The following is a 57,671-nucleotide window of genomic DNA, read 5'->3' on the forward strand; positions in this document are numbered from 1 at the left end:
ACCCGGGCATGATGACGCTGGACGGTACGAACACTTGGATTCTGCATGCTCCGGGCAGCGTCGAGTGTGTTGTCGTCGATCCAGGCGACAACGACGAGGAACACCTGCAACGTGTCGCTGGTATCGGTCCGGTAGCGCTGACCTTGATCACGCACCGGCACTACGACCACACCGGCGGGGTGGACCGTTTCCACGAATTGACTTCGGCTCCAGTGCGTTCCGTCGACCCTACTTTTCTTCGCGGGGGCGCTTCGGCGCTTGTCGACGGTGAAGTGATCGAGGTAGCGGGCCTGAAGTTGCGGATCCTCGCGACGCCGGGCCATACCGCGGATTCGGTATCGATAGTCATCGAGAACGATGCGAGCGTGCTGACGGGCGACACCATTCTCGGCCGCGGCACGGCAGTTCTCGACGACTCCGACGGCGATCTGGGGGACTACCTCACCTCGCTGCGATCGCTGGCCGCACTCGGCGAAGGACTGACGGTTCTTCCCGGGCACGGTCCGGACCTGCCCGATCTGCAGGCGATTTCGCAGCAGTACCTCGCCCACCGCGAGGAGCGTCTGGATCAGGTGCGGGCCGCTCTGTCGACGTTGGGGGAGTCGGCCTCGGTGCGCGACGTAGTCGAACACGTCTACTCAGACGTGGACCCGAAGTTGTGGCCGGTCGCGGAGAAATCCGTCAACGTGCAGTTGGCGTATCTGCGACGCTGAGGCGCTCGGCGCCGACATGAAGAGCTGAGTTGTGTAGCCGAACTGCCGCCATCTATGCCGATCGAGGTATAGCTGGCGGCAGTTTTTGCATTTGTTTGATATGGGTCACGGGCCAATAGTTAGTCCATGACCTCACAATGCGACGGATGGATCCGCAATTACGTGGATGGCTCCTATGTCGAACCCGACGAGTCGTCGAGCTTCGATCAGGTCGACCCAGCAACGGGCCGTGTTCTCGCCCGGGTCCACGAGGCCGACAAGGCCCTGGTCGATCGGGCCGTGACCTCTGCCAGACGTGCTCTGGACAACGGTTGGGCCGATACGCCGGTTCGAGAGCGGACGGCTCTGCTGCGACGCGCTGCCGACCGGATCGAGGAGCGATTCGAAGAGTTCGTCGCCGCAGAGATGGCCGACACCGGCAAGCCGATCACGCAGGCGCGCGAACTCGACGTCGCGCGCGCCCTGACGAACTTCCGCACCTTCGCCGACATCGTCGCCGCGGCGGGACAGGAATCGTTTGTCACGGACCTCGCGGGCGGCAAGCAGGCGCTGAACTACGCGATCCGCAAGCCGCTCGGCGTCGTCGCCGTGATCGTTCCGTGGAACCTGCCGCTGCTTCTCCTGACCTGGAAGGTTGCGCCCGCGCTCGCGTGCGGAAACTCCGTGGTGGTCAAGCCCTCCGAGGAAACCCCGGCGACTGCGTCGTTGCTGGCCGAGGTGCTCGAAGAGGTCGGCCTGCCTGCCGGCGTCTACAACGTCGTCCATGGATTCGGTGCGAACTCGGCCGGCGAGTTCCTCACCACGCACCCCGGTATCGACGGCGTCACCTTCACCGGATCTTCGGCAACGGGTTCGCATGTCATGAAAACCGTTGCCCCGCGGGTCCGTCCGGTCTCGTTCGAGCTCGGCGGCAAGAACGCCGCGATCGTGTTCGACGACGTCGACATCGACGAGGCTCTGACGGGTCTGACCAAGTCGGTGTTCACCAACACCGGCCAGGTCTGCCTGTGCACCGAGCGGGTGTACGTGCACCGCAGCATTTTCGACGACATCGCCGGTGGACTCGTCGAGCGGGCAGCAGGACTGCGTCTGGGCGACCCGACGCTCGATGCAACGACGACCGGACCGCTCATTTCGCAAGCACACCGGAAGAAGGTACTCGACTACTTCGAGATCGCCGAGCGGGAAGGCGCGAAAGTGCTGACCGGCGGCGGTATTCCGGACCTCGGACAGGAACTGTCGGGCGGATCCTGGATCGAACCCACCCTGTGGACAGGCTTGACCAACAAGGATCGCGCCGTGCGTGAGGAGATCTTCGGACCCGTCGCAGCACTCATTCCGTTCGAGACCGAAGCCGAAGCGATCGCCCTCGCAAACGACACCGAGTACGGCCTTGCTGCCTCCGTGTGGACCAACGACCTGCGCCGCGGACACCGCGTCGCGCAGAAGATGAACGTCGGAATCTCCTGGGTCAACACGTGGTTCACCCGCGAACTGCGATCTCCCTTCGGCGGCATGGGCCTGTCCGGCATCGGACGTGAGGGCGGCGAGTCCTCGCTGCACTTCTACACCGAACCGACGAATGTATGTGTGCAACTGTGAACATCGAAACCGCAAAAGTTTTCCAGAAATGAGCGAGGCGTGATGACAGCCCCCGAAGACACCGTATCCGCGCTCGCGCGTCGCCTCGACGACGCTGCGCAGACGCGCACCGACACCCCGAGCCTCGCCGACGAACACACCATCGACATCGACCAGGCCTACCGGATCCAGAACGAACTCCTCGAACGGCGCACCAGCCGTGGTGAATCGATTGTGGGCATCAAGCTCGGCTTCACGAGCAAAGCGAAGATGGCGCAGATGGGTGTCTCCGAAGTGATCGTCGGTCAGTTGACCGACGCGATGTGCGTGAGCAACGGCGGCGAAGTCGACCTGAGGACGTTCATTCATCCCAAGATCGAACCCGAAGTGGCATACCGCTTGTCGAAGGACGTCGATCTCGACGATCCGAACGTCGACATCGAAACCTGCGTCGACGCACTGGCTCCCGCAATGGAGATCATCGACTCGCGGTACCGCGACTTCCGCTTCACCTACACCGACGTCGTCGCTGACAACACCAGCGCTGCCGGGTACGTGATCGGGAGGTGGCTGCCGCTACAGAACGTCGAAGACCGTTCCGTACGTATGGAAGTCGGCGGCGAGACGGTAGTCGGTTCCACGTCGGCCATTCTCGGCGATCCGGTGCGAGCTCTGCACGCACTGCTCGATATCGCTCGTCGACGCCGAATTCCGTTGCGCGCCGGTCAGGTAATTCTGGCCGGTGCCGCCACAGCAGCTGTGCGACTCGACGAGGGCGTCGCACAGTGCACGATCGACGGACTCGGAACCGTCACGGTGAAAGGTGTGAAGCGATGAGTGGGGCGCAGGTCATCGAGAAGCTGGCGAAGCCGCGCGGAAAGTTCCCCCACGTCAAGGTGGTCGGCGATTTCGTCTATGTCTCCGGGACCAGTTCGCGTCGACCCGACAACACGTTTGTCGGCGTCGAGGTCGACGAGATGGGGACCACGGCGCTCGACATTCGGGCGCAGACGCGTGCCGTCATCGAGAACATCGCGGCGATTCTCGCCGAAGTGGGTGGAGAACTGAGTGATCTGGTTCAGGTCACCTCCTACCTGGTGTCGATGAACGACTTCGGCGGATACAACGAGGTGTACGCCGAACTGTTCGACGAAAACGGTCCGACGAGAACGACTGTGGCTGTTCACCAGCTGCCCCACCCTCACCTGCTCATCGAAATTTCCGGCGTGGCGTACGTGCCCGCCTCCCGACGCTCGGCGTCCGAAGATACGGAGAATGCATCATGACCACGATTCCTCCCGTCATCGACTTCAAGAAGTGGATCGACGACAACCGCCACCTCCTGCAGCCGCCCGTCAACAATCAGACGATGGCGCTCGGAGACGATTTCATCGTGCAGGTCGTCGGCGGCCCCAACCAGCGGACCGACTACCACCTCGATCCGTACGAGGAGTGGTTCTACCAGCTCGAAGGCGACATCCACGTCAATGTCATGACCGAAGACGGTCCTCAGCGCGTCGACATTCGCGAGGGTGAAACTTGGTTGCTGCCAGGAGACATTCCGCATTCGCCGCAGCGTCCCACCGCGGGCTCGATCGGCCTGGTCATCGAACGCGTCCGCAAGGAAGGCACGCTCGAGAAGTTCCAGTGGTACTGCCTCGAATGCGATCACAAGATTCACGAGGTCGAACTTCAGGTGCGCGACATCGTGGCCGACCTTCCGCCGGTGTTCGTCAAGTTCTACGAGAGCGAAGAAGCCCGCACGTGTGACAAGTGCGGCACGCTCCATCCCGGCAAGGGCTGAGTGATGAGCAACCTGATCGACATCCACACCCACTACGTGCCCAACGGGTGGCCGGATCTGACCGAAGACGCGGGGCCGCAAGCGCCGTGGCTGAAGGTCGAGTCGGAAACCGAAGCAATGATCATGATGGGCACCAAGGAGTTCCGTCGCATCCAGTCCGATGCCTGGGACGCCGAGGTGCGGCTTCGGGACATGGATGCCGACGGAGTGCAGACTCAGGTCGTCTCACCTACTCCGGCGTTCTTCAACTACGGCCGGAGCGGTGAGCAGGCAAGTCGCATTGCACGGATCTTCAACGACCTCGCACTCGAGATCGTGGAGCCGGCGAAGGATCGTTTGATTCCCTTCTGCCAGGTGCCTCTGCAAGACACCGACGCAGCGTGCCGTGAGTTGGAGCGGTGCATCGCGAACGGGCACCGCGGTGTCGAGATCGGCAATCATGTCGGCGATCTGGACCTCGACAGCGAGGGCGTGGTGACGTTCCTGCAGCACTGCGCGTCGCTGGACGTGCCGGTATTCGTGCACCCGTGGGACATGGCCAACTCTCCGCGCCTCGATCGCTGGATGGCGCAGTGGCTCACTGCGATGCCGGCCGAAACGCACCTGTCGATACTCGCACTGATTCTCGGTGGTGTGTTCGACAAGATCGACGATCGTCTCAAGATCGGATTTGCGCACGGTGGTGGATCTTTCGCGTTCTGGTTGGGCCGGATGGAAAACGCCTGGCACGGCCGCAACGACATCATCGGTACGTCGCAGTTCCCGCCTTCGCACTACCTGGGAAGGTTCTACGTGGATTCCGTCGTCTTCGACGAGCGTGCGCTGCGACTGTTGGTGGACACGGTGGGGGTGGACCGTGTGATGGTGGGTAGTGATTACCCGTACCCCTTGGGGGAGCGTCCGGTCGGTGAGGTGGTTCGCAAGAGTGAGTTCTTGGACGATACTGCGCGCCAACTGATTTCGCGGGGGAATGCCGAACGCTTCCTGGGTCTCGTCTGAGGCCCCGGCTATACCTTTTCCGGTATGGCGGACGGTGAATTCGGCATTTGTGAGTCATGTCTCGAGCGAGCACAATTCCACACACAACGATCGACGACGCTCGTGATACCGACAATCCCGAAGACGGGGTCGGTGACTACAGACTTCATCGTCCGCCTGCCCCATCCAATCGATAGGTTCCGCGATGTCAGACAAGATATCCAACAGCACTACGAGCGACGGAAAGCCGTTGCCGGAGAAAGCGGCCCGTAGCCGCGTTGCCATGGCAACCCTGGCCGGCACAACTCTCGAATGGTACGACTTCTTCCTCTACGGCACAGCTGCCGCGTTGATCTTCAACAAACAATTCTTCCCGAGCCTGAGCCCCACGGCCGGCACGCTGGCTGCCTTCAGCACCTTCGCCGTCGGGTTCATTGCACGGCCGGTGGGTGGACTCGTGTTCGGGCACTTCGGTGACCGGATCGGGCGCAAGGCCACGCTCGTGGTCTCATTGGTGATGATGGGCATCGGGTCCACACTCATCGGCCTCATCCCGAACTACGACTCCATCGGTTTCTGGGCGCCCGTCCTCCTGGTGGCAATGCGCGTCGTTCAGGGCATCGGTCTGGGCGGTGAAGGCGCCGGCGCGACACTCATGTCGATGGAGCACGCGCCGGCGGGGCAGAAGAATCTCTATGCAGGTTTCCCTCAGATGGGCACACCCGCCGGACTGGTTCTCGCCAACGGCATCTTCCTGACGACCAACGCCGTGATGTCGGACTCGGCATTCGCTTCGTGGGGTTGGCGAATCCCGTTCCTGCTCAGCTTCGTTCTGGTGGCGATCGGTCTGGTGATTCGCCTGCGCGTCACCGAGTCGCCGTCATTCGCCGGGATCATGGAGAAGGGCGAAATAGTCCGCTTCCCGCTGCGTGAGTCGCTCAAGGTCGGCTTCCCCCGTTTGTCTCTCACGCTTGCCGCGTGCTTGGCGAACTCCGCCGTGGCGTACGCCTTCATGGTGTTCACCCTGTCGTACGGAACTCAACATCTGGGCTACGACAAGCAATTCCTGGTGCTCAGCGTGACCGCGGCAGCAGTCCTGTGGTTCCTTTCCATCCCGTTCTGGACAAAGATCGCCGACAAGTACGGGCGTCGGCACATGTTCATCGGCGGATCTGCCGCAATCCTGTTGTGGTGCATCGTGTTCTTCCCGCTCCTCAACACCGAGAACAAAATGGTCGCCGTCATCGCGTTCCTGGGCATGGGCCTGATCGTTCCGGTCACACATTGTGTCCAGGGCAGCATCATCGCCGATACCTTCCCGGCCAAGGTCCGCTATTCCGGCTCGTCTCTGATCCTCCAGAGCGGCGCGATTCTCGGCGGTGGACTGGCACCGATGATCGCCACGGCTCTGCTCGACGCCACCGGATCTTCGGTCGGTGTGACCTGGTATCTCGCCGGGGTGTGCACGATCAGCCTGGTCGGTGCCATCGCACTGTTCAAGATTGTCCCCGATTCGTCGCGGGGCTTGGAGCACGAGGAGATTCGCGTCTCCGAAAACGCCTGAGTACTGGATTGATCCGACATCGGCCCGTTCCCTCTGGAGGGAACGGGCCGATCGGCGTTTCACGGTCGCATGAGCTCAGTTGCAAAGGACTCCAGCGTCGCGATCAGGGCCTGCGCGGACGGACTCGACGTGCGAGTCGCCGACGAGGTGATGCCGACGCTGTGCCCGATCGGATCGAGTGTGATGGACAGGGTGGTCAAGCGCGCGTCGTCGCGGGGGATGAGGCTCGGTAGTACCGCGATCATGTCGGTCTCGACCAGTAGCTGACGCACGGTGAGGAAAGAGGTTGCCTCGACCCGATTTTCGGGCAACGGCAAGCCGTTGCGGGCGAAGAACTCCTCGAGTTCGCGGCGGAGCACTGTCTCGACCCCGGGAAGGATCCAGGGGAAGCCGCGTAGTTCTTCGAGTTGGACGTCCTCGCGGTGAGCGAGCGGGTGATCTACGCGGGTGACGAGTTCGACGGATTCGGCGTAGAGGTTCCGTCTTGTCGCGGTGTCATCGGTAGGTGAGGTGAGCCGGCCGACGATCAGGTCGATTCGGCCCGCTTCCAGATCGGTGAGCAACTGCTCTGGCGTACCTTCGCGCACGACGACGGTGAGCAACGGGTGGTGAACCTTCAGGCGCGCGATAGCGCCGGGAAGCAGCACGTTGGATCCGGCGAGATGTGTTCCCACGATGACGGTTCCGCGATTGGCGTCGGCAAGTTCGACGACGTGTCGCCCGGCTTCGGTCAGCTGCGCGATCACGGCCCGTGCATGAGTTGTGAAGGCCTCGCCGAAAATGGTCGGGGTGATTCCGCGTGGCCCGCGGTCGAAGAGCGAGACGCCGAGAATGGACTCGATGTCGTGCAGACTGCGGGTCGCGACGGGTTGTGTGATGTGAAGTGCGGCAGCGGCGCCGACCACACTGCCCTGACGGCTCAATGCGTCGACGAGCAGGAGATGGCGGAGTTTGAGTCGCCCGTCGAGGAGCTTGGGCATGTCCATGGAGCAATCCTAGACGGGATTTCTCCGGGTGGGTAGGCGCCCGAAGTTGCTCAGGAGAAGGTGATTCCGATCGATTGGGACGAGGTGTACTTCTCCCAGGTTTCGCTGCTGTCCGGACTTCCCGTGTGCGCAAACGACGTCCAGTGCCGGCGTATCCGACGGCCCAGTGCGTCGATGCTCTGCCAGTCGCTGCTGCCCAGCATCGGTGAGCCCTGCCAGGACTGCTCGGTTCCCAACACGAAGGGTAGTTCGATGCAGTGAGTGGCCCCGAAGACGTCGTCCGTCGGTGCCCAGTCGAAGCGATACGTGTACACCGACGCGCCGGCCGCTGTGAAGGTCTCGGCCAGCTCCATTGCCGGTTCGGCAAACATGTTCTGTGTCAGTGCCTTTTCGGCGACGTGTTCGGGATCGGGTACTCCCGCTACGTCGCGCACGAAAGCAGATCCCTCGTCTCGGGTGTATCCCACGATGACGTCAAGCGCTGTATCGAAAGTTCGGATCACCGGTTCCAGTTCGGAGATCGGCGCGAAGGGCGGTTGCACGACATTGGGGGACCGCCGGCTGAACTCGACAGCCGTGCCGCGGAATGCGTCGAGAATGTGGGAGAGCGGCGCGGTCCGAGGATTTCCGTCGAGCAGTCGGGCAAACGTCTCCCCGTTCTCGATCGCGGCAGCCTGCGTGAAGTTGAGGTCCGGCCGTGGGGTGCTCTGCAGAATTGCTCGATGGAACAGGGTTCGAGAGTTGTTACTGCTCAACAGATTCACAATGGAATGAGCGCCGGCCGACTGCCCGAATACGGTGACCGAGTCTGGGTCGCCGCCGAATGCCTCGATGTTCTCGCGCACCCACTCGAGCGCCGCGATCTGATCGTGTACCCCGAGATTGCCTTCGCTGACGCCGTCGAGGAGGAGGTATCCGAGCACGCCGACGCGATAGTTGACCGACACCACGACGACGTCGCCCTCGGCTGACAAAGCGCCGCCGTCGTACCAGGGGAGTGAGCCGCCGCCACTGGAGTACCCGCCACCGTGAAGCCACACCATCACCGGGCGATGACCGGTCAGCGACGGGGTTGTGACGGTGACGGTGAAGCTGTCCTCGCTGTGCCCCGGTTCGGGGAGCGGTGGCCCCATGATGCGTTCGAGTCGTGAAGGTGGTTGGGGGAAGACCGTTCCAAGCGCTGTGGCGTCGAAGACGTCGGAGAACGGTTCCACCGGTCGCGGCTTCTCGAAGCGCGGTGCGTTGGCGTAGGGGATCGCACCGAAGTAGTAGGAACCGTCACGCTTTCGGCCGCGGACCTTCCCCGAAGGGGTGGATGCGATCACCGTCTCGAACGAGGGCATGGGTTCCTTTCTTCTTGTGCATGCTTTTTCGAGCATGCCAGGTGGATGCCGCGGCACAAATGCCTTTGTGGTCGTGCGGTATGCGTTACGGCGTGAGTGCCTGTACCAGTCGATCTTCGAGTCGCGTCGTCACTCGGCTGTATACGGAACCGTCGTCCAGTGCCCGGGACATCACGATCGCCCCTTGGATCCCGGCCACGGCTTCTTCGGCGAGTCCGATGGAATCTTCGGCACCGACGAGTGCCGCCTCGAGAGCCGCTGTCCATTCGTCGAAGTATGTTCGGACCCTGGCGCCGAAGCGGTTTCGCTCTTCACCGAGTGCAAATGCGCCGAACAGGCAAATGCGTTGCCCTGACCGAAAGTAGTCGCCCGCGGTAGCGAACATGCTCTGGATGCGCTGCCTCGGTGGAACCGATTCTGCTCGAAGAGGTTCGAAGACTTCGGCGCGAAACCATCTGTCGACCTCGTCGAGCACCGCCTCGGCCATCTCTTCCTTCCCGCGCGGAAAGAAGTTGTAGAGACTGCCTTTGCCCAAACCGGTGTGTTCGGTGATCACGGCCAGGCTTGCTCCGTCGAACCCGTAGGTTCGAAACACGTTCGCGAGAGCGGGAATCGTGTCCGAGCGTTCAGCTACCTGTCTGGCCATGGATTCATCCTTTCATCACAGACCCAACTCGCTCAGGCCCGGATGATCGTGCGGGCGTGGTCCGGTCGGATCCCAGAAGAACTTTCGCTCGGACTCCTCGATGGGAACGTCGTTGATGCTGGCATGACGGTGGTGCATGAGTCCGTCGGCGTCGAATTCCCAGTTCTCGTTGCCGTAGGAGCGGAACCACTGCCCGTCGTGATCGTGCCACTCGTACGCGAATCGCACTGCGATGCGGTCGTCGCTGTGTGCCCACAACTCTTTGATCAACCGGTAGTCCAGTTCGCGGGTCCACTTCTCGGTCAGAAGTTCGACGATCTCGGATCGGCCGGTGACGAACGTCGACCGATTACGCCACCAACTGTCCGGCGTGTAGGCCAGCGACACCTTGTGTGGATCGCGTGAGTTCCATCCGTCCTCGGCGAGGCGGACCTTCTGGACGGCAGCTTCGTGAGTGAAGGGCGGAATCGGTGCTCGGACGGTCATTGCGGGGCCTCTCGATCAGATGTGTACCTATCGGTACAGACTTACCGATAGGTACAACAAGAGTCCAGTGAACGACTTCGGCCGCCCCCACCGAAGCGGGAGCGGCCGAAAGAGTCGAACCGGAAGAAACTAGCGCGCGCGACGAGCGAGACGCTCGGAATCCGAGATCAGGACGCTCTTGCCTTCGAGGCGAAGCCATCCGCGGTGTGCGAAATCAGCGAGCGCCTTGTTGACGGTCTCGCGGGAAGCGCCGACGAGCTGGGCGATCTCTTCCTGCGTGAGGTCGTGAGTGACGCGCAGGGCGCCACCTTCCTGAGTGCCGAAGCGCTGCGCGAGCTGCAGGAGCGCCTTGGCGACACGGCCGGGAACGTCCGTGAAGATCAGGTCGGCCAGGGTGTTGTTGGTACGACGCAGACGGCGGGCGAGAACGCGCAGAAGCTGCTCGGCGATCTCGGGGCGCTGCTGGATCCATGCCTTGAGAGCGTCGCGGTCCATGCTCACGGCGCGAACCTCGGTGACGGTCGTAGCCGTCGAGGTGCGGGGGCCGGGGTCGAAGATGGACAGTTCGCCGAACATGTCGGACGGGCCCATGATCGTCAGCAGGTTCTCGCGACCGTCGGGTGAGCGTCGACCGATCTTCACCTTGCCGGACACGATGATGTACAGGCGGTCACCGGGTTCACCTTCGTTGAAGATGACATGTCCACGGGGGAAGTCGACGGGCTGCAGCTGCTTTGTCAGCGCCGCTACCGCTGAGGGCTCGACTCCTTGGAAGATGCCGGCTCTTGCCAGGACGTCGTCCACGTGCGCTCCTTGTTGGGATTTGTTCGTTTGTGGTGTCATTTTTGCGCTATCTATCTTTGTACCCGCGCTGCGCACAAACCGTCGTACACAGGCTCAGCCCTCATGAGTGAGACACTGTGTCCAATGCAATCTGTGTTCAATGCAACAGGTACGGCATCGAAGTCTACGTCCCGTTAGCTCGCGACGAGTGATTGATGCCACGTAAGAGCCGAAAATTCTTCCGGAATCCGCTGCGGTGACTACTTTGTATGGCCGTCAACTTGCCCGTTGTGTCCGGATTTCGCCCAGGCTGGCGCTCTCGGGAGCCTCCGACTGACGGCCCTTACGCTTCCGGTGGAAGCGGGCGAACGCATGGGGAAACCCATCGCTTGCCAGGCGTGCGACGTCGTCGTGACTTGCCTGGTCGAGGAAGTCTTCTACTTCATGCTCTTGGACCGAGAGCCGACGCAATCGCCCTTCGACTCGTTCCATCGCCAGGGCAAAGAGCATAAGCAGTAGCGGAAAGAGAATTACTGCGAGTCCTTGCATAGGGGGAAGTAAACACGTCGAAGGTCTCAGAATCGACACGACGGAGTCTCCACTCATGTCGTATCCGTACAGTTGTCTGAGTGCAGACCACCCCGACAGGCAGTTCAGAGCAGCGGAAGAAACCGCGTTCGGGGGGTGCGCGGAAGGAAGAATCACACCTCGGATTGGTACGCCGGGCGCGTCGGATGAATCGTGAGCTCGCTGTGGCTTTCCCACACGTGTACTGCGAACTCGACTTCACGACTCCGTTGGAACTGGCAGTGGCGACAATCCTGTCGGCGCAATGCACCGACGTCCGCGTCAACATGGTCACGCCGGCACTCTTCGCCCGTTATCCCGACGCAAAGGCATACGCGGAAGCCGATCGGACCGAACTCGAGGAGTACATCCGCTCCACCGGCTTCTACCGGAACAAGACGACGTCGCTGATCGGACTCGGTCAGGCGCTACTCGAACGCCACGACGGGCAGGTCCCGAACAAGCTCGAAGATCTGGTGAAACTCCCAGGCATCGGACGCAAGACCGCGAACGTCGTGCTGGGCAATGCCTTCGACATTCCGGGAATCACCGTCGACACCCACTTCGGTCGGCTCGTGCGTCGGTGGAAGTGGACCGAGGAAGAAGATGCCGTCAAGGTGGAACACGCCGTCGGGGCACTGATCGAACGTAAGGAATGGACTCTGCTCTCGCATCGCGTGATCTTTCACGGCCGACGGGTCTGCCACGCGCGCAAGCCCGCATGCGGTGTGTGTGTTCTGGCCAAGGACTGCCCGTCGTACGGGCTCGGCCCGACCGACAAAACCGAGGCCGCGGCCCTGGTGAAAGGCCCCGAGACCGATCATCTGCTCGCCCTGGCAGGGTTGTGATCGCCGATGACAAGTGCCGGAAGATGGTCTCTCGCTGCGCTCGTGGTCGTCGCGGCTCTCGTCGTGGCGATCTGGCCGCGCGGAGGAGACGACACGACGCCCACCTCGACGGGCCCGTCCTCGTCCGCGTATCAGCCGCCGACGTTCACTCCGTCGTCGGAATCGCTCGATCAACTCCGTAGCCAGGCGGCTCTGGCCTCCTGCCCGACTCCGACCGGCGAAGCGCCTGCCGGCTCGGCTCTCGCCGGAATCACCCTCGACTGCGTCTCCGACGGAGCGCCCGTCGACCTTGCCGCAGCGGTGAGCGGAAAGCCGACTCTGCTCAATCTGTGGGCGTACTGGTGCGCGCCATGCGCCGAAGAGCTTCCGTACCTTCAGGAATTCGCGGAGCGCGCCGACGGCAGCATCAACGTGCTGACCGTGCATTCGGATCCGAATCAGGAGAACGCTTTGACGCGACTCATCGACTACTCGGTGCGTTTGCCCGGCGTCCAGGACGGTGACGGCAAGGTACGGATCGCAGTGGGCGCACCGCCGGTGCTGCCGGTGTCGGTGCTCGTGCGCGCGGATGGAACAGTCGCCAAGGTCTTGCCCCAACCCTTCCGCAGTGCGGACGAGATCGCCGCCGCTGCGGCGCAATATCTGGGAGTCGTCGTATGAGTACACCGGTTCCCGAGTGGTTGCGCGCTGTCGCCAGCACCCAGCCCACCGATCCCCATCGGATCAACCCCGTCCTCGAGCGTCGCGCGCCGCGCGGCACCGTGACGCGTCCGGCCGCGGTGCTCGTGCTCTTCGGCGGACCGCGTGAGGCCGACCCTCTCGCCGTCGGCGGCTTGCCGGAGGGCGCAGACGTCCTGCTGACCCAACGGGCGTCGACGATGCGTCAGCACAGCGGACAGGTCGCATTCCCGGGCGGTGCCGCCGATCCGGGCGACGACGGCCCCGTCGGCACCGCGCTGCGTGAAGCTCAGGAAGAGACCGGGCTCGATCCGAGCGGAGTTCAGCCGCTCACCGTGCTGCCGGAGATCTTCATCCCGCCGTCGGGTTTCGACGTGACGCCGGTGCTCGGCTACTGGGAGCAGCCGACGACGGTGGGCATTCAGGACGAGGGCGAGGTCGGACGGGTGGCCCGGGTGCCGCTGCGCACGTTGCTCGACCCAGACAACCGGTTTCAGGTTCGACATCCCCTCGGGTACCAGGGCCCGGCGTTCCGCGCCGACGGCATGCTGGTCTGGGGGTTCACAGCAGGAATCCTCGCGGCGCTGTTCACGGTGTCGGGCTGGGAGATTCCGTGGAACTACGAGGACGTGAGAGACCTGGACACAGCGCTGTCCGAGTTCGGTGAAGGTGTCGAGGATTCGGCGGTGCCGCGATGACAGGTTCTCGTTGGGTGGACATCGCCATCGTTCTGGTCGCCCTCATCGCGGCCACGTCCGGATGGCGTCAGGGAGCGGTGGCGTCGGCGCTGGCGTTCGTCGGCGTGATCCTCGGTGCCGTCGCCGGGATTCTGTTGGCGCCGCACCTGCTCGTGCACGTCACCGAAGGCAAGCTGCGCATCCTCGCGGGCATCTCGCTGATCGTCGTGTTGGTCATCATCGGCGAGGTCGCCGGCATGGTGCTCGGACGCGCGGCGCGCAGCGGAATGCACAGTCCGACGGCGCGATCTGTCGACAGCGTCATCGGTGCGGGTCTACAGGCGGTGGCTGTCGTGGTCGCGGCGTGGTTGCTCGCGATTCCGCTCACTTCCTCGTCGCAGCCGAATATTGCCGCCGCTGTTCGTGGTTCGGACGTTCTCGCCAGCGTGGACGAAGTGGCGCCGCAGTGGCTGCGCCGCATCCCGACCGAGTTCTCGGCGCTGCTCGACACCTCCGGCCTGCCTGACGTCATCGGCCCGTTCGGGCGCACGCCCATCACCGAGGTCGAAGCACCCGACGCGAGCGTTCTCGCCAGTCCGTTGGCGGCGCAGTTGCGTCCGAGTGTTCTCCGCATCAACGGCGTCGCACCGAGTTGCCAGCGCGCGCTCGAGGGATCCGGATTCATCGTCGCCCCCGAACGCGTCATGACCAACGCCCACGTGGTTGCCGGAACCGAGAGCATCACCGTGGACACCATGGAGGGCGCACTGCCCGCGCAGGTGGTTCTCTTCGACTCCGCCGTGGACATCGCGATTCTGGCGGTTCCCGGATTGGACGCGCCGGTGCTGCCGTTCGCTCCGGAGCAGGCTCGGACCGGTGACAACGCGTTGGTGCTCGGCTACCCCGGCGGTGGTCCGTACACGGCCAGCGCAGCCCGCGTTCGTGAGGTCCTCAACCTGAACGGGCCGGACATCTACAAGGCCGGAACCACCCAGCGTGAGGTCTACACCGTCCGCGGATCCATCCGGCAGGGCAACTCGGGTGGACCGATGGTCGATGATCAGGGGCGGGTCCTCGGCGTCGTGTTCGGTGCTGCCGTCGACGACAGTGACACCGGATTCGTCCTCACCGCGCAGGAAGTCTCGCGCCAGTTGAACGCGGCTGCCTCGGCATCGACGCCCGTACCGACGGGCGCGTGCATCCTGTAGCGGTCACTTCTCCGTAAGGAGGAAGTCCCCGAGTTCGCGATTGACGCGCTCGGGGGCTTCCTGATGCGCGTAATGACCGACTCCGGCAATGGTGCGCAGTTTTTCGCCGGGAGCCCAGTGCTTGTCGCGACGCACGGTACGGGTGAGCACGTACGGGTCGAGTTCGCCGTGAATCTGGACGATCGGAATGCGAAGAACCTGATCCATCAAACGCATGAAACGTCGGCCCTCGGGGCGGAGCTGGCTGCGGAAGGCCCAACGCTGGTACTCCAACGTGGAATGCGCGACGCCCGGGATCCGGATCGCGGACCGCATCTTGCTCATGACGTCTGCGAATTCGGGTTGCTGCGGCCAGGTGGGGCCCGACCGCGAGCGAACCAGACGCTCCACTTCGGCGCCGTTGTCGGCCGTCAACCGACGTTCCGGGCGTAGCGGTACCTGATAGGCCAGGAACGAGGGCAAAAGCGCGCGGCGCTGATAGGGGTCGCGGACGACTGCTTTCTTGAGCGCCATCGGGTGTGGAGACGAGATCAGCGCGATCGACCGCACCAGGCGTGGATGCAGGAGCGCGGTCGCCCAGCACACCAACCCGCCGTCGGCATGACCGATCAGCGTGGCCTTGCCGTAACCCATCGCACGAATGAGGCCGGCTACGTCACCGGCGAGCGTCCAACCGTCGTAGCCGCGAGGGGGCTTGTCGGAATCGCCGTACCCACGAAGATCCATGGCGACGACGCGGAATCCCTGCTCCGACAGTGCCGTCAACTGATGGCGCCAGGACCACCAGAAATCGGCGAATCCGTGCAACAGGACCACCAACGGAGCATCCGGCTCCGCGTCGCCTACCTCGACGACGTGAAACCGGATGCCGTTGGCGTGAATGTCCCGGTGAATCCAGGGGCCGTCGAACCTGACGGTAGATGGATCTGGGGCTGCCACTTTCGATCAGACTCGCTACCGGCGCGCGTTGAAATCGACCGACGGCTTTGCGTCGTCATGGCTGCCGGGGATGACGTTCTTGGCCTGCTTGAGCGATTCGATCGTCTTCTCCGGAGCCCTCAGCTTGCGCACGCGCAGATAACCGAGCAGCGCCAGAATCGCGGTGGTCACCACCATGATCAGGAAGACGATGAGGAACGCCAGCCAGCGCGGCACCCAGGTGTCGAGCATCTCGGCCAGGAAGAAAAAGAAGAAGAACGAGCTGAACAGCAGAACCGTGAAGGCCAGGATGAAGAAGACGCTGCCCTGCAGACCCTTCTTGACCTCGCCCGTCACCTCGGCCTTGGCAAGTTCGACCTCGGCGCGCACGAGGGTGGAGACCTGTGCGGTCGCGTCCTTGACGAGGGCCCCGATGGTGGCCTCGCCCGGCGTGCGGGCGTCCACATCGGTGAGAGGGATGGAAGAGACCGTGTTCGGTACTCCATCTCCGGTGAAGCGCTGGCTCTCTCCGTTGGTCAAGCTCACTTGTCGACCTCTCCAGGTAGTTCTCTCGCGTCCGTGGCAATGGCGGAAGCGTCGTCTCGAGCCGCATGAACTCGTCCACGTCGCCACAGCAGCGCTGATCCGATCAGCGATGCCACCAACGATGTCACGAGAACTGCGGCCTTCGCTATCTCGGCCTCGCTGCCATCGCCGACCCCGTCCAATGCGAGGTCTGCTACAAGCAGGCTAACGGTGAACCCGATGCCACCGAGAACTGAGAGGGCAAACATGTCTCTCAATTCCAGTGTCTTGGGTTTGGTTGCTATCCCCAATTTGATCGCGAGCAGGGAAATTCCGAAGATTCCGACGGTTTTGCCGACCAGAAGGCCGACGACAACCGATTGCCCGACGGGGTCGGTGAAAATGTCGCCGAGCACCGCCGCGTTGATCGGAACACCGGAGGCGAACAGTGCGAAGACGGGGACACAGAAGCCTGCAGAGTAGGGCTGAATACGGTGCTCGAGACGGCTACCGGGCGCGTACTCCTCGTCCGGATCGCGCCTCACCCGGGTGAGTAAGCCGAGCGCGACGCCCGCGAGTGTGGCGTGTATCCCCGCTTCGTGCATCGCGTACCAGGTCAGTAGTGCCAGCGGGACGTAGAGGAACGGCGTCGTGATGCGTTTGTGTTGGGCGTAGGCGTAGGCAGCCAGGGCTGCGGCCGCGGTCAGCAGCCACAACATCGCGAGGGAACCGGTGAACAGTACGGCGATGAGGATGATCGCGAGCAGATCGTCGACGACGGCCAGGCTGAGCAGGAAAACTCGGGCGCTCGCCGGGATCTTCGAGCCGGTCAGCGCGAGCACGCCGAGGGCAAAAGCGATGTCCGTCGCGACGGGAATGGCCCAGCCCTTGTCCATGCCGGGCGTGCCGAAACCGATGGACGCCGCGATGATCGCGGGGACCAGGACGCCGCCGCACGCCGCGATGATCGGGAGCATCGCGGCTTTGCGGTCCGCGAGTTCGCCGACCACCAGTTCACGTTTGAGTTCGAGGCCGGCGACGAAGAAGAAGACGGCAAGCAGTCCGTCCTGCGCCCACGTGCCCAAGCTGAGGTCGAGATGGAGTGCGGACGGACCGATCTGGAAGTCACGTAATGCGATGTAGCTCTCACCGAAAGGAGAGTTCACCCAGATCAGAGCGAGGGCGGCAGCGATCAGGAGGATCGATCCGCCCACCGTTTCGGTGCGGAGGTAGCGGGACAGTTCGGAACGCAGGGTGGAGATCACGCGTGGGGACGACCTTTGTTCGTGCAACCGAATTCGGATGCAACAGACATGAACGTGATCGACGTTGTGACGCATCGAATGCACGTGCCGACCAGACTTCCCGGCTCACCTTTACGGAATTTTATCGCGGATTGCCCGCTGAGCCGAATTCGCGAACCGAATTTGCGTCGGAAAACCCCGCGGGTGTTCAATTCCTACTGATTGGGACACTATCCCACCAATTGGACATCTTTCGTATAACGGCGCAGGAGCATGTTTTGAGCACGTCAGTCAGTGAGAATCCACCCAAGCCGGAGGGCGGCGACGCAGATACCGTCGCCGGAGTGCCGCGCAGCCGAATCGTGGTTGCCAGCATGGTGGGTACGTCCATCGAGTTCTACGACTTCTACATCTATGCAACAGCGGCAGTATCGGTGTTCCCGCACCTGTTCTTCCCGAAGGGCAACGACACCACCGCGCTTCTCGCGTCGTTGGCGACGTTCGGACTCGCGTTCGTCGCCCGTCCCCTCGGTTCGATTCTCTTCGGGCACTTCGGTGACCGCGTCGGACGCAAGGCAACTCTGGTCGGCTCGCTACTGACGATGGGCATCGCGACCTTCCTCATCGGACTGCTGCCCACTTATCACCAGATCGGACTGCTGGCCCCGGCGCTGTTGGCGCTCATGCGTTTCTGCCAGGGCCTCGGACTCGGCGGCGAATGGTCGGGCGCGGCTCTGCTCGCGACCGAGACGGCCAAGGAAGGCAAGCGGGCCTGGGCGGCGATGTGGCCGCAACTCGGTGCGCCCATCGGCTTCTTCATGGCCAACGGACTGTTCCTGATCATCACGTTGTTCATGAACCACGACAATTCCAGCCCGGACCTCGAGGGTGCCTTCCTGAGTTGGGGATGGCGAATTCCGTTCCTGCTCAGCGCAATCATGGTGATGATCGGCCTGTACGTCCGGCTCAAGCTCGAGGAAACCCCGGTGTTCGCGCGCGCAGTCGAGCGCGGCGAGAAGGTCAAGACTCCGGTGGCCGAGGTATTCAAGACCAGTTGGCGTCAGCTGATCATCGGTACGTTCGTGATGCTCGCGACGTACACGCTGTTCTACATCATGACCACTTGGGTTCTCAGCCACGGAACCGGCAAGACGCCGGCCGACGGTGGAACCGGTGCGGGCTTCAAGTACACCGATTTCCTTGTCCTGCAGTTGATCGCAGTCGTGTTCTTCGCTGCCGCCGTGCCGGTCTCGGGTTGGCTCGCCGACCGTTACGGGCGTCGTATCACCTTGCTGATCATCACCGGTCTGATCATGGTGTTCGGCTTGACCTTCGGTGTCTTCCTCGAACCGGAAGGAATGAACGACGGTCGCATGTTGGCGTTCCTCATCGTGGGCATGCTGCTCATGGGCCTGACCTTCGGCCCGATGAGTGCCGTTCTCCCGGAACTCTTCCCGACCAACGTCCGCTACACGGGCTCGGGAATCGCGTACAACACGGCCAGTATTCTGGGCGCAGCGGTGGCGCCGTTCATCGCCGTCTACCTCGCGAAGAACTACGGCGTCGGTTGGGTCGGCATCTATCTTCTCGTAGCGGCGACGCTGACTTTCGTCGCGCTGCTGGTCATGCGTGAGACGAAGGGTGAGTCGCTCGACGATGTAGGGGCATAACCCTGCTGTGCGCCTTTATTAACCCCCGGCGGTTAATAAAGGCGCACAGCAGTTGTCAGGGAAGCTGAGCCGGCAGGACGTGCTCACCGGTCTTGTCGGTGCTCAAGGCCAGGGAGCTGATGTACTGCTTCTCGCCGTTCGGACCGGGAACGTTCGACGCGAGCATGTCGGGACGCTCGAATTCGATTCCGCTGACGCAGCACAGAAGCGTTTCACCGGAGGGGTTCCCGTACTCGTCGAACATCGGCAGGTCGATGCCGTCGTCGGTGCGCCGCAGGTAGTACTTGCCCTTGGTGGCGACGGCCAGGACCGGCGGCATCACCAGCGCGATGACGATTGCGACGATCGGGGAGAAGGGCTTGATCGCCGAACCGAAAGCACCGAAGAACACCAGGATCGAAATGCCCGCGGCCAGCAGCATCGACACGAAGCCGACGGGGTTGACGTCGTAGAGCATCCCGCGTCGGAACTCGGGGACTTTCGGGGAGAGCTTCAACCAGTACTTGTTGATCGCGATGTCCGAGGCGACGACCACGACCCAGGCGATACCGCAGTTGGCGTAGAAGCCCAGGATCGTGTTGAGGAAGTCGAACATGTTGGCTTCCATCAAGATCAGTGCGATCGCCAGGTTGACCAGAACGAAGACCATGCGTCCGGGGTAGGTCTTGGTGACGCGGGTGTACGAGTTGGTCCAGGCCAGTGAGCCGGAGTACGCGTTGGTGACGTTGATCTTGATCTGGCTGATGACCACGAGGATCACGGCCAGCGTCATGGCCAGCCAGTGAGGCATCATGTCCTGGTAGATCTCGAGGAACTGGTGCACGGGCTGGTTGGCGATCGAGGATCCGTCGACGACGTTCGCGATGATGTACACGGCGAGGAACAGTCCGACGATCTGCTTGAACGCGCCGAAGATCACCCAGCCGGGGCCGGCGAGAATTACTGCAGCCCACCAACGACGGGTGTTCTCCGGCGTCTTGGGCGGCATGAAGCGTAGGTAGTCGATCTGCTCGGCGATCTGTGCGATCAGCGACAAGCAGACACCCGCGGCCAGCATCACCGATCCGAAGTTGACGCCCTTGCCGTTTGCGCCGTCCTCACCGCCGAAGGCGAAGAACGCGCTCACCGAATCAGGGTGCTTGAACAGCAGATACAGGAACGGCAGCACCATCATGACGAGCCACAGAGGCGTCGTCCACACTTGGAGCTTTGCCAGAGCCTTCATTCCGTAGATGACCAGTGGAATGACCATCAGGGTCGAGACCGCGTAGCCGATCGAGAGTGGGATCCCGAGCCCCAGTTTCAAACCCTGGGCCATGATGGAACCTTCGAGCGCGAAGAAGATGAAGGTGAACGTCGCGAAGATGACGTTGGTGACCACCGAGCCGTAGTAGCCGAAACCGCTTCCGCGAGTGATCAAATCGAGGTCGATATTGTATCGCGCGGCATAGTAGGCGAGTGGGAAGCCGGTCGCCATGATGACGACGGCAAACACGGCGATGCCCAGCAATGCGTTACCGGTGCCGTACGAGATGCCGATGTTGGCGCCGATCGAGAAGTCTGCGAGATACGCGATTCCGCCGAGCGCGGAGGTCGCGACGACGCCGGTTCCCCATTTGCGGTAGCTGCGTGGCGCAAATCGGAGGGTGTAGTCCTCCAGAGTCTCCTTCAGTGCGGCGTTCTCACCGAGATCTGCCCTGTCCGGTGCGCCGGCGGACACCTGCTCGTTCACTGCTGTCATGACGTCACTTCCCCTGGGTGCCTGTGCATGTGCACTTTGTGGTGCAGGCACCCAACCTAGGGAGGTGGCGTTACGCGGACATGTTTGAAATGTGTCGCCCACGTTGCGGATTCGATCCGCAACGTGAGCGAGCACTCATGGGACTTTCTTTACCTGTATCTGATCACCAACTGCCCGCGCCTGCAAGGCGAGTGGTTGCGTCCCGACCGGCCGAAGGTCGAGAACGGCGGCGGCCACCGGGTCGGCCAAGACGTTCCGGATGGTCCGGCGCAGGCCACGTGCTCCGTACACCGGGTCGAACCCGCGCCGTTGCAACAGGGCGACGGCGCTGTCCTCCACCTCGACGTCGATGCCTCTCCTGGCCAACCGAGTCGTGATCAGTTCGATCTCGAGACGGGTCACTTGTTCCGCGGTCTGTTCGTCGAACTCGTCGAGGATCACGGTTTCGTCGATGCGGTTGAAGAATTCGGGGTCGAAGAACTTCTCCAACGCGCGTTGCACCAGATGATGACCATGGCGCGGTCGATCGATCCGGACGCGATCGGCGAGCTGCCGCAGGTGAGATCGCCGACGTTCTGCCACCGCAGCAGAGCCGAGATTCGAGGTCAGGAACACGTAGCTGTTGCGGAACGAGATCTTCTGCTGACCGTTCGCCAACCGGAGTTCGCCGTTGTCGAGGACCTGCAGGAGCGCACGCAGCACGGTGGGGTCGGCCTTCTCCACTTCGTCGAACAGGACGATTCCGGGGGTGTACGGATCGCCCTCGACGGTGTTCTTGTCGAACAGCGTGAAGGACTCCTTGCTACCGGCATATCCAGGTGGAGCCCCGGAGAATGACGCCGCATAATGCTCTTGCGCAAGAGCATTCATGTCGATGCGGCACAGATCATCGGGTCCTGACCGTAGTTCTGCGGCCACGCGCCGCACCAATTCCGTCTTGCCGACGCCGGTCGGGCCAACGAGAAGGATGTTTGCGAGCGGACGCGTCGGATCCGTGGCACCGACATGCGCGATCGAAATCGCACGAACCACTGCGTCGACGGCGGCCTGTTGTCCGACGATCTTGGAACTCAGGGCTTTCGAGAGCTTGCGAGCGTCGAAGGCCCCGACCGGTACGGGTTCGGTTCGTTCCTCGGCCGGTGGTGCTGCACTGTTCCGGTCATGGAGCATGTCGGTGATATAAGGCACAGTGAGATCCTTACGCTTCGATTGTCTTCTCGACCGGCAGGTTTCCGACGCGACAATCCGCTACACCCACTGTGTCTCGGGTGATGGCCTCGACGCGTTCCTGAGCCTTCTGGGCGTCGGTGACCCACAGCTTGTAGAACTCGAACGGGCAGTCCGCGACGCCCTTGTCTCCGTCACCTGCTGCGTGGACACCGGAATAGCCGCGATGGAGGAGTTTGAAGATGTGGTTCTGGGACTGATCGTTCTCGCGTGCGTCGCGAATGGCTGAGACGGAAAGCTGCGCGTACTGGATTCCGTATTCTTCTTCGCCGGTTTCACCCAGCGTCCGGCCGTCGAATCCGATGATCGCGGAGTGTCCGAAGTAGGAGTAGACGCCGTCGAATCCGGCCGCATTGGCAACTGCCACATAACAATTGTTGGCCCAGGCCATTGCCTTGGACATCATCACCTGCTGGTCCTTGGCGGGGTACATGTATCCCTGGCAACGGACGATCAGTTCTGCACCCTTCATCGCGCAGTCGCGCCAGATCTCCGGGTAGTTGCCGTCGTCGCAGATGATGAGCGAGATCTTCAGCCCCTTCGGGCCTTCGGTGACATACGTCGTGTCTCCCGGGTACCACCCTTCGATGGGGCACCAGGGCAGGATCTTTCGGTACCTCTGAACGATCTCGCCCTTGTTGTCGATGAGGATCAACGTGTTGTACGGGGGCTTGTTCGGGTGGTCTTCGTGCTGTTCGCCGGTGATGGAGAAGATTCCCCACGTGTCGGCTTCGCGGCACGCTGCGGAGAAGATCGCGGTCTCGTCGCCCGGGATGGTGGCTGCTGTCGCGTACATCTCCTCCTCGTTGTACATGATTCCCTGCGTGGAGTATTCGGGGAAGACCACCAGATCCATTCCGGGGAGGCCGGTCTTCATGCCGATCATCATGTCGGCGATCTTGCGCGCGTTCTCGAGGACGCCGGCGCGATCGTGCAGGCGGGGCATCTTGTAGTTGACCACTGCTACGCCGACCGTGTCGTTGCTCGAGGAGATGTCACCGTGTCGCATTGTCTTTCACTCCTTGGTTGTGTCGATCAGTTGAAGACTGGACGGGATTGGGGTACTGCGGTTTTGGGTGCAGCGAGGATCTTGGCCAGGCCCAGGAGAACCAGAAGCGCTCCGGCCCAACCGGCCGCGACGGCGGGTGTGGTGTGGAAGTTGTCGGTCAGGATCAGAAATGCGGGGACCGTGCACGTGGGCTGGCTCAGAAGGACCGCTGCCCAGCCGGTGAAGCGACTGAGATTCTCGCGGCCGAGCCCGAGTACCAGGAAGAACAGCGTCCACAGCGCTGCCCATGCGAGCCAGATGACCCCGAAGACGGGGTCGTTGCTCACTGTGAAAGAGAGGAAGGAGTACACGAGCGCGGCGCACGCGACGAACAGCGAGAACCACCCGATTCCTTCCGGCTCGAAGCCGGCGAGATTGCTGATGCCCACGTAGAGATAGGTGAATCCGAACAGGTAGAGCCCTGAGGCCGCCAGGACGGCACTCGAATCTCGCTGAGCCTGAATCAACATGACGGTGGGGACGACGCATTGAAGTGCGCCGACGAAGAGGTTGAGGACCGAGGCGGATCGAACGGGAACTGTGCCGAGCAGCATCAGTCCGTTGACGAAGAGGACGGCTCCCACGTAAAGCAAACCAACACTGCCCATCGGGCACCTCCGGTTACTTCGGGACGGTTACTTCGGGACGGGTTACTTTCAAATGAAATGATTCCAAATGAAACTAAGTGATGCGCGCCACAGAAGTCAAGAGGGAGATCTCAGGGAAAACCTCAGAGCGTTGCGATGATCGAGAAGTCGAGTCCGTCGGCGACGGCGAGCTGAATCTTCTGCCGTGCAACACGATCACGAAACTCGACGGTTCCGCGAGGCCCGTCGTACGCGGCACCCTCGACGACGGCGTCCAGGTCACGCGGATGTGTGCTGTCGGCGCGTCGAACCAGGGCCGAAAGGGTATGTATCCCTTCGTAACACGATTCGGCGGCATTGTTCAGCGCCGGAGCGTGCGCGCCGTGCAGTGCAACGTAGCGCCCGAGAAGATCCATGGAGTTGCCGTCGACCATCGAACGGAAGTACGCGGCGGAGGCAAACAGGTTGCGGGTTGCCCTCGGCCCGCTCGCGAGCAGCATGTTCTCTTCCATCAACGGGCTGAACCGGATCATCGACTCGTCGAGGCCGCGGCGGGCGAAGGCGCGGTTGAAATCGACGGCGTCCTGGCCGACGAGGAGCATGATCACGCCGTCGCAACCGGAGTTCGAGACGGTCTCGACCAACTGCTTCATGTTTCCGCGCCCGAGGTCGACAAACGAACCGCCGACAAGGCTGAGATCGAGTTCGGTGGCGAATTGCCTCACGGCTCCGAGAGAGCTGTGCGGCCAGATGTAGTCGTCCCCGACGACAAACCACTTACGCGCTCCGACGTTGTCGCGCAGCCACTTCAGCGCCGGCGCGATCTGCTGACGTGGTGTCTCACCCGAGCAGTAGATGCCGGGCCTGACCTCGCCGCCCTCGTAGAGCGAGGTGTACGAGTACGGAATGCGGTCCGCGACCACGGGCGCAAGCGCATGGCGCACCGAGGAGATGTGCCAGCCGCTGACCGCGTCGATGTCGCCTGCGTCGAGTAGTTGTCCCACGCGGGCGGCGACGGCACTCGGCGTCGCGCCGCCGTCGATCACTTCGATCTGGACTTCGCGTCCCAGTACGCCACCGGATTTGTTGAGGTCGCGGGCGGCCAATTCGCTGATTGCTTCGCAGGAGGGGCCGAACAGTCCGGCAGGTCCCTGGAGGGGAAGCACCATGCCCAGGCGCCACACGGCGCCGCGCGCGCGTTCGAGCGCGCCGGTAGCGCTCATGCGTCGCCGCCGGAATCGGAAGTCAGCGGCCTGGCCTGGGTTACTATCATTTCATTTGAAAGTATTGCCCGAGAAGTGTGAAGTACGCAACAGCGGGGGAGCGATCAGTGGGAAAAAGTGACTCCGGAATTCTTGATGCTTCGCTGACGACCGCGCTGGTCCGAGCGGCTCGAATGGCCGCGGCAGCAGCGGAGAAAGCGCTGGCGGCTGAGAATCTCACTCTCGATCACTGGATGACGCTCGAAGCCCTGGCGTCGACCGAGGGGCTGACGATGGCTGAGCTGCGCGATCGGACGGGAACACCGGCTCCGACGCTGACGCGAGTTGCGGACAAGTTGGTCTCGCTTGCGCTGATCTATCGCGAGGTCGGTGAGGACGATCGCCGAAAGGTACGCGTGTTTCTCTCCTCGCGCGGAAAGTCCTTGCACAAGCGGGTTGCCGCAGACATTCGCGTAGCCGAGGAGTCCTGGCTGACGCCGAAAGAGGAAGTGAAGTTGCGAGAGGGGCTCCGCCCCTGTGCGCCTTTCCGGTAGTGGGGACTACCAAAAAGGCGCACGGGGCCGAAGGCCCTACTTGCCGCGGATTGCGTCGAATACCTTGGGGTCGACCAGGGTCGAGGTGTCTCCGAGGTCGCGGCCTTCGGCGACGTCGCGCAGGAGGCGGCGCATGATCTTGCCGGACCGGGTCTTCGGCAGTTCCGGCACGATCGTGATCTGACGCGGTTTGGCGATGGGGCTGATGTCGGTGGAGACCTGAGCCTTGAGTTCGGCGATGAGGACGTCGCCGGTGTTCTCGACGCCTTCACGGAGGATGACGAACGCGACGATGCCCTGTCCGGTGGTCTCGTCGGCGGCACCGACGACGGCGGCTTCGGCGACTCCGTGATGGTTCACCAGTGCTGATTCCACTTCGGAGGTGGAGATGCGGTGACCGGAGACGTTCATGACGTCGTCGACGCGGCCGAGGACCCAGAGTGCGCCGTCGTCGTCGTACTTGGCGCCGTCACCGGCGAAGTACCAGCCTTCTTCGGCGTAGCGGGACCAGTAGGTGTCGCGGTAGCGGTCCATGTCGCCCCAGATGCCGCGGAGCATCGCCGGCCACGGCTCGTCGAGGACGAGGTAGCCGTTGCCGCCGGGGCCGAGGGGCTTGGCGTCGTCGTCGACGATCTTGGCGGAGATACCGGGCAGCGGTGCCATCGCGGATCCGGGCTTGGTGGCGGTGATACCGGGCAGCGGGGAAATCATGATCGCGCCGGTCTCGGTCTGCCACCAGGTGTCGACGATGGGGGCCTTGTTGCCGCCGATGACGTCGCGGAACCAGCGCCACGCTTCGGGGTTGATGGGCTCGCCCACAGATCCGAGCAAACGGATCGAAGACAAGTCGTGGGCGTCGGGGATTTCCCGGCCCCACTTCATGAACGTCCGCACGAGGGTGGGGGCGGTGTAGTAGATGGAGACGCCGTACTTCTCGATGATGTCGAAGTGGCGGTGCTCGTTCGGGGAGTTGGGGGTGCCTTCGTAGACGACCTGGGTGACACCGTTCGAGAGGGGTCCGTAGACGATGTAGGAGTGCCCGGTGACCCAGCCGATGTCGGCGGTGCACCAGTAGACGTCTTGTCCCGCTTTGTGATCGAAGACGTTGTGGTGGGTGTACGACGCCTGGGTGAGGTAGCCGCCGGAGGTGTGGATGATGCCCTTGGGCTTTCCGGTGGTGCCGGAGGTGTAGAGGATGAACAGGGGATGTTCGGCGTCGAAGGCCTGCGCCTCGTGCTCGGGCGAGGCCGCCGCGACGGTCTCGTGCCACCACAGGTCGCGGCCGTCGGTCCACTCGACGTCGATGCCGGTCCGGTTGACCACCAACACGTTCTGGACGGAGTCGGCGCCGGCGACGGATTCGTCGACCGCTGTTTTGATGGGTGCTGCGGCGCCGCGTCGCCACTGGCCGTCGACGGTGACGACGAGCTTGGCTTGGGCGTCGTCGATGCGCGAGCGTAGGGCGGTGGCGGAGAATCCGGCGAAGACGACCGAGTGGGTCAGGCCGAGGCGGGCGCAGGCGAGCATGGTGACGATCGCTTCGGGGATCATCGGCATGTAGATCGCTACGCGGTCACCGGCGACGAGGCCGAGGTCGGTGAAAGTGTTTGCGGCGCGGCTGACTTCGGCGAGGAGGTCGTTGTAGGTCAGATCCCGGGAATCGCCTGGTTCGCCTTCGAAGTGAATGGCGACGCGGTCGCCGTTGCCGGCGAGGACGTGGCGGTCGACGCAGTTGTAGGCGACGTTGAGTTTTCCGCCGACGAACCACTTGGCGACGGGGGCGTCGGTCCAGTCGAGGACGTCGGTCCATTTCTCGTGCCAGTGAAGGCGCTCAGCCTGATTCGCCCAGAAAGCGAGGCGGTCGGTATCTGCGGCAGCCTGCAACTCCGGTCCCGCATTGGCGGCCGCAGCGAACTCTGCGCTCGGCGGATATGCCTGGGGGACGTCTGTTTCGGCTGCGCTTGTCATGGCTGACGGCCTTCTTTCCACTTTGATCGACACTTTTCTGACTCCGTGTGAGGGTAGTCACAAGCTCGCGTAAACGCACCGTTGCATCACGTTGCAACCCGTTGTCCTGCGACGATCGGTCGAATTGATGCGACGGGTGGTCGCTTCCGCCGACGAGTGAATGGGCGCGGACAGATTTCCCTCGGAATTGCGGACAATGGGTGCGATGCGCGCCCCGCGTCGGATGTGTCTATTGTCAAACCATTATTCGACCACAACTCGAAGTCACGTTCACTTTCAGTTGTAGGCGACACGACGCCGGCAGTTACGGCTGTCGGCAGGCCGCGAGCATGCTCGGGGTCACTTAGATGTGGAAGGAATTCCTTTGCGTATCTCACGCATAGCGACCGGCGCGGTCGCGCTCGGAATGACGGCAGTGCTGATCACGGCATGTTCGTCCGGCGATTCGTCGGGCGGATCGTCCAGCGGTGTCGTCAACGCCTGGGCGGGCGAGCCCCAGAACCCGTTGATTCCCACGAACACGAGTGAGAACCAGGGCGGCCGCGTCCTCGACTCCCTGTTCGCCGGTCTCGTTTCGTACACCGCCGACGGTGGCACGGAGAACGAGGTTGCCGAGTCCATCGAGAGCACCGACGGTCAGAACTTCACCGTCAAGCTCAAGGACGGTTGGACCTTCACGGACGGCACCCCCGTCACCGCGAAGTCGTTCGTCGACGCGTGGAACTTCGGAGCCCTCTCCACCAACGCTCAGATCCAGGCATCGTTCTTCGATCCGATCAAGGGCTACGACGAAGTTGCCGCCGAGGTTCCGACGGCTCAGACGATGTCGGGTCTGAAGGTTGTGGACGACTCCACCTTCACCATCGAACTCAAGCAGCCCGAGTCGGCGTTCCCCGATCGCCTCGGTTTCACGGCGTACTACCCGCTGCCCGAGGTCGCGTTCAAGGACATGACCGCATTCGGCGAGAACCCGGTCGGCAACGGCCCGTACAAGCTCGACGGCGCCGGCGCGTGGCAGCACAACGTCCGCATCGACACGGTCGTGAACCCGGACTACAACGGCAACCGCAAGCCGAAGAACGCCGGCGTCGACTTCATCATGTACAACAGCCTCGACACGGCGTACACGGATCTCCTCGCCAACAACGTCGACGTTCTCGACCAGGTCCCGCCGAGCGCGGTCACGACCTTCGAGTCGGATCTTGCCGGTCGCACGGTCAACCAGCCGTCGGCAACCATCGAGACGTTCACGATCCCGGGGCGCCTGGCGCACTTCAGTGGTGAAGAGGGCATGCTCCGCCGTCAGGCGATCTCGATGGCGATCAACCGCGATCAGATCACGCAGCAGATCTTCAACAAGACCAGGACGCCTGCACTCGACTTCACCAGCCCCGCAATCGAGGGTTGGAACGACTCGCTGACCGGTAACGGCAACCTGAAGTTCGACCCCGAGGCAGCCAAGGCCGCTTGGGCCAAGGCCGACGCCATCGCTCCGTGGTCCGGCAGCTTCGAGATCGGATACAACTCCGACGGCGGACACCAGGAATGGGTCGACGCCACGGCGAACAGCATCCGCAACACGCTCGGCATCGACGCAAAGGGCAAGCAGTACGCCACCTTTGCGCAGATCCGCACCGAAGCCACCGACCGCACCATCCAGAGCGCGTTCCGCTCCGGCTGGCAGGGTGACTACCCGCAGCAGTACGGCTTCCTGGCGCAGAACTACCAGACCGGCGGCAGCTCCAACGACGGTGAGTACTCCAACCCCGAGTTCGACCGCCTCCTGCGCGAATCGGCCGGCCAGACGGACAAGGCGAAGGCTCAGGAACTGCTCGATCAGGCTCAGGAAGTGCTGCTCAAGGACCTGCCTGCAATTCCGACGTGGTACCGCAACGCAGCCAGTGGATGGTCGGAGAACGTTTCCAACGTGACCATCAGCTGGAACGGCATTCCGGTCTACGAAGACATCGAAAAGAACTGACGCGTAGAACGATCCGCATCTGAAACGTGAGTTCGGGGCGGCAGGCGCCCTGCCTGCCGTCCCGAACTCGTGTTCACACCGGACTGTCCGCTGACGTACACGATCATCGACAAGGAGGTGATCCGATGCTCTGGTACATCGGTCGCCGAGTGCTTCAAATGATCCCGGTTTTTCTCGGGGCCACTCTTCTGATCTACGCCATGGTCTTCCTGCTTCCCGGTGATCCGATTGCCGCGTTGGCGGGCGACAAGGCGCTCAGTCCGGCTGTGGCAGCACAGCTTCGGGAGCGCTACCACCTCGATCTCCCCTTCTATCAGCAGTACCTGCTGTACCTGAAGGGCATCTTCACGCTGGACTTCGGCACGTCGTTCTCCGGACGACCTGTCAGTGAAGTTCTGGCACAGGCATTTCCGATCACGATGAAACTTGCCTTCATGGCACTGATCGTCGAGACCGTCTTCGGTGTCGGCTTCGGCCTCATCGCCGGCCTGCGTAAGGGCGGATTCTTCGACAGCACCGTCCTGCTGTTCAGCCTCGTTCTCATCGCCATCCCGATCTTCGTGATCGGCTTCCTGGCTCAGTTCTTCATCGGCGTCAAATGGGGCATCGTCCCGCCGACGGTCGGTGGCAACACCAGCTTCAAGAATCTCCTGCTCCCCGCCCTGGTTCTGGGTTCGGTCTCGTTCGCCTACGTCCTGCGACTGACCCGAACGTCCGTGGCGGAGAACCTGAGTGCCGACTATGTGCGCACTGCCACCGCCAAGGGACTTTCCCGTGGACGAGTGGTTCGCGTGCACGTGTTGCGCAACTCGCTGATCCCCGTGGTCACGTTCCTGGGCGCCGACCTCGCAACGTTGATGGGCGGCGCCATCGTCACCGAGGGCATCTTCAACATCAACGGCGTCGGCGGCACGATCTACCAGGCCGTGACCAGAGGTGAAGCGCCGACGGTGGTTTCGTTCGTCACCATTCTCATCGTGATCTACCTGATCGCAAATCTGCTCGTCGACCTCTTGTACGCCGCGCTCGATCCGAGGATCCGCTATGTCTGAGACCGTGAAGACCGGACGCGCCGTCCGGCAAAGTCATTTCGTGGCACCGCCCGAAGTTGCGGCACCGGGGGAGACGGACGCCGTCAAACTCGATCAGGCGCCGACGAGCATGTGGACCGACGCGTGGCGCGATCTGCGCAAGCGCCCCCTGTTCATCATCTCGACGATCATCATCCTCGCGGTCATCGTCATCGCAGCGTTTCCGGGCTTGTTCACGAGTACCGATCCGCGGTTCTGCGACCTCACCTACAGCATGCAGGGACCGACCTCCGGCCACTGGTTCGGTTTCGACCGCCAGGGCTGTGACGTGTACTCGCGCACCATCTACGGTGCTCGCGCATCCGTACTCGTGGGCGTCGGCGTCACGGCGTCGGTGCTGGTGATCGGAGTGATCTTCGGTGCACTGTCCGGGTTCTACGGCGGCTGGACCGATTCGATTCTCTCCCGCGTCGCCGACATCTTCTTCGGTATCCCGCTGATCCTCGCTGCCATCGTTCTGATGCAGCTGTTCACCGATCGCACCATCTGGACCGTCGTCGGCGTCCTGGCACTCTTCGGTTGGCCGCAGATGGCACGAATTGCTCGAGGCGCGGTGATCTCGGCGAAGAACAACGACTACGTCATGGCTTCGGAAGCGTTGGGTGTCTCGAAGCTCAAGACACTGATCCGCCACGTCATCCCGAACTCGTTGGCGCCCATCATCGTGGTGGCCACCATCTCGCTCGGCACGTACATCGTCGCCGAGGCGACGCTGTCCTTCCTCGGTATCGGACTTCCGTCCACCGAGGTTTCGTGGGGCGGCGACATCAGCAACGCTCAGGTGACGCTGCGTCAGGGATCGACCATTCTGTTCTACCCGGCAACGGCTTTGGCGATCACCGTCCTCGGATTCATCATGATGGGTGACGCTCTGCGCGACGCCCTCGATCCCAAGTCGCGGAAGCGGTGAGCACGATGACCACCAAGGAAACTCTCACCTCGGAGGAAACTCCGTTGCTCGAGATTCGTGATCTCGAGGTGTCGTTCCAGTCCAATTCCGGTCCGGTTCCGGCAGTTCGAGGCGTCAGCCTGACCGTGTATCCGGGTCAGACGGTCGCCATCGTGGGCGAATCGGGCTCCGGTAAATCCACCACCGCGCACTCGATCATCAATCTGCTTCCCGGCACCGGCAAGGTGACGGCAGGCGAGATCATCTTCGACGGCAAGGACATCTCGAAACTTTCGGAGAAGGACTTCGTCCACATCCAAGGCAGCCAGATCGGTTTGGTTCCGCAGGACCCGATGTCGAATCTGAATCCCGTGTGGAAAGTGGGCTTCCAGATCGAGGAAGCTCTGGCCGCCAACGGAATTGCCAAGGGCAAGGCAGCCAAGGTTAGGGCCGCCGAACTGCTCGAGGAGGCCGGCCTCGCCGAAGCCGAGAGCCGGTTGGGACAGTACCCGCACGAGTTCTCGGGCGGTATGCGTCAGCGCGCACTCATCGCGATCGGGTTGTCCGCTCGTCCGAAACTCCTGATCGCGGACGAGCCGACGTCGGCGCTCGACGTCACCGTCCAGCGTCAGATCCTCGACCACCTCGACGGTCTGACTACGGAACTCGGCACCGCCGTTCTTCTCATCACTCACGATCTGGGCCTGGCCGCCGAGCGCGCCGAGCATCTGATCGTGATGAGCAAGGGTCGTATCGTCGAATCCGGTCCGGCACTGGAGATTCTGAAGCGTCCACAGCATCCGTACACGCAGAAGCTGGTCGCTGCTGCGCCGTCGTTGGCGTCGAAGCGACTCAGCTCGTCGGTGGTGCGCGCCGAGATTCGAGAACAGGCGGAAGAGGTCGCCGAAGCAGTCAAGGCCGAGGAAACTGCGGCAGAGTCCTTCGGCAAGGCGACCGACGACGTTCTTGTCGTCGATCATCTGACCAAGGTGTTCAAGCTGCGCAAGGGTTTCCGCAAGACCACCGACTTCACAGCCGTGAACGACGTGTCCTTCAAGGTCCGCCGCGGAACCACGACGGCGATCGTCGGTGAATCGGGTTCCGGTAAGTCGACGGTCGCACAGATGGTCCTCGGTCTGCTCGAGCCCACTGCAGGCAACGTGGTCTTCGACGGTCAGGACGTGTCGAAGCTCGGTGCGAAGGAAACATTTGCGTTCCGTCGACGAGTGCAGCCGATCTTCCAGAACCCCTACGGCACACTCGACCCGATGTACTCGATCTACCGCACGATCGAGGAGCCGCTGCGTACCCACAAGGTCGGGACCAAAGCCGAGCGTGAGGCTCGCGTCCGCGAACTTCTCGACAAGGTGGGTCTACCGCAGTCGGTCATGCGTCGGTTCCCGAACGAACTCTCCGGTGGACAACGTCAGCGCGTCGCCATCGCGCGAGCACTGGCCTTGCAACCGGAGGTCGTGATCTGCGACGAGGCGGTCTCCGCTCTCGACGTGCTCGTGCAGGATCAGATCTTGACCCTGCTCAACGACCTGCAGGCAGAGTTCGGGTTGACGTACCTCTTCATCACGCACGACCTGGCCGTGGTTCGTCAGATCGCGGACAACGTGTTGGTGATGTCGCGTGGCTCGATCGTCGAATCGGCACCGATCGACGACGTGTTCGGTAATCCGCAACAGGACTACACCCGCAAGTTGCTCGACGCGATTCCCGGTGGGTCCATCAAGCTGGGAAGCTGACGCAACAGGTAGGTAGGCAAGTCCGCAGAGGGGCTGCAAGGGTACCGTCGTTGATCGTGACGGACCCCTTGCAGCCCCTCGTCGATCTTCCAGGCGTACGCGCCGCCGCCGACCATGCGCGCGACGCTCTGGGTGAGGTTCATCGGCACAAGACCAACCGTCGCGGTTGGCCCACGACTGCCGCCGAAGCCGCGGTTCGCGCTGCGCGAGCCTCCGCATCGCTCGCCGGAGGCACCACCGAATTGCCGGCCGAGGGCATGGCCGGTGACCCGATTCTCGCGGGTGCTCTGCGCGTGGCTCAGGCTCTCGACGGCGACAGCCTTCCGCTCATGGAGTCGACGTGGAAGCGCGCCCCACTTCAGGCTTTGGCCCGGCTGCACCTGTTGGCCGCGGCGGATCTCGTCGAGGACGCAGATCAACTGGGGCGGCCACGGTCGGATCGCGGAGTGGGGGAGCGGTTGGACGCTCTCGCCCAACTCGTTACAGGCGGAACCAGTGCACCGGCACCTGTTCTGGCGGCCGTCGTACACGGAGAACTCTTGGCGCTGAGCCCGTTCGGCACCGCTGACGGCATCGTCGCCCGCGCGGCCTCGCGTCTGGTTGCGGTCTCGTCGGGGCTGGATCCGCACAATCTCGGGGTCCCCGAGGTCAGTTGGCTTCGGCGGCCACAGGCGTACACGGACGGCGCGGCAGGATTCGCTTCGGGAAATCCGTCGGGCGTCGGCAGCTGGGTGATTCTGTGCTGTGGTGCTCTCGAAGCCGGTGCGCGAGAGGCGACTTCGATTGCCGACGCCGCTACCGGATAGTCCGGCAAATTGCCCCTGCCGGAACATAACGAACGGGCGGCGCTGCCGATAAATCGACTTCGCCGCCCGTCAGCACGGACTACTCGTTACCAAGCGTGCTCGGTGGGTTGTGTGGGTGGCCTCGGCGAGGGATCGCACTTTCTGAGGTCGTCCCCTCAACCTGTGCGGGGTCCTCGCTCAAATTGAACGAATCTCGCAGGCCCACAACGCTTCTGCCCTTATAGTGGCTTGTGCTCCGCGTGGGTGCCCTAGTGCCCGTGCTAGGAATTTCGGTTGGGGAAACGGTCCTTCTCTTCCGAGCCGTTCCTGGCCTTCCGTTCTTCCGTAACTCCTTTGTACCCTGTGTCCGGGCTCACAGCAAGTACCAATTTTTGTTTGTGGGCCTTGGATTTCAGCGTTTCCGGCGCAGTAGCCCGAAGGTCATGGCGCCGGCCACCAGAGCTGCGATTCCCACCGCAGCGGTAGTAGCCACCGTGGTCGTGGACTGGGCCGACAATCGGGCACGAAGTGAGACCGGATTCGAGAAAGTCAGTATGGGCCAACCGTTTACGGCCGCTTCCTTGCGCAACGCTCGATCGGGGTTGACTGCGGTCGGATGTCCGACAGCCTCGAGCATGGGTAAATCCGTCACCGAGTCGGAGTAGGCGTAACTGGCGGCGAGGTCGTAACCGTACTCCGCGGCGAGTTTTTCCATGGCTTCGACCTTGCCGGGGCCGTAGCAGTAGAAGTCCACCTCGCCGGTGTAGTGGCCGTCTTCCTCCCTCATCGACGTCGCGACGGAATGGGTGGCGCCGAGGGCGCGGGCGATCGGTGCGACGATCTCTTCACCCGAAGCAGACACGACGATGACGTCGTGTCCACGCAGCTTGTGATCTGCGATCAGATCGGCCGCCTCGGCGAAGACGAGTGGATCGACGATGTCGTGCAGAGTCTCCGCGACGACGGCCTTCACCTGTTCCACGTCCCAGCCCGCACACATCGCCGTCAGATGCTCGCGCATGCGCTCCATCTGATCGTGATCGGCGCCGGACAGTAGAAACAGGAATTGCGCATAGCTGCTCTTGAGAACCGAGCGTCGATTGATCAGACCCTGTGCGAAGAATGGCTTGCTGAACGCCAGGGTGCTCGACTTCGCGATGATCGTTTTGTCCAAATCGAAGAAAGCGGCTGTCCGCCCGGTATTCAGTCCGTTCGCAGGCTTGTCGGTCACAGGATTGAGGATAGTCCGACAGGCGGTTCGTGTGCTCTTCGGCAAGCGTCCTCTTTCGGCGAAAAACAGCAGTTCAGTGCAGCTCAGGCTTGCATTTCTCGCCGATGGCGGGTGTAAGATCGTTGCTGTTCGATTCGTTCGAACTAGTTCAGCCCGACCCCCCGGGGCTGAACTCAGACGGCCCCCGCCTCCTCCCCCCATTGGCGGGGGTCGTCCTCTGTCTCAGGCCTGTTTCTCCACAACCTCCCAGTTGTCCACAGGGTTGTTCGGCCCACTGTTTTCGGTGACGGAGCTCGTTCAGGCTCTGCAGACATGAACACGACGATCAACTCTCGGGAATCCGGCGCTCCCATTCTGGTTCTCGTCGACGACGCGAAAATCCTCGCGAGCGTGCGACGCGTCGCTGCCGCGGTGGACCGCCGGCTGGACGAGGCCGAACATCCCGTGTCCCGGCAACAGTGGAACCGGGCCTCGGCGGTGGTACTGGACGCGTCGGCGGCGCGAGATGCTCTGGCTCGTTCCCCCAAGCGAACGCGAGTGTTCCTCGTATGCGACGGCACACCGACCGTCGACGATTGGAAGAGCGCCACCGCGATCGGAGCTGACAGCGTTCTGTCCTTGCCCGAGGAAGAGAACGCGCTGGTCGCAGTTCTGGCCGACCACGTAGACGTCAGTGGTGACGGCACCGTCGTGAGCGTGGTGGGTGGTTGTGGCGGCGGCGGAGCCTCGGCAACTGCTGCGGCAGTCGCGTTGACGTCGGCGGCACGTCACGTCCCGACGCTGTTGGTGGACGTCGACGCACTCGGTTCCGGCGCCGACGTGCTGTTAGGTATCGAGACTGCTCCCGGATTACGTTGGGGTGCACTGACCGTCGAGGGCGGGCGGTTGTCCCCGGAGGCGCTGCGCGATGCACTGCCGGCGAAGGGGAAGTTTCTGAGGGTTCTGGCGAGCAGTCGCCGGGAGATCGACGGTCCGACAGTGACCGCCGTTCGCGCCGTGCTTGACGCAGGTCGCAGTTCCGGCGGGCTCGTGGTCTGCGACGTGCCACGGCATCCCAGCGAGGTAGGTCAGGCCGTGTTGGAGATGTCGGATTCGGTGCTCGTGGTGGTTCCGGCCACCGTGGCCGCATGCGTCGCGGCCGAGAAGGTCGGAGCCTGGGTGGTGCGACACAACTCCAACGTCGGTCTCGTCGTGCGTGGGCCGGCACCGGGAGGCCTACGCGGCGCCGATGTGGCAGACATGCTCGGCCTGCCCCTGACGGCCGTGATGCGCGGCCACCGATCGCTGGCGCCGATGCTCGAGCGTGGTGGCCTCGAATTGACCCGCGGTTGTCCGTTGAGTGTGGCGGCAACAGCGGTACTCGACGCCGTCGAATCCGGCGCACGCCCGCGCGGGGCTGCGGCATGAGTGCGTTGGTCACGGCCGAACTGCTCGACCGAGTTCGCGAGCGATTGACGGCGTCGTCGGTCGCCGAGCCGACGGCGGCCACCGTTGCCGATGCCGTGCGAGCCGAGTCCTCCGGCGTTCTGGCGGACACGGATCTGTTGGAGGTCGTCAGGGTGCTCCAGACGGAACTGACAGGCGCGGGGCCGCTCGAACCTCTACTGCACGAACCCGGGGTCGCCGACGTACTGGTGACCGCGCCGGATCAGGTCTGGGTGGACCGCGGGGTCGGCCTCGAAAGGTCGGGGGTCCGGTTCACCGACGAGGCAGCCGTGCGTCGACTGGCGCAGCGGTTGGCACTGTCGGCAGGTCGACGCCTCGACGACGCCCAACCGTGGGTCGACGGCCGCCTGCGGGGCGTCGGCGACGGGCACTTCGGGGTACGACTTCATGCCGTACTCGCACCCGCGGCCCAGGGTGGAACCTGCGTGTCACTGCGAGTGTTGCGGCCCGCGACCCAGGGTCTCGACGCCCTGTCCGCCCACGGCGCCGTAGAACCGGACGCGCGGGAGCTCCTAAATCGCATCATTTCTTGTCGCTTGGCTTTTCTGGTGATCGGCGGGACCGGTGCGGGAAAGACCACGTTGTTGTCCGCCATGCTCGGCGCGGTCGACCCGCGCGAGCGAATCGTCTGTGTCGAGGACGCGGCCGAACTGGCGCCGCCGCATCCGCACGTCGTCCGGCTCGTCGCCAGAGCTCCCAACGTCGAGGGCGTCGGAGAGGTGACGGTGCGCGATCTGGTTCGGCAGGCACTACGAATGCGTCCCGATCGCATCGTCGTCGGTGAGGTCCGCGGCGCAGAGGTGACTGATCTGCTCACGGCGATGAACACCGGCCACGACGGCGGCGCCGGCACCGTTCACGCCAATTCGCCAGAAGAGGTGCCGGCCAGACTCGAGGCGTTGGCGGCGCTCGGCGGTATGGATCGCCACGCGTTGCACAGTCAACTTGCCGCGGCAGTTCAAGTGATCCTGCACGTGCACAGATTGGCTGACGGATCGAGGCGTCTCGAACAGATCGGTGTCATCGACCGCGGTGCGGACGGGTATGTACGAATCATGCAGGCGTGGCCGGACGGCGGTTCGGGTCGTGAGCGGCTCGAGCGGATGTTCCGGCTTCGCAATCGAGAGGTCGGGACGTGACGGTTTCCCTCTTGGCCTTCGCGTTGGCGGTCTCGATTGCGCCGGTGCGGGATTCACGTGCTCGGCTCGCCACGTACACCCCGAGCGTCCGCAAGCCCTCCCGGCAGATTCCGTGGCAGTTCGTCGCCGCATTTCTCGCGATTTCGGCCGCGTGGATCCTCGGAGGTCTTCCGGCAGGGTGTGCGGCTGTCGTCCTCGCCGGGACCCTGATCCTCCGTGGCCGACGCGCGAATGCAGCCGAAACCCGGGATCTCTCACAGAAGATGCTGCTCTCCGGTCTGGAGGTGCTGATCGCCGAGCTGAGCGTCGGCGCGCATCCTGCAGCGGCCAGTTCTGTTGCAGGCGAGGAATGTACCGGAGAAGTGAGTGCCGTATTCCGTTCCGCTGGGGCCAGGGCGCGTCTCGGTGGTTCTGCCGCAGCGGCCTTCGCGGTACCGGATTCGTGCATCGAGCGTGAGTTCTCCCGCATCGGATCCGTCTGGCGGGTCGCCGACCAACACGGGCTGGCACTGGCGGAACTACTCGGCGCCGTCCGGACGGATATGTTGGGACGTAGACGCTTTCGTCAGCGTACCGAGGCCGGGTTGGCGGGCGCTCGGGCGACCGCTGCGGTGTTGGCCTTTCTCCCGCTGTTGGGGATCGGTCTCGGGCAATTGATGGGTGCTTCGCCGCTGCGCGTGCTGTTCGGAGGTGGGCTCGGCGGCGTGCTCCTGGTGATCGGAACCGCTTGTGTCTCAGCTGGTCTGCTCTGGACCGACCGGATAACTGCGAAGGTCACGTCGTGAGTTGGGCATCCGTGGCGATGATGGCGTTGGCGTTCGCGATCATTCCCGCTCGTCGCGGTGCTTCGGCCAGGGCGGCAGAAATTCTCTTCGCGGACACAACAACAGAAGATTCGGTTCCAGTCCCGGACAAGCCGGATCCACTCGCAGTTGCCGCAAGTCTCGACCTTCTCGGGGCCTGCCTACGAGCGGGGCTTCCCGTCTCCGCCGCGATCACAGCGATGGCGTCGACGGCACCGAAACCGATGGCCGACTCGCTTCGTCGCGTCGCCGACCTTCTGGCGCTCGGTGCCGATCCCGACGCCGCGTGGAGCGAAGCCGCTCTCGATCCCGATACCGAGGCGCTCGCCAGAATGGCTCGGCGTTCCGCCCGTTCGGGTTCGTCGCTGTCCTCGTCCATGGCCGAACTCGCCGAGCGCAGTCGAGGTGACGCCGAGGATCTTGCTGCTGCCGCAGCCGAACGCGCGGGAGTGCTGATCAGCGGTCCACTCGGGCTGTGTTTCCTGCCGGCGTTCATCGCCTTGGGCATCGTCCCGGTGGTGATCGGGCTTGCCACGACTGTGCTCGGTAACGGCCTGCTGTGAGCCGGATCCGAGTGAAAGCTCCTGCGGCAGAAGTGCTGCCACAGGTTTCGATTGAAGGGGGAGAAATGATTTCGAAGACGTTGAGGACGGTGTCGGCCAGATTTGCGCTGTTGGTTGCCGAGGACGACGGCATGTCCACCGCGGAGTATGCGATCGGCACGATTGCGGCTGCCGCATTCGGTGCCGTCCTGTACACGGTTGTCACTGGCGACTCCATTGTCTCGGCGCTGACAGGCATCATCGACAAGGCGCTCAAGACAGCTGTGTGATGTTGTCCACGAGAGGTATTCGGCAAGCCGACGACGGCGCCGTGACGGTGGAGGCCGCGATTGCTCTGGCTTCGATCGTCACGGTGGTCGTGCTGTGTGTCGGTGGAGTCCTGGCGGTGTCGATGCAGGTTCGGTGTGTCGACGCCGCTCGTGAGGCCGCGCGGTTGGTGGCACGTGGTGATCGTGAGTCTGCGGTCACCACGGCCCGCCGGATCGCACCCGAAGATGCGTCGATCTCGGTGGAGATCGTCGACGGCTTTGCGGTGGCCGTTGTCAGCGCCGAGAGTGCGTTGCTGCCGTTGGTCGACATTTCTTCCGAGGCGGTGGCAGCTGTGGAGTCGGGAGTGGAGGAGGAGTGAACCTACGTGACGACGAAGGTGTTGCCACGGTTCTGGCGTGCTGCGTTCTGGCGGCGATCGTGATGTTGACCGGTGGGATGCTGCATGTCGGTTCCGCAGTGGTGGCTCGGCACACGGCTCAGTCGGCCGCTGATCTTTCGGCTCTCGGCGGTGCGGGCGCCTTGGACGGCGGTGACGAGTCGGCGTGTGAGATGTCCGCGGTGATCGCGGAGCGGATGCGTACGGTGCTCGCGGAGTGCGAGGTGCAGGGGTGGGATGTATTGGTCGAGATACGCGCACCGGTGTTGTTGTCGGGCTTCGGGATCGGGGATGCGCAGGCTTACGCGCGTGCGGGTCCGGTCAGCTGATGGTGTCGATGACGGCGGTCAGAACCTTGACCGCGCCGTCTTTGTCGAGTGGGTCGTTTCCGTTGCCGCACTTGGGTGAATAGACGCAGGACGGGCAACCGTGAGCGCATTCGCAGGACAGTATGGCGTCGCGCGTCGCGGTGAGCCATCGGGACAGTTCGCTGTGCCCTCGGTCGGCGAACCCGGCGCCGCCGGCATGACCGTCGTAGACGAAGACGGTCGGGAGTCCGGTGTCCGCGTGCATCGCGGTGGACACTCCGCCGATGTCTCCGCGGTCGCAGATCGCCACCAGTGGCAGCAGGCCGATTGCGGCATGTTCGGCGGCATGCAGTGATCCGGGGAACCGTTCGGGCGGGACCCCGATGGATTCGAGGAGTTCCGGCGTGACCGTGTACATCACTGCCCTGGTGGGCAAAGTGTGTGCGGGCATGTCGAGTTCGATCGAGTCGAGGACTTCACCCGAAGTCAACCGTCGTAGGTATCCGACGACTTGATGTGTCACCTCGACCTGGACGAGAGCGACGGCGATGTCGCCGTAGTTCTTGTGCTCGAGTTGTTCGGTGATCGTGATTTCGGTGGTCTCGCGGGCCGAGGTGGTCCAGTCCGGATTCTCGGTGTGTACCAATGCGAGTCCGACGTCGAGGTCCAGTTCGTCGACGACGTAGGTCTCGCCTTGATGGATGTGCACGGCGCCGGGATGAACTGTGGCCGGAGCGCGGCCCGCGTCGACAGTGCCCAGCATCCGGCCGGATTCCCCGTCGACAATGGCCACCTGAGTTCCGATGCCGCCGCGAATGTCCAAAGAGCCGTGGGGGTTCGAATCGGCGGTGACGAACCATCCGTGCTTTCGGCGCCGGATCCTGCCTTCCTCGGACAGTCTCGTCAGAACCTCGCGAGCCCCGAACGCGTCCACCTCGGCATCGGAAAGTGGGAGTTCCATTGCAGCGCAGAGAAGTTGTGGTCCCAGGACGTACGGATTTCCGGGATCTGTCACCGTCGCCTCGACGGGTTTGTCGAGTACCGCTGACGGATGGTGAACGAGGTAGGTGTCGAGTGGATCGTCGCGGGCGATCAACACGACGAGTGAACCCTCGCCGCGTCGCCCGGAGCGACCGGCCTGCTGCCAGAACGAGGCAACGGTCCCCGGGAAGCCTGCCACGACAACGGCGTCGAGGCCTGCGATGTCGACGCCGAGCTCCAGCGCGTTGGTGGTGGCTGCGCCCAGCAGCGTGCCGTCGGCGAGCGCAGCTTCCAGTTCGCGACGGTCCTCGGCCAGATATCCGGCGCGATACGACGCGACTCGCTCGGCGAGGTCCGGGTCCACCTCGGCGAGTAGACGTTTGGTGGCCATCGCGGTCAGCTCGGCGCCGCGGCGGGAGCGGACGAAGGTGAGAGTGCGGGCGCCTTCGATCATGAGGTCGGCCATGATCCGCGCGGCTTCCGCGCCCGCGGGACGTCGTACCGGGCTACCGTTTTCGCCGGTCAATGCCTCCAGTAGCGGTGGTTCCCACAGGGCGACGGTGCGTGGGCCGTGCGGCGATCCGTCTTCCGTGACCTCGGTGCAGTGTGCGCCTATGAGCCGCGAGGCCGCCGCGCCGGGATCTGCTGTGGTCGCGCTGGCCAGGATGAAGGTGGGTTCGGCGCCGTAACGGGCTGCAATTCTGCGTAATCGCCGGATCACGAGCGCGACGTTGGATCCGAAGACTCCCCTGTAGGAGTGGCATTCGTCGATGATCACGTATTTCAGGTTGCGGAAGAAGTGTGCCCATCGCTGATGGGTTCTGAGCAGAGAAATGTGGATCATGTCGGGGTTGGTGAAGAGCCAGCGTGAGTTCTCACGTGCCCAAGTGCGGAGTTCCTGCGAGGTGTCGCCGTCGTACGCACTGGCGTTCGTGCTGCGAAGTTCGACGTCGAAGTCGGTGAGGGACAGCACTGCTCGCAGTTGATCCGAGCCCAGCGCTTTGGTGGGGGAGAGGTACAGGGCAGTTGCGAGCGGATCGGTCGCCATGGCCGTCAGCACCGGGAGTTGGTACGCCAGTGACTTACCCGACGCCGTACCGGTGGCCACGACCACGTGTTTTCCCTCGTGAGCGAGGTCGGCGGCCTCACTCTGGTGGATCCACGGGGACCGCACGCTGTGCTCGGCGAGCGCACGTACGACGCTGGGGTGCACCCACTCCGGCCATTCGGTGAACTCGGCTACGCGAGCAGGTAACTGCGCGGTGAACATCAGTGGTTTTTCGCTTCCACTGACCCCGGCGACGACCCGATCGAGCAGCATCTGCCCGTAGGTCTCGCCAGGCTTCCCTCCCGGGGCGGGGATCGGGGAAGGTGCGTTCACGTGACTCTCCGGGCTCGGCGTTGGGGTGTGGCGGCAATCGGAAACTGTCGCTACCTGCAGTTTTGATGATACGCAACGGTCGGCGGTCTTGGTGGAACCGGGTGCTCGGCGCGCGCGCGGGAAACCACGATCGTGGGCTGTTTTTCTCGTAGCGAACTTTTAACGTTTTTAGTTCCCTTTTCGACTGTTGTGCACGCGGAGAACATGGTTGACTGACAATCGGTCGCAGCTTCTGTGTTCGTAGGCTTGAGAAAGTGCACGCTCGCAGGATCGTTGTTGCGGGCGCGGTGCTCTGCCTTTCCTGAGGGGGAAATAAAGACGTACAGCGGTCGGAACCGGCCCGGTGGACTGTAAGGGCTGTTCACCGAATCCGGTGTTAGAAAGAGAAGGAAAAGCATGGCACAGGGCACTGTGAAGTGGTTCAACGCTGAAAAGGGCTTCGGCTTCATCGCTCCCGAAGACGGTTCCGCAGACGTCTTCGTTCACTACTCCGAAATTCAGGGCAACGGCTTCCGTACCCTCGAGGAGAACCAGCGTGTGGAGTTCGAGGTCGGCCAAGGCACCAAGGGTCCCCAGGCTACCGGCGTTCGCGCGGTCTGATTTTTCCGCTCACTCGCTGAGCGATTAGTTCGGACAGTATTTGTCCCCCATCGCATCCGTGCGGTGGGGGACAAATCTTTTCGGGCTGGGTTAGTACTTTCCCTGTCCGAGGTGAATGCACGCAGCTGTTCGGCCACGGCCGGTCGTCTATGCCGTCGATACCTTCGTGGCTTACGTTTCACTCTGTGAGCCAACTGTCCTTTTTCTCTGCCGAGTCGATTCCACCTGCCGTGACGGACCTTGCCGGAATGCTGGCCGGACCGGGGCAGGTCGTGACCTCGGAGGATCGCGCGCGGATCTCGATCGTCGTGGATCGAGACTGGAGAGCGCAGGCCGTTGCCGAGTTGATCGCGCAGTGCGGACTCGGGGCCGAGGTGACGCGTAGCGAAGAAGGCAGCCCACTCGTCCGAACTCAGTCGACGCCCGCACTCCTTCCGCTGTCCGTGCAATGGACCAAGGGAGCAGTGAAGGCGGTGCCGGTCGGGTGGGTTCCTAATTCTCGCCAACTCCGAGTGTGGGCCGTCGCCGCCGGCCGCCTCGAAGAAGGCGGTGAACGATTCGTGTTCGGCCTCGACCCCCATGCGAAGGAGACACACGCACCGCTGGCTCAGGCCTTGATGAGGGTTGGTATCGCGCCGACTCAACTGGGTAACCGGACACCGGGTCCGGGGCTCCGTGTGTCGGGAAAGAAGAGACTGACAAAGCTCGTCGAATACCTCGGTGAGGCGCCGAAACACGTCGACACCTCTGTCGCCTGGCCACACGTCTGACAGCGCTGATGCCGCGTGTCCGACGGAGCCCATACTGTACTGATCTGCACGAATGTCTTGCGGGTATGTCACTCTGTAAAGAGAGACACGGGGTATAACTTGCTCCACACGTCTAGTTCTGAAGATCTGCCGACGGCAGTGAACGTCCAAAGGAAGGCTCGGGCAGCAGGTGGCTAAAGCGGACAACGGCAGCGGTCAGGGAGCGTCCGGTAACCCTCGTCGCCTCGTGATCGTCGAGTCACCGACCAAGGCGCGCAAAATCGCTCCCTACCTCGGTAAGGACTACGTCGTAGAGGCATCGGTCGGTCACATTCGCGACCTCCCGCGCGGCGCAGCGGACGTTCCGGCCAAGTACAAGGGCGAGTCGTGGGCCCGTCTCGGCGTCAACGTCGATCACGACTTCGAGCCGCTCTATGTCGTGAGCCCGGAAAAGAAGGGCAAGGTCGCCGAACTCAAGTCTCTGTTGAAGGACGCCGACGAGCTCTTCCTCGCAACTGACCCCGACCGCGAGGGCGAGGCAATCGCCTGGCATCTCCTCGAGACCCTCAAGCCCAAGATTCCGGTTCGTCGAATGGTCTTCCACGAGATCACCGAGCCGGCAATCCGTGCTGCTGCCGAAGACACCCGCGAACTCGACACCGACCTCGTCGATGCTCAGGAAACCCGCCGCATCCTCGACCGTCTCTACGGTTACGAGGTCAGCCCGGTTCTCTGGAAGAAGGTCATGCCGAAGCTCTCGGCCGGCCGCGTCCAGTCGGTGGCCACGCGCGTCATCGTCCAGCGTGAACGCGAGCGGATGGCGTTCAAGTCGGCGTCGTACTGGGATATTTCCGCGACGCTCGACGCCGGTGCAGAGGCGAGCCCGCGTAGTTTCGGTGCGCGCCTGGTCTCCGTCGACGGTTCGCGTGTCGCCTCCGGTCGCGATTTCGGAGCTGACGGAAAGCTCAAGGGCAGCGCGGTCACCGTGCTCGACGAGGCATACGCGCGTCGTCTCGCGGAGGCGTTGCAGGGGGTCGACCTCACGGTTTCCTCCGCCGAGGACAAGCCGTACACCCGCAAGCCTTACCCGCCGTTCATGACGTCGACGCTCCAGCAGGAAGCCGGACGCAAACTTCGTTTCACGTCCGAGCGCGCCATGCGTATCGCGCAGCGTCTGTACGAAAACGGCTACATCACCTACATGCGTACCGACTCGACGACGCTCTCGGAGTCGGCGATCGCAGCCGCTCGTGCGCAGGCCACCGAGTTGTACGGTCCGGAATACGTGCATCCGACGCCGCGTCAGTACACCCGCAAGGTCAAGAACGCGCAGGAAGCGCACGAGGCGATCCGCCCCGCCGGCGACGTGTTCCAGACCCCGGGTCAGCTGCACTCCAAGCTCGATTCCGACGAGTTCAAGCTGTACGAACTGATCTGGCAGCGGACCGTCGCTTCGCAGATGGCCGACGCCCGCGGTACGACGCTGACGCTCCGCATCTCCGGCACGGCAGGCACCGGCGAGGACTGCACGTTCTCCGCTTCGGGTCGCACCATCGTGTTCGCCGGCTTCCTCAAGGCTTACGTCGAAAGTGTCGACGAAGAAGCCGGCGGTCAGTCCGACGACGCCGAATCCAGGCTTCCGGTGCTGGTCAAGGGTCAGGAAGTCACGGCCACCAAGCTCGATCCGGACGGACACAGCACCAACCCGCCCGCTCGCTACACAGAAGCCAGCCTGATCAAGACGCTCGAAGAACTCGGCATCGGCCGTCCTTCGACCTACTCGTCGATCATCAAGACCATCCTCGATCGCGGATACGTCTACAAACGTGGCAGCGCGCTGGTTCCGTCCTGGGTGGCGTTTGCCGTCATCGGGCTGCTCGAGGTGCACTTCGGCCGGCTGGTCGACTTCGATTTCACGGCAGGAATGGAAGACGATCTCGACGCGATCGCCGGTGGCCGTGAGCAGCGTGGCAACTGGCTGAGCAGCTTCTACTTCGGCGGCGAGACAGGCGCTGAAGGTTCGGTCGCCCGCGAGGGCGGGCTGAAGAAGATGGTCGGTGTCAATCTCGAGGAGATCGACGCTCGCGAGGTCAACTCCATCCGACTGTTCGACGACGCCGAGGGCCGCGAGGTTCACGTGCGCGTCGGCCGGTTCGGCCCGTATCTCGAGCGCATGGTTCAGAACCCGGACGATCCCGAAGGCGATTTGATCTCGCAGCGGGCAAATCTTCCCGATGACCTGCCACCGGACGAGCTCACTCCCGAGTACGCCGAGAAGTTGTTCTCGACGCCTCAAGAGGGCCGCAAGCTGGGCGTCGACCCGCTGACGGGCCACGAGATCGTCGCGAAGGAAGGCCGCTTCGGTCCCTACGTGACCGAGATCCTGCCCGAACCGCCGGCCGAGCCGGAACCGGACATCGTTCCCGTCACCGCTCCCGAGCCGGAAGAAATCAGCTCGGGCAGCACCAAGACTGCGGTGAAGAAGGCCGCGGCCAAGAAGGCGCCTGCGAAGAAGGCTGCCAAGAAGGTCGCAGGCCCCAAGCCGCGGACCGGATCGCTGCTCAAGTCCATGGACTTGGCGACGATCACCTTGGAAGATGCGCTGCGTCTGCTGTCGCTTCCGCGCGTCGTGGGTGTCGACCCCGAATCGAAGGAAGAGATCACCGCGCAGAACGGCCGTTACGGTCCGTACCTGAAGAAGGGCACGGACTCACGCTCGCTCGCCAACGAAGAGCAGATGTTCACCGTCACGCTCGACGAGGCCCTCAAGATCTACGCCGAGCCGAAGCGTCGTGGGCGTCAGGCGTCGGCAACGCCTCCGCTGCGTGAGTTGGGCGTCGATCCGGTCAGCGAGAAGCCGATGGTGATCAAGGACGGCCGTTTCGGTCCGTACGTCACCGACGGCGAGACCAACGCCAGCCTTCGCAAGGACGACGACGTCGAATCCATTTCCGATGCTCGGGCGTCGGAGTTGCTGGCTGATCGTCGTGCGCGCGGCCCGGTCAAGAAGAAGGCAGCAGCCAAGAAGGCTCCGGCCAAGAAGGCTCCGGCCAAGAAGGCCGCTGCCAAGAAAACAGCCGCAAAGAAGGCCCCGGCAAAGAAGGCCGCCGCCAAGAAGGCTCCGGCGAAGAAAGACTCGTAAGGCTTCGTCGGTGCCGACGGTTAGGGTTTTTGCATGAGTACTGAAGTGGCCGAACGAGGTGTGTTCGGTCGGCTGGTGGGTCAGCACGACGTCGAGCAGAGCCTGCGTGATGCTGCACTGTCGGCTCGTGGCGATTCCAGCGGCTCGGAGATGACCCACGCGTGGCTCTTCACCGGGCCACCCGGCTCTGGTCGTTCGGTGGCTGCTCTCTGCTTCGCCGCTGCCCTGCAATGCACCTCCGACGGTGCACCAGGGTGCGGTGAGTGTCATGCGTGTACGACGACGATGGGTGGAACCCATGGTGACGTACGACGGATCATCCCCGACGGCCTGAGCATCAGCGTCAAAGGCATGCGCGAGATAGTCAACATCGCTTCGCGTCGACCGACGACGGGGCGGTGGCAGGTGATCGTGGTCGAGGATGCCGATCGTTTGACCGAAGGCGCAGCCAACGCCCTCCTGAAGGTTGTCGAGGAGCCGCCGGACCGCACGGTCATCCTGCTCTGCGCGCCGACGACCGATCCGGAAGACATGTCTGTCACCCTCCGATCGCGGTGTAGGCACATGCCGTTGGTGACGCCGTCCGTCGAATCGATCGCTCAGGTACTGATCGACCGCGACGGGCTGGATCCGGAACGGGCGAGAATCGCCGCATCGATCAGCGGCGGACATGTCGGTCGGGCGCGGCGCCTCGCCACCGACGAGAGCGCGCGCGACGAGCGTCAGCGTTCGCTTCGGCTGGCCGCCGACGCGATCGGTGCTTCGACGGCGTACAAGGCCGCAGAGAACTTGGTGAAGTCGATCGAGGCTGACACCAAGGCGTTCTACGCCGAACTCAAGGAACAGGAACTCGAGGAGCTCAAGGTCTCCTTGGGTGGCGGTGGAACCGGCAAGGGAACAGCCGGGACTCTGCGCGGATCGGCTGGTCTGATCAAGGACCTCGAAGCGCGCCAGAAATCGCGCGACACCCGGGCCCGCCGCGATCTTCTCGACCGGACGCTGATCGACCTGGCCGGCATGTACCGGGACGCGCTTTCCTATTCGCTGGGGTCGACGTCGACGGCGACCCATCCCGACATGGCTCGGCAGGCCGCCGAGTTGGCTGCACGAACGTCCCCGGAGGGGTTGCTCAAATGCATCGAAGCGGTGCTCGAATGCCGCGAGGCCGTCGACTTCAACGTCAAGTTGCAGTGGGCGCTCGATGCGATGGTTGCCTCCATCGGAGCCGCTTTCCGACCCCCGTTTTCGCGATCCGGGGGTTGACCAGATAGACTCGCCACCGCCGAAAGGCACGCTGCCTTAGCTCAGTCGGTAGAGCATTTCACTCGTAATGAAAAGGTCGAGAGTTCGATTCTCTCAGGCAGCTCAGCCAAGAGCCCCACACCCGGAAATCCGGATGTGGGGCTCTTCTCGTTAGTTCCCAATTCTTGCGTATGTGCGGTTTATCCTGAGTTCGGCGAACACGTGCCTGAACAGGGGAGACCTCGATGTCGGATCAGAACTGGGGACCAGGCCAACCATCGCAGAATCAGCCGCCGTACGGGCAGATGCCGCCGATGCCGCCGCAGGGTTATCAGCCGCCGACGCCCGCCTATCCGTACGCAAGCTGGATCTCGCGGGTGTTCGCGTCAATCCTCGACGGCTTTGTCGTTCCGCTCCCGGGCGTCATCCTCGCGATCATCGGGGCGGTGATCGCGTTCTCCGGATCCGAAGTGACCACATACGACGACGGCAGCGTGAGCGCTGAAGGCGGCAATCCGGTCGGCGTGATCCTCATGGTCGTCGGCATACTGGCGATCTTCTTGATCGAGGTATGGAACCTCGTCTTCAGACAAGGGAACACCGGACAGACGCTCGGCAAGAAGTGGCTGGGAATTTCGGTGATTCGGGAGTCCGACGGTGTACCGCTCGGCCCGGTGATGGCGCTGCTTCGTTGGATCATGATGGCGATCCTGGGTGGGGCATGCTTCCTCAACTATCTCTGGCCGCTCTGGGACTCGAAGCACCAGTGCTGGCACGACATGGTGGTCCGGTCGGTAGTCGTTCGCGCCCGCTAGTCGCGGCCGGGGTCTCTTACAGTGGGTGCCATGGAGTTGGAAGCGGTCACAAGTCGACGACGCTCGCTGGCCGCACCCGTCGGTGTTGCTGCAGTGGCCGTGACGGCCGCCGCGGTACTCCACTTCCGTGATCCCCACAGCGCGGGTAGTTACGGCGTTTGTCCGATGTACGCGTTGACGGGATTGTGGTGTCCGGCGTGTGGTGGCCTTCGTGCGGTCAATGACCTGACTAATCTGGATATTGGCGCCGCAGTGTCCAGCAATGCCTTGATCGTGCCGTTTATCGCGGTGTTGGTGATCGCGTGGATCGGTTGGACAGTGCGCCGTTGGAAAGGCACGCGGGATCGCATGATCGTGCTTCGGCCGACTGTGACGATCGTGGTGCTCGGAGTTCTCGTTGCATTTACGGTTGTTCGAAACACCCCGTGGGGGAGCTGGCTCGCGCCGGCGTGACGGTAAGAGGTCGACATGGCACTGCAGGTTTTTTCGCTCATCGTTCTGCTCGGCGCGCTGATCATCTTGATTCCGACGGCACGACGTGTCTTCGGAAAGAAGGACGACGAGTAGGCCTCGACAACTGGGCCCGCGCGGCACATGCTGGCGGTATGGCTGATTCGTTGAAAGCCCGCGTCAAGGAAAAGTTGCTGAGGCAACTCGCCGAGGACGGTCGGCACCCGATTCAGGAAGCTGAGGGTGACGATCCGCGGTTGGTGTCGATCAACGACGATCTCGAAGCGTTGGAGCAGGCAGAGGAAGGCGATCCGATCGTCGAAGAACTGGCCGAGAGGTACTGGGTTCCGTGAAGTTAACCGACCGCAGTGCTCTGACCTGGCGATTTGGTGTTGTGTTGATCTTCGCGTAACTTTGTCCAGGTCAGAGCGACACGGACACCGACTCCCACCTGCGAGGGTGAGTGACACGAGGTTGTACGAAGTGCCTGGCGAACACAATCCAGTTTTTCTTCACGGGGTTCCGGTTTGCGCCGGTGGCCAGGTTGGGATAGGCTGGGAAAGTTGCCCCGGAGCGGCGGCCATAGGGTCGTGGTGATGGTGTGTGCGTGTTCTTTGAGAACTCAACAGTGTGTCGATGAATGTCAGTGCCAAATATTTTTTGGTACTTCACATCCGCGAATGATCAACCGCCTCTTGGGGTTTGGTTGGTTTGTGTGTGGTGTGAGTATTTTTCGTCGGTGATTGTTCATTCTTCCGTCTGAATGGTTGCCGACACATTTTTTGCTAGTTGAGTTTTTTTGCTAGTGATTTGACTCTTTTTGTCTATGACTGATTAGTGGGCTTGCCCGCGAAATCTAGAGTCTTCAACGGAGAGTTTGATCCTGGCTCAGGACGAACGCTGGCGGCGTGCTTAACACATGCAAGTCGAGCGGTAAGGCCTTTCGGGGTACACGAGCGGCGAACGGGTGAGTAACACGTGGGTGATCTGCCCTGCACTTCGGGATAAGCCTGGGAAACTGGGTCTAATACCGGATATGACCTCCTATCGCATGGTGGGTGGTGGAAAGATTTATCGGTGCAGGATGGGCCCGCGGCCTATCAGCTTGTTGGTGGGGTAATGGCCTACCAAGGCGACGACGGGTAGCCGACCTGAGAGGGTGACCGGCCACACTGGGACTGAGACACGGCCCAGACTCCTACGGGAGGCAGCAGTGGGGAATATTGCACAATGGGCGAAAGCCTGATGCAGCGACGCCGCGTGAGGGATGACGGCCTTCGGGTTGTAAACCTCTTTCAGCAGGGACGAAGCGCAAGTGACGGTACCTGCAGAAGAAGCACCGGCTAACTACGTGCCAGCAGCCGCGGTAATACGTAGGGTGCAAGCGTTGTCCGGAATTACTGGGCGTAAAGAGTTCGTAGGCGGTTTGTCGCGTCGTTTGTGAAAACCAGCAGCTCAACTGCTGGCTTGCAGGCGATACGGGCAGACTTGAGTACTGCAGGGGAGACTGGAATTCCTGGTGTAGCGGTGAAATGCGCAGATATCAGGAGGAACACCGGTGGCGAAGGCGGGTCTCTGGGCAGTAACTGACGCTGAGGAACGAAAGCGTGGGTAGCGAACAGGATTAGATACCCTGGTAGTCCACGCCGTAAACGGTGGGCGCTAGGTGTGGGTTCCTTCCACGGAATCCGTGCCGTAGCTAACGCATTAAGCGCCCCGCCTGGGGAGTACGGCCGCAAGGCTAAAACTCAAAGGAATTGACGGGGGCCCGCACAAGCGGCGGAGCATGTGGATTAATTCGATGCAACGCGAAGAACCTTACCTGGGTTTGACATATACCGGAAAGCTGCAGAGATGTGGCCCCCTTGTGGTCGGTATACAGGTGGTGCATGGCTGTCGTCAGCTCGTGTCGTGAGATGTTGGGTTAAGTCCCGCAACGAGCGCAACCCCTATCTTATGTTGCCAGCACGTTATGGTGGGGACTCGTAAGAGACTGCCGGGGTCAACTCGGAGGAAGGTGGGGACGACGTCAAGTCATCATGCCCCTTATGTCCAGGGCTTCACACATGCTACAATGGCCAGTACAGAGGGCTGCGAGACCGTGAGGTGGAGCGAATCCCTTAAAGCTGGTCTCAGTTCGGATCGGGGTCTGCAACTCGACCCCGTGAAGTCGGAGTCGCTAGTAATCGCAGATCAGCAACGCTGCGGTGAATACGTTCCCGGGCCTTGTACACACCGCCCGTCACGTCATGAAAGTCGGTAACACCCGAAGCCGGTGGCTTAACCCCTTGTGGGAGGGAGCCGTCGAAGGTGGGATCGGCGATTGGGACGAAGTCGTAACAAGGTAGCCGTACCGGAAGGTGCGGCTGGATCACCTCCTTTCTAAGGAGCTTCTCCAATGTCAGGGTTCACACAGGTGAATTACTGGTTGGCAGAGACCGTTTCGGACACGATGTTGTCCGGCGGTTGCTCATGGGTGGATCGCTGACAAACTTGATCGTCGTACGGTTTCTCCTCTGTGGGAAACCGACGAACAATATATCGACATACTGTTGGGTCCTGAGAGAACACGCGAGTGTTTCCTCGAAGGAAGTAACGACAAATGACTGCAGTTGTCATACCGGTCCACTTTGGTGGGTGTTGGTGTCAACGTGTATGTGGTTGTTTGTGTGTTGTTTGAGAACTGCACAGTGGACGCGAGCATCTTTGTTGTAAGTAATGAAGAGCGTACGGTGGATGCCTTGGCACCAGGAGCCGATGAAGGACGTAGGAGGCTGCGATAAGCCTCGGGGAGCTGTCAACCGAGCTGTGATCCGAGGATGTCCGAATGGGGAAACCCAGCACGAGTGATGTCGTGTTACCCGCGCCTGAATATATAGGGCGTGTGGAGGGAACGTGGGGAAGTGAAACATCTCAGTACCCACAGGAAGAGAAAACAACCGTGATTCCGTGAGTAGTGGCGAGCGAAAGCGGAAGAGGCTAAACCATGGGTGTGTGATAGCCGGCAGGTGTTGCATTCGTGGGGTTGTGGGGTTCATTTTGTCAATACTGCCGTGTTGGCCAACAGTAAGAAATCACAGGGTTAGTGGAAGTGGTCTGGAACGGCCTGTCGTAGAGGGTGAGAATCCCGTACACGAAAACTTTGTGACTGTTGTAATGGAAACCCAAGTAGCACCGGGCCCGTGAAATCTGGTGTGAATCTGTCGGGACCACCCGATAAGCCTGAATACTCCCTGGTGACCGATAGCGGACTAGTACCGTGAGGGAAAGGTGAAAAGTACCCCGGGAGGGGAGTGAAATAGTACCTGAAACCGTGCGCTTACAATCCGTCAGAGCCTTCGAGCAGTTTACTGCTGGGGGTGATGGCGTGCCTTTTGAAGAATGAGCCTGCGAGTTAGTGGCATGTCGCGAGGTTAACCCGTGTGGGGTAGCCGTAGCGAAAGCGAGTCCGAATAGGGCGAGTCAGTGGCATGCTCTAGACCCGAAGCGGAGTGATCTACCCATGGCCAGGTTGAAGCGACGGTAAGACGTCGTGGAGGACCGAACCCACTTAGGTTGAAAACTGAGGGGATGAGTTGTGGGTAGGGGTGAAAGGCCAATCAAACTCCGTGATAGCTGGTTCTCCCCGAAATGCATTTAGGTGCAGCGTCGCGTGTTTCTCACCGGAGGTAGAGCTACTGGATGGTCTAGGGGGCCCACAAGCTTACCGAAATCAGCCAAACTCCGAATGCCGGTGAGTGAGAGCGCGGCAGTGAGACTGCGGGCGATAAGGTTCGTAGTCGAGAGGGAAACAGCCCAGATCGCCAGCTAAGGTCCCTAAGCGTGTACTAAGTGGAAAAGGATGTGGGGTCGCGAAGACAACCAGGAGGTTGGCTTAGAAGCAGCCACCCTTGAAAGAGTGCGTAATAGCTCACTGGTCAAGTGATCCTGCGCCGACAATGTAGCGGGGCTCAAGTACACCACCGAAGCTGCGGCATTCACGCAATAGCCCCCAGTTGATCCAAGGATTTTCTGGCAGGTGTGTGGATGGGTAGGGGAGCGTCGTGTGGCCATGGAAGCGGCAGGGTGACCTAGCCGTGGAGGCCACACGAGTGAGAATGCAGGCATGAGTAGCGAAAGACGAGTGAGAAACTCGTCCGCCGAATGACCAAGGGTTCCTGGGCCAGGTTAATCCGCCCAGGGTGAGTCGGGACCTAAGACGAGGCCGACAGGCGTAGCCGATGGACAACGGGTTGATATTCCCGTACCCGTGTGAACGCGCCCATGGTGAATCAGTGATACTAACCATCCTGAAGCCACGAGAAGACCTTCGGGTCTCGAGTTGGTGGATGCATGGGACCTGATCTGGTAGTAGCCAAGCGATGGGGTGACGCAGGAAGGTAGCTGAGCCAGTCAGTGGTAATACTGGTGTAAGCGTGTAGGGCGTGACCTAGGCAAATCCGGGTCGCACATAGCCTGAGACGTGATGCGTAGCCGATTGAGGCGAATTCAGTGATCCTATGCTGCCGAGAAAAGCCTCTAGCGAGCTTTCACACGGCCCGTACCCCAAACCGACACAGGTGGTCAGGTAGAGAATACTAAGGCGATCGAGATAACTATGGTTAAGGAACTCGGCAAAATGCCCCCGTAACTTCGGGAGAAGGGGGCCCTGTCTGGTGACGACATTTACTGTCTGAGCTGGGTGGGGCCGCAGAGACCAGTGAGAAGCGACTGTTTACTAAAAACACAGGTCCGTGCGAAGTCGTAAGACGATGTATACGGACTGACGCCTGCCCGGTGCTGGAAGGTTAAGAGGACCGGTTAGTTCCTTCGGGAGCGAAGCTGAGAATTTAAGCCCCAGTAAACGGCGGTGGTAACTATAACCATCCTAAGGTAGCGAAATTCCTTGTCGGGTAAGTTCCGACCTGCACGAATGGCGTAACGACTTCTCAGCTGTCTCAACCGTAGACTCGGCGAAATTGCATTACGAGTAAAGATGCTCGTTACGCGCGGCAGGACGAAAAGACCCCGGGACCTTCACTACAGCTTGGTATTGGTGTTCGGTTCGGTTTGTGTAGGATAGGTGGGAGACTGTGAAGCGGTGACGCCAGTTATCGTGGAGTCGTTGTTGAAATACCACTCTGATCGAATTGGACCTCTAACCTCGGACCATGATCTGGTTCAGGGACAGTGCCTGGTGGGTAGTTTAACTGGGGCGGTTGCCTCCCAAAATGTAACGGAGGCGCCCAAAGGTTCCCTCAGCCTGGTTGGCAATCAGGTGTCGAGTGCAAGTGCACAAGGGAGCTTGACTGTGAGACTGACAGGTCGAGCAGGGACGAAAGTCGGGACTAGTGATCCGGCACCGGCAAGTGGAAGCGGTGTCGCTCAACGGATAAAAGGTACCCCGGGGATAACAGGCTGATCTTCCCCAAGAGTCCATATCGACGGGATGGTTTGGCACCTCGATGTCGGCTCGTCGCATCCTGGGGCTGGAGTAGGTCCCAAGGGTTGGGCTGTTCGCCCATTAAAGCGGCACGCGAGCTGGGTTTAGAACGTCGTGAGACAGTTCGGTCTCTATCCGCCGCGCGCGTTAGAAACTTGAGGAAGGCTGTCCCTAGTACGAGAGGACCGGGACGGACGAACCTCTGGTGTGCCAGTTGTTCCGCCAGGAGCACCGCTGGTTAGCTACGTTCGGAAGGGATAACCGCTGAAAGCATCTAAGCGGGAAGCCTGTTCCAAGATGAGGTTTCTCACCCCCTCGAGGGGGTAAGGCCCCGGCAGACCACCGGGTTGATAGGCCAGAACTGGAAGTGCAGTAATGCATGCAGGTGACTGGTACTAATAGGCCGAGGACTTACCACAAAGAAGCTACGCGTCCACTGTGCGGTATCTGAAACAACACACAGATACTGATGAGAACATGTTTTCTCCATCCCCCAACACCAGAAACTGGTGTTGACGGGTGGTGAAACCAGGTGATCAGAAGAAGGTTACTGTGACAGTTTCATAGAGTTACGGCGGTCATAGCGAAGGGGAAACGCCCGGTCCCATTCCGAACCCGGAAGCTAAGCCCTTCAGCGCCGATGGTACTGCACTCGACAGGGTGTGGGAGAGTAGGACACCGCCGAACACACATTAGAGAAGCCCCCCAACCAGTACTGGTTGGGGGCTTTCTCGTACCCAAAACACCCCACCCCCGCCAACACCCGAAAGCACCGCCGCCGGCACCCCCGACTTCGAGCGAACGGTACGTTCGTCGCCTCAGATCGACCGAACGTACCGTTCACACCATCAGGGGCGCGAGCACAGTGGGCTCACCACCGCGTCCGGGATCGAGTGAACGGCACGCTCACCCTCTTAGGCGAGGGGAACGGTACGTTCACTCCATCACTGAAAAGTGTGCGCGCACCACAGGTCTCGTCAGTCGAAGGTCAATCTCGACACCAACCTGCCACGGAACCCGTCGAGCGTGGCTAGGCTCGGAAGAGGTGCCCCGTGTGATCGGGCCCACCTCACCTGTGCACGCGTGATGACTACGGAGGCTTCGATGACCGATATTCTCGACCGCACCAAAATCTATGTTGATGGCGCCTGGATCGAATCCACTGGCAGCGGTCGGATCGACGTTCTCAATCCGGCTACCGAAGAGCTGATAGGAACTGTCGCCGAAGGCACTGTCGAAGATGTCGATGCGGCCGCGAAGGCAGCACGAAAGGCTTTCCCCGCTTGGTCTGCACTATCCGGCGGCGAGCGAGCCGAATATCTTTCCAAAGCCGCGGCGATTATTGCCGAACGTACCGATGATCTTGCGGCGCTGGTTTCGCAGGATATGGGCATGCCGATCGGATTCGCGAAGCCCGTGCAAATCGGAATGCCGCTCGCGAATTTGAATGCATTTGCCGAATTGGCTCGCACTTATGATTTCGACGCTCACGAGGTCGGGAATTCGCTGATTGTTCGCGAACCTGCGGGTGTTGTCGGCGCTATCACTCCCTGGAACTTCCCGCTCCACCAAGTTGTCTTGAAGGTTGGCGGTGCGCTCGCGGCGGGCTGCACCGTGGTTCTCAAGCCCACCGAGGTTGCGCCACTCATCACGTACGCTCTCGCTGACATCTTCGACGAAATTGGTTTGCCTGCAGGTGTATTCAACCTGGTAAGTGGCTACGGCCCGGTAGTGGGTGAAGCCATCGCCGGCCACCCGGAAGTCGACATGGTCTCCTTCACCGGGTCGACTCGGGCAGGCAAGCGAGTGGCCATCGTCGCCGCGGACACCATCAAGAAGGTCTCGCTCGAGCTGGGTGGCAAGTCGGCGAACGTCATTCTCGACGACGCCGATCTCGAAAAGGCTGTCACGGACGGCGTCGCAAAGTGCTTCATCAACTCGGGCCAGACCTGTTCGGCGCTGACGCGTATGTTGGTTCCCGCGGAGAAGGTGGATGAGGCAGCGGCAATTGCTGCTGCGGTCGCCGCTCATTTCCCGGTAGGTGATCCGACTCAGCCGACTTCGGTGCTTGGTCCTCTGGTGAACGCGAATCAGCTGGGACGCGTTCGCGGATACATCGAGAAGGGTGTGTCGGAAGGTGCCACCGCGGTTGTCGACGGTCGCGAAACCGGTCTGGCCAGTGGATATTTCGTCGGTCCGACGGTGTTCGCGAACGTGACCGAAGACATGACCATTGCGCGCGAGGAGATCTTCGGACCGGTCCTCTCGATCATGGGCTACAAAGACGAGGCCGACGCAGTGCGGATCGCCAACGGCACCGAGTACGGACTGGCCGGTGGCGTTTGGTCAGGTGACCCCGATCGCGCGGATCGCGTCGCACGGCAACTGCGTGCCGGGCAGGTCGAGGTGAACGGCGGCGCCTTCAACACGAATGCTCCGTTCGGTGGGTACAAGCAGTCGGGCGTCGGGCGCGAGGCCGGCACGTTCGGGCTCGAAGAGTTCCTCGAGATCAAGGCGATTCAGAGATAGTTTGTTCGAGAATGGCGATGCTCCCGTACCAAGTGCGGGAGCATCGCCATTTTTGTACCCGGATCAGGACTTGGCGGCATCCAAATGCTGAGCCGAGATGTTCGCCAGATGTGTCAGGTCCGAGGCCACGGTCGCGAACGTGTAGCCCTCCCCGAGCCGTTGTGCCGCAACCTGACCGGAA

51 protein-coding genes, 1 tRNA gene and 3 rRNA genes (2 of these 55 only partly in view) are annotated in these 57,671 nt (G+C 62.3%); 37 read left to right on the top strand and 18 right to left on the bottom strand.

Features of this window, described 5'->3' with window-relative positions; all coding sequences use genetic code 11:
• The 7 genes from EHW12_RS02415 to EHW12_RS02445 all read left to right on the top strand — a co-directional run.
• Positions 1-713 carry the 3' portion of an MBL fold metallo-hydrolase gene (locus EHW12_RS02415; RefSeq protein ID WP_007732381.1) on the top strand. The gene continues 73 nt to the left of window position 1, outside the view, so the window shows 713 of its 786 coding nt (coding positions 74-786); its start codon lies beyond the left edge, outside the window; the stop codon is at positions 711-713.
• Between the two features lie 126 nt (positions 714-839).
• The gene (locus tag EHW12_RS02420) at positions 840-2,315 is read left to right on the top strand and encodes a 2-hydroxymuconic semialdehyde dehydrogenase (protein ID WP_125050240.1); all 1,476 of its coding nucleotides are present in this window, start codon (positions 840-842) and stop codon (positions 2,313-2,315) included.
• A gap of 42 nt (positions 2,316-2,357) precedes the next feature.
• Positions 2,358-3,131, top strand: a complete 774-nt coding sequence (locus EHW12_RS02425; RefSeq protein WP_003943526.1) for a fumarylacetoacetate hydrolase family protein — start codon at positions 2,358-2,360, stop codon at positions 3,129-3,131.
• Entirely contained in the window at positions 3,128-3,580 is a 453-nt protein-coding gene (locus tag EHW12_RS02430) for a RidA family protein (protein ID WP_003943520.1), read from the top strand. The genes EHW12_RS02425 and EHW12_RS02430 overlap by 4 nt, the downstream gene beginning before the upstream one ends.
• Positions 3,577-4,098, top strand: coding sequence for a 3-hydroxyanthranilate 3,4-dioxygenase (locus EHW12_RS02435; protein WP_003943511.1), 522 nt, complete (start codon positions 3,577-3,579; stop codon positions 4,096-4,098). Before EHW12_RS02430 ends, EHW12_RS02435 begins: the two co-directional genes overlap by 4 nt.
• A 3-nt stretch (positions 4,099-4,101) precedes the next feature.
• Positions 4,102-5,097, top strand: a complete 996-nt coding sequence (locus EHW12_RS02440) for an amidohydrolase family protein (protein ID WP_042922846.1) — start codon at positions 4,102-4,104, stop codon at positions 5,095-5,097.
• A 184-nt stretch (positions 5,098-5,281) separates the two neighbouring features.
• Positions 5,282-6,640, top strand: coding sequence for an MFS transporter (locus EHW12_RS02445; protein WP_042446679.1), 1,359 nt, complete (start codon positions 5,282-5,284; stop codon positions 6,638-6,640).
• A 59-nt stretch (positions 6,641-6,699) separates the two neighbouring features.
• On the opposite strand, the gene EHW12_RS02450 is transcribed toward EHW12_RS02445, so the two are convergent.
• The 6 genes from EHW12_RS02450 to EHW12_RS02475 all read right to left on the bottom strand — a co-directional run bounded on the left by EHW12_RS02450 (position 6,700) and on the right by EHW12_RS02475 (position 11,433).
• Positions 6,700-7,626 (bottom strand): LysR substrate-binding domain-containing protein, encoded by a 927-nt coding sequence (locus tag EHW12_RS02450; RefSeq protein WP_003943516.1) that lies wholly within the window; start codon positions 7,624-7,626, stop codon positions 6,700-6,702.
• Positions 7,627-7,676: 50 nt separating this feature from the next.
• The gene (locus EHW12_RS02455) at positions 7,677-8,969 is read right to left on the bottom strand and encodes a carboxylesterase family protein (RefSeq protein ID WP_125050241.1); all 1,293 of its coding nucleotides are present in this window, start codon (positions 8,967-8,969) and stop codon (positions 7,677-7,679) included.
• A gap of 85 nt (positions 8,970-9,054) precedes the next feature.
• A complete protein-coding gene (locus EHW12_RS02460) occupies positions 9,055-9,615 on the bottom strand; it encodes a TetR/AcrR family transcriptional regulator (protein ID WP_054827456.1) in 561 nt (186 codons plus the stop codon).
• A 15-nt stretch (positions 9,616-9,630) separates the two neighbouring features.
• Positions 9,631-10,101 carry a nuclear transport factor 2 family protein gene (locus EHW12_RS02465; protein WP_054827457.1) on the bottom strand — a complete coding sequence of 157 codons (471 nt, stop codon included), beginning with the start codon at positions 10,099-10,101 and terminating at the stop codon, positions 9,631-9,633.
• Positions 10,102-10,230: 129 nt separating this feature from the next.
• Positions 10,231-10,905, bottom strand: a complete 675-nt coding sequence (locus EHW12_RS02470) for a Crp/Fnr family transcriptional regulator (protein WP_003943506.1) — start codon at positions 10,903-10,905, stop codon at positions 10,231-10,233.
• Between the two features lie 255 nt (positions 10,906-11,160).
• The gene (locus EHW12_RS02475; RefSeq protein ID WP_019746620.1) at positions 11,161-11,433 is read right to left on the bottom strand and encodes a hypothetical protein; all 273 of its coding nucleotides are present in this window, start codon (positions 11,431-11,433) and stop codon (positions 11,161-11,163) included.
• An 80-nt stretch (positions 11,434-11,513) separates the two neighbouring features.
• Here EHW12_RS02475 and nth point away from each other — a divergent pair, with 80 nt between their 5' ends.
• From nth to EHW12_RS02495, 4 genes are read left to right on the top strand one after another with little or no spacing between them, the layout of a single operon-like run.
• The gene (gene nth / locus EHW12_RS02480; RefSeq protein ID WP_003943471.1) at positions 11,514-12,299 is read left to right on the top strand and encodes an endonuclease III; all 786 of its coding nucleotides are present in this window, start codon (positions 11,514-11,516) and stop codon (positions 12,297-12,299) included.
• A gap of 6 nt (positions 12,300-12,305) precedes the next feature.
• The gene (locus EHW12_RS02485) at positions 12,306-12,959 is read left to right on the top strand and encodes a TlpA disulfide reductase family protein (RefSeq protein ID WP_125050242.1); all 654 of its coding nucleotides are present in this window, start codon (positions 12,306-12,308) and stop codon (positions 12,957-12,959) included.
• Complete coding sequence (locus EHW12_RS02490) at positions 12,956-13,675, top strand: CoA pyrophosphatase (RefSeq protein WP_007732411.1); 720 nt, start codon at positions 12,956-12,958, stop codon at positions 13,673-13,675. The genes EHW12_RS02485 and EHW12_RS02490 overlap by 4 nt, the downstream gene beginning before the upstream one ends.
• Positions 13,672-14,862, top strand: a complete 1,191-nt coding sequence (locus EHW12_RS02495; protein WP_003946095.1) for a MarP family serine protease — start codon at positions 13,672-13,674, stop codon at positions 14,860-14,862. The genes EHW12_RS02490 and EHW12_RS02495 overlap by 4 nt, the downstream gene beginning before the upstream one ends.
• Positions 14,863-14,865: 3 nt before the next feature.
• Here the strand turns inward: EHW12_RS02495 and EHW12_RS02500 are convergent, their stop codons facing one another.
• Genes EHW12_RS02500 through nhaA form a run of 3 tightly spaced genes read right to left on the bottom strand, consistent with a single transcriptional unit; the run spans position 14,866 to position 17,570 of the window.
• A complete protein-coding gene (locus tag EHW12_RS02500; protein ID WP_007732412.1) occupies positions 14,866-15,801 on the bottom strand; it encodes an alpha/beta hydrolase in 936 nt (311 codons plus the stop codon).
• 15 nt (positions 15,802-15,816) lie between these two features.
• Positions 15,817-16,326, bottom strand: a complete 510-nt coding sequence (locus tag EHW12_RS02505) for a phage holin family protein (protein ID WP_007732413.1) — start codon at positions 16,324-16,326, stop codon at positions 15,817-15,819.
• On the bottom strand, positions 16,323-17,570 hold the full coding sequence (nhaA, locus tag EHW12_RS02510; protein ID WP_047270015.1) for a Na+/H+ antiporter NhaA: 1,248 nt from the start codon (positions 17,568-17,570) through the stop codon (positions 16,323-16,325). The genes EHW12_RS02505 and nhaA overlap by 4 nt, the downstream gene beginning before the upstream one ends.
• Positions 17,571-17,827: 257 nt before the next feature.
• Here nhaA and EHW12_RS02515 point away from each other — a divergent pair, with 257 nt between their 5' ends.
• Entirely contained in the window at positions 17,828-19,219 is a 1,392-nt protein-coding gene (locus tag EHW12_RS02515) for an MFS transporter (RefSeq protein WP_065455127.1), read from the top strand.
• 55 nt (positions 19,220-19,274) lie between these two features.
• On the opposite strand, the gene EHW12_RS02520 is transcribed toward EHW12_RS02515, so the two are convergent.
• The 5 genes from EHW12_RS02520 to EHW12_RS02540 all read right to left on the bottom strand — a co-directional run bounded on the left by EHW12_RS02520 (position 19,275) and on the right by EHW12_RS02540 (position 25,045).
• Entirely contained in the window at positions 19,275-20,960 is a 1,686-nt protein-coding gene (locus EHW12_RS02520; protein ID WP_042446692.1) for a membrane protein, read from the bottom strand.
• A gap of 135 nt (positions 20,961-21,095) precedes the next feature.
• A complete protein-coding gene (locus EHW12_RS02525) occupies positions 21,096-22,148 on the bottom strand; it encodes an AAA family ATPase (RefSeq protein ID WP_042446695.1) in 1,053 nt (350 codons plus the stop codon).
• A 10-nt stretch (positions 22,149-22,158) separates the two neighbouring features.
• Entirely contained in the window at positions 22,159-23,196 is a 1,038-nt protein-coding gene (locus tag EHW12_RS02530; protein ID WP_003946093.1) for an aliphatic amidase, read from the bottom strand.
• Positions 23,197-23,222: 26 nt separating this feature from the next.
• A complete protein-coding gene (locus EHW12_RS02535; RefSeq protein WP_125050243.1) occupies positions 23,223-23,843 on the bottom strand; it encodes an AmiS/UreI family transporter in 621 nt (206 codons plus the stop codon).
• Positions 23,844-23,965: 122 nt separating this feature from the next.
• A complete protein-coding gene (locus EHW12_RS02540) occupies positions 23,966-25,045 on the bottom strand; it encodes a substrate-binding domain-containing protein (RefSeq protein WP_125050244.1) in 1,080 nt (359 codons plus the stop codon).
• A gap of 107 nt (positions 25,046-25,152) precedes the next feature.
• On the opposite strand from EHW12_RS02540, the gene EHW12_RS02545 reads away from it, so the two are divergent.
• Positions 25,153-25,578, top strand: coding sequence for a MarR family transcriptional regulator (locus tag EHW12_RS02545; protein WP_125050245.1), 426 nt, complete (start codon positions 25,153-25,155; stop codon positions 25,576-25,578).
• 36 nt (positions 25,579-25,614) lie between these two features.
• Here EHW12_RS02545 and acs read toward each other — a convergent pair whose 3' ends face one another.
• Positions 25,615-27,546 carry an acetate--CoA ligase gene (acs, locus tag EHW12_RS02550; RefSeq protein ID WP_037132608.1) on the bottom strand — a complete coding sequence of 644 codons (1,932 nt, stop codon included), beginning with the start codon at positions 27,544-27,546 and terminating at the stop codon, positions 25,615-25,617.
• Between the two features lie 364 nt (positions 27,547-27,910).
• On the opposite strand from acs, the gene EHW12_RS02555 reads away from it, so the two are divergent.
• From EHW12_RS02555 to EHW12_RS02575, 5 genes are all read left to right on the top strand, one after another.
• On the top strand, positions 27,911-29,527 hold the full coding sequence (locus EHW12_RS02555) for an ABC transporter substrate-binding protein (RefSeq protein WP_037132624.1): 1,617 nt from the start codon (positions 27,911-27,913) through the stop codon (positions 29,525-29,527).
• Between the two features lie 125 nt (positions 29,528-29,652).
• Positions 29,653-30,579, top strand: coding sequence for an ABC transporter permease (locus EHW12_RS02560; RefSeq protein ID WP_003946101.1), 927 nt, complete (start codon positions 29,653-29,655; stop codon positions 30,577-30,579).
• Entirely contained in the window at positions 30,572-31,528 is a 957-nt protein-coding gene (locus EHW12_RS02565) for an ABC transporter permease (RefSeq protein WP_003946092.1), read from the top strand. The genes EHW12_RS02560 and EHW12_RS02565 overlap by 8 nt, the downstream gene beginning before the upstream one ends.
• Before the next feature lie 5 nt (positions 31,529-31,533).
• On the top strand, positions 31,534-33,258 hold the full coding sequence (locus tag EHW12_RS02570) for an ABC transporter ATP-binding protein (protein ID WP_125050246.1): 1,725 nt from the start codon (positions 31,534-31,536) through the stop codon (positions 33,256-33,258).
• Positions 33,259-33,314: 56 nt separating this feature from the next.
• Positions 33,315-34,064 carry an oxidoreductase gene (locus tag EHW12_RS02575; RefSeq protein ID WP_125050247.1) on the top strand — a complete coding sequence of 250 codons (750 nt, stop codon included), beginning with the start codon at positions 33,315-33,317 and terminating at the stop codon, positions 34,062-34,064.
• Between the two features lie 391 nt (positions 34,065-34,455).
• Here the strand turns inward: EHW12_RS02575 and EHW12_RS02580 are convergent, their stop codons facing one another.
• On the bottom strand, positions 34,456-35,274 hold the full coding sequence (locus tag EHW12_RS02580; RefSeq protein WP_003946123.1) for an HAD-IB family hydrolase: 819 nt from the start codon (positions 35,272-35,274) through the stop codon (positions 34,456-34,458).
• 312 nt (positions 35,275-35,586) lie between these two features.
• On the opposite strand from EHW12_RS02580, the gene ssd reads away from it, so the two are divergent.
• From ssd to EHW12_RS02615, 7 genes are all read left to right on the top strand, one after another.
• Entirely contained in the window at positions 35,587-36,681 is a 1,095-nt protein-coding gene (gene ssd / locus EHW12_RS02585; RefSeq protein ID WP_125050248.1) for a septum site-determining protein Ssd, read from the top strand.
• Entirely contained in the window at positions 36,678-37,859 is a 1,182-nt protein-coding gene (locus tag EHW12_RS02590) for a TadA family conjugal transfer-associated ATPase (RefSeq protein WP_125050249.1), read from the top strand. Before ssd ends, EHW12_RS02590 begins: the two co-directional genes overlap by 4 nt.
• Positions 37,856-38,644 carry a type II secretion system F family protein gene (locus EHW12_RS02595; protein WP_007732446.1) on the top strand — a complete coding sequence of 263 codons (789 nt, stop codon included), beginning with the start codon at positions 37,856-37,858 and terminating at the stop codon, positions 38,642-38,644. The genes EHW12_RS02590 and EHW12_RS02595 overlap by 4 nt, the downstream gene beginning before the upstream one ends.
• Complete coding sequence (locus tag EHW12_RS02600; RefSeq protein ID WP_007732447.1) at positions 38,641-39,225, top strand: type II secretion system F family protein; 585 nt, start codon at positions 38,641-38,643, stop codon at positions 39,223-39,225. The genes EHW12_RS02595 and EHW12_RS02600 overlap by 4 nt, the downstream gene beginning before the upstream one ends.
• Before the next feature lie 65 nt (positions 39,226-39,290).
• Positions 39,291-39,494 (top strand): DUF4244 domain-containing protein, encoded by a 204-nt coding sequence (locus tag EHW12_RS02605; RefSeq protein ID WP_007732448.1) that lies wholly within the window; start codon positions 39,291-39,293, stop codon positions 39,492-39,494.
• The gene (locus EHW12_RS02610; RefSeq protein WP_050655290.1) at positions 39,494-39,853 is read left to right on the top strand and encodes a TadE family type IV pilus minor pilin; all 360 of its coding nucleotides are present in this window, start codon (positions 39,494-39,496) and stop codon (positions 39,851-39,853) included. The genes EHW12_RS02605 and EHW12_RS02610 overlap by 1 nt, the downstream gene beginning before the upstream one ends.
• A complete protein-coding gene (locus EHW12_RS02615) occupies positions 39,850-40,200 on the top strand; it encodes an Rv3654c family TadE-like protein (RefSeq protein ID WP_050655289.1) in 351 nt (116 codons plus the stop codon). The genes EHW12_RS02610 and EHW12_RS02615 overlap by 4 nt, the downstream gene beginning before the upstream one ends.
• Here EHW12_RS02615 and EHW12_RS02620 read toward each other — a convergent pair.
• A complete protein-coding gene (locus tag EHW12_RS02620) occupies positions 40,193-42,481 on the bottom strand; it encodes a DEAD/DEAH box helicase (protein WP_125052516.1) in 2,289 nt (762 codons plus the stop codon). The genes EHW12_RS02615 and EHW12_RS02620 overlap by 8 nt on opposite strands.
• 456 nt (positions 42,482-42,937) lie before the next feature.
• Between EHW12_RS02620 and EHW12_RS02625 the strand changes: the two genes are divergently transcribed.
• The 12 genes from EHW12_RS02625 to EHW12_RS02680 all read left to right on the top strand — a co-directional run bounded on the left by EHW12_RS02625 (position 42,938) and on the right by EHW12_RS02680 (position 57,490).
• A complete protein-coding gene (locus EHW12_RS02625; RefSeq protein WP_003946117.1) occupies positions 42,938-43,141 on the top strand; it encodes a cold-shock protein in 204 nt (67 codons plus the stop codon).
• Between the two features lie 185 nt (positions 43,142-43,326).
• Positions 43,327-43,911, top strand: a complete 585-nt coding sequence (locus EHW12_RS02630; protein WP_003946106.1) for a hypothetical protein — start codon at positions 43,327-43,329, stop codon at positions 43,909-43,911.
• 169 nt (positions 43,912-44,080) lie between these two features.
• Complete coding sequence (gene topA, locus EHW12_RS02635; protein WP_125050250.1) at positions 44,081-47,032, top strand: type I DNA topoisomerase; 2,952 nt, start codon at positions 44,081-44,083, stop codon at positions 47,030-47,032.
• Between the two features lie 33 nt (positions 47,033-47,065).
• The gene (locus EHW12_RS02640) at positions 47,066-48,295 is read left to right on the top strand and encodes a DNA polymerase III subunit delta' (protein ID WP_019746652.1); all 1,230 of its coding nucleotides are present in this window, start codon (positions 47,066-47,068) and stop codon (positions 48,293-48,295) included.
• Between the two features lie 30 nt (positions 48,296-48,325).
• A tRNA-Thr gene (locus tag EHW12_RS02645) sits at positions 48,326-48,398 on the top strand.
• Positions 48,399-48,519: 121 nt separating this feature from the next.
• Positions 48,520-49,089 (top strand): RDD family protein, encoded by a 570-nt coding sequence (locus EHW12_RS02650; RefSeq protein WP_064443039.1) that lies wholly within the window; start codon positions 48,520-48,522, stop codon positions 49,087-49,089.
• A gap of 30 nt (positions 49,090-49,119) precedes the next feature.
• On the top strand, positions 49,120-49,542 hold the full coding sequence (locus EHW12_RS02655; protein ID WP_007732476.1) for a DUF2752 domain-containing protein: 423 nt from the start codon (positions 49,120-49,122) through the stop codon (positions 49,540-49,542).
• Positions 49,543-49,694: 152 nt separating this feature from the next.
• The gene (locus tag EHW12_RS02660) at positions 49,695-49,892 is read left to right on the top strand and encodes a hypothetical protein (RefSeq protein WP_003946112.1); all 198 of its coding nucleotides are present in this window, start codon (positions 49,695-49,697) and stop codon (positions 49,890-49,892) included.
• A 512-nt stretch (positions 49,893-50,404) separates the two neighbouring features.
• Positions 50,405-51,921: ribosomal RNA gene (locus tag EHW12_RS02665) — 16S ribosomal RNA — on the top strand.
• Positions 51,922-52,248: 327 nt separating this feature from the next.
• Positions 52,249-55,380: ribosomal RNA gene (locus EHW12_RS02670) — 23S ribosomal RNA — on the top strand.
• 151 nt (positions 55,381-55,531) lie between these two features.
• A 5S ribosomal RNA gene (rrf, locus tag EHW12_RS02675) occupies positions 55,532-55,648 on the top strand.
• Together the 16S, 23S and 5S rRNA genes form the textbook arrangement of a ribosomal RNA operon.
• Positions 55,649-56,065: 417 nt before the next feature.
• Positions 56,066-57,490 (top strand): aldehyde dehydrogenase family protein, encoded by a 1,425-nt coding sequence (locus tag EHW12_RS02680; RefSeq protein WP_007732506.1) that lies wholly within the window; start codon positions 56,066-56,068, stop codon positions 57,488-57,490.
• Between the two features lie 63 nt (positions 57,491-57,553).
• Here the strand turns inward: EHW12_RS02680 and EHW12_RS02685 are convergent, their stop codons facing one another.
• Positions 57,554-57,671, bottom strand: the final stretch of a protein-coding gene (locus EHW12_RS02685) for an aldolase/citrate lyase family protein (RefSeq protein WP_007732505.1). 644 nt of this gene lie beyond the right edge of the window; the window shows 118 of its 762 coding nt (coding positions 645-762); its start codon lies beyond the right edge, outside the window; it ends in the stop codon at positions 57,554-57,556.

Source organism: Rhodococcus sp. NJ-530, from assembly GCF_003860625.1.
In the GTDB taxonomy this organism is placed as follows: Bacteria; Actinomycetota; Actinomycetes; order Mycobacteriales; family Mycobacteriaceae; genus Rhodococcus_F; species Rhodococcus_F qingshengii.

What these genes read in the sequence shown, in the direction of transcription:
- EHW12_RS02420 (WP_125050240.1), top strand. Translation starts at nt 840, where the DNA reads ATGACCTCACAATGCGACGGATGGATCCGCAATTACGTGGATGGCTCC.
- EHW12_RS02425 (WP_003943526.1), top strand. Translation starts at nt 2,358, where the DNA reads ATGACAGCCCCCGAAGACACCGTATCCGCGCTCGCGCGTCGCCTCGAC.
- EHW12_RS02430 (WP_003943520.1), top strand. Translation starts at nt 3,128, where the DNA reads ATGAGTGGGGCGCAGGTCATCGAGAAGCTGGCGAAGCCGCGCGGAAAG.
- EHW12_RS02435 (WP_003943511.1), top strand. Translation starts at nt 3,577, where the DNA reads ATGACCACGATTCCTCCCGTCATCGACTTCAAGAAGTGGATCGACGAC.
- EHW12_RS02440 (WP_042922846.1), top strand. Translation starts at nt 4,102, where the DNA reads ATGAGCAACCTGATCGACATCCACACCCACTACGTGCCCAACGGGTGG.
- EHW12_RS02445 (WP_042446679.1), top strand. Translation starts at nt 5,282, where the DNA reads ATGTCAGACAAGATATCCAACAGCACTACGAGCGACGGAAAGCCGTTG.
- EHW12_RS02450 (WP_003943516.1), bottom strand. Translation starts at nt 7,626, where the DNA reads ATGGACATGCCCAAGCTCCTCGACGGGCGACTCAAACTCCGCCATCTC.
- EHW12_RS02455 (WP_125050241.1), bottom strand. Translation starts at nt 8,969, where the DNA reads ATGCCCTCGTTCGAGACGGTGATCGCATCCACCCCTTCGGGGAAGGTC.
- EHW12_RS02460 (WP_054827456.1), bottom strand. Translation starts at nt 9,615, where the DNA reads ATGGCCAGACAGGTAGCTGAACGCTCGGACACGATTCCCGCTCTCGCG.
- EHW12_RS02465 (WP_054827457.1), bottom strand. Translation starts at nt 10,101, where the DNA reads ATGACCGTCCGAGCACCGATTCCGCCCTTCACTCACGAAGCTGCCGTC.
- EHW12_RS02475 (WP_019746620.1), bottom strand. Translation starts at nt 11,433, where the DNA reads ATGCAAGGACTCGCAGTAATTCTCTTTCCGCTACTGCTTATGCTCTTT.
- EHW12_RS02485 (WP_125050242.1), top strand. Translation starts at nt 12,306, where the DNA reads ATGACAAGTGCCGGAAGATGGTCTCTCGCTGCGCTCGTGGTCGTCGCG.
- EHW12_RS02490 (WP_007732411.1), top strand. Translation starts at nt 12,956, where the DNA reads ATGAGTACACCGGTTCCCGAGTGGTTGCGCGCTGTCGCCAGCACCCAG.
- EHW12_RS02495 (WP_003946095.1), top strand. Translation starts at nt 13,672, where the DNA reads ATGACAGGTTCTCGTTGGGTGGACATCGCCATCGTTCTGGTCGCCCTC.
- EHW12_RS02520 (WP_042446692.1), bottom strand. Translation starts at nt 20,960, where the DNA reads ATGACAGCAGTGAACGAGCAGGTGTCCGCCGGCGCACCGGACAGGGCA.
- EHW12_RS02530 (WP_003946093.1), bottom strand. Translation starts at nt 23,196, where the DNA reads ATGCGACACGGTGACATCTCCTCGAGCAACGACACGGTCGGCGTAGCA.
- EHW12_RS02535 (WP_125050243.1), bottom strand. Translation starts at nt 23,843, where the DNA reads ATGGGCAGTGTTGGTTTGCTTTACGTGGGAGCCGTCCTCTTCGTCAAC.
- EHW12_RS02540 (WP_125050244.1), bottom strand. Translation starts at nt 25,045, where the DNA reads ATGAGCGCTACCGGCGCGCTCGAACGCGCGCGCGGCGCCGTGTGGCGC.
- acs (WP_037132608.1), bottom strand. Translation starts at nt 27,546, where the DNA reads ATGACAAGCGCAGCCGAAACAGACGTCCCCCAGGCATATCCGCCGAGC.
- EHW12_RS02560 (WP_003946101.1), top strand. Translation starts at nt 29,653, where the DNA reads ATGCTCTGGTACATCGGTCGCCGAGTGCTTCAAATGATCCCGGTTTTT.
- EHW12_RS02565 (WP_003946092.1), top strand. Translation starts at nt 30,572, where the DNA reads ATGTCTGAGACCGTGAAGACCGGACGCGCCGTCCGGCAAAGTCATTTC.
- EHW12_RS02570 (WP_125050246.1), top strand. Translation starts at nt 31,534, where the DNA reads ATGACCACCAAGGAAACTCTCACCTCGGAGGAAACTCCGTTGCTCGAG.
- ssd (WP_125050248.1), top strand. Translation starts at nt 35,587, where the DNA reads ATGAACACGACGATCAACTCTCGGGAATCCGGCGCTCCCATTCTGGTT.
- EHW12_RS02590 (WP_125050249.1), top strand. Translation starts at nt 36,678, where the DNA reads ATGAGTGCGTTGGTCACGGCCGAACTGCTCGACCGAGTTCGCGAGCGA.
- EHW12_RS02605 (WP_007732448.1), top strand. Translation starts at nt 39,291, where the DNA reads ATGATTTCGAAGACGTTGAGGACGGTGTCGGCCAGATTTGCGCTGTTG.
- EHW12_RS02610 (WP_050655290.1), top strand. Translation starts at nt 39,494, where the DNA reads ATGTTGTCCACGAGAGGTATTCGGCAAGCCGACGACGGCGCCGTGACG.
- EHW12_RS02620 (WP_125052516.1), bottom strand. Translation starts at nt 42,481, where the DNA reads ATGCTGCTCGATCGGGTCGTCGCCGGGGTCAGTGGAAGCGAAAAACCA.
- EHW12_RS02625 (WP_003946117.1), top strand. Translation starts at nt 42,938, where the DNA reads ATGGCACAGGGCACTGTGAAGTGGTTCAACGCTGAAAAGGGCTTCGGC.
- EHW12_RS02640 (WP_019746652.1), top strand. Translation starts at nt 47,066, where the DNA reads ATGAGTACTGAAGTGGCCGAACGAGGTGTGTTCGGTCGGCTGGTGGGT.
- EHW12_RS02650 (WP_064443039.1), top strand. Translation starts at nt 48,520, where the DNA reads ATGTCGGATCAGAACTGGGGACCAGGCCAACCATCGCAGAATCAGCCG.
- EHW12_RS02655 (WP_007732476.1), top strand. Translation starts at nt 49,120, where the DNA reads ATGGAGTTGGAAGCGGTCACAAGTCGACGACGCTCGCTGGCCGCACCC.
- EHW12_RS02660 (WP_003946112.1), top strand. Translation starts at nt 49,695, where the DNA reads ATGGCTGATTCGTTGAAAGCCCGCGTCAAGGAAAAGTTGCTGAGGCAA.
- EHW12_RS02680 (WP_007732506.1), top strand. Translation starts at nt 56,066, where the DNA reads ATGACCGATATTCTCGACCGCACCAAAATCTATGTTGATGGCGCCTGG.